This is a genomic window from Streptomyces sp. NPDC085937 (assembly GCF_044540535.1).
Lineage (GTDB): Bacteria > Actinomycetota > Actinomycetes > Streptomycetales > Streptomycetaceae > Streptomyces.
Map to the genome: position 1 here is coordinate 1 of NZ_JBITSH010000023.1, position 56,471 is coordinate 56,471.

Annotated in this window: 46 protein-coding genes and 5 pseudogenes; 18 read left to right on the plus strand and 33 right to left on the minus strand. The window is 70.2% G+C overall.

Annotated features, from left to right (window positions below):
• Window positions 1-721 precede the first annotated feature (721 nt).
• Together ACIF8S_RS31640 and ACIF8S_RS31645 are read right to left on the minus strand one after the other, a co-directional pair.
• Complete coding sequence (locus ACIF8S_RS31640; protein WP_400003778.1) at window positions 722-1,411, minus strand: response regulator; 690 nt, start codon at window positions 1,409-1,411, stop codon at window positions 722-724.
• Window positions 1,408-2,703, minus strand: a complete 1,296-nt coding sequence (locus tag ACIF8S_RS31645) for a histidine kinase (RefSeq protein ID WP_400003780.1) — start codon at window positions 2,701-2,703, stop codon at window positions 1,408-1,410. The genes ACIF8S_RS31640 and ACIF8S_RS31645 overlap by 4 nt, the downstream gene beginning before the upstream one ends.
• A 219-nt stretch (window positions 2,704-2,922) precedes the next feature.
• Here ACIF8S_RS31645 and ACIF8S_RS31650 point away from each other — a divergent pair, with 219 nt between their 5' ends.
• Both ACIF8S_RS31650 and ACIF8S_RS31655 read left to right on the plus strand, forming a co-directional pair.
• Window positions 2,923-3,615, plus strand: a complete 693-nt coding sequence (locus ACIF8S_RS31650; RefSeq protein WP_400003782.1) for an ABC transporter ATP-binding protein — start codon at window positions 2,923-2,925, stop codon at window positions 3,613-3,615.
• Window positions 3,612-6,032 carry an ABC transporter permease gene (locus ACIF8S_RS31655; RefSeq protein WP_400003784.1) on the plus strand — a complete coding sequence of 807 codons (2,421 nt, stop codon included), beginning with the start codon at window positions 3,612-3,614 and terminating at the stop codon, window positions 6,030-6,032. Before ACIF8S_RS31650 ends, ACIF8S_RS31655 begins: the two co-directional genes overlap by 4 nt.
• A gap of 304 nt (window positions 6,033-6,336) precedes the next feature.
• On the opposite strand, the pseudogene ACIF8S_RS31660 reads toward ACIF8S_RS31655, so the two are convergent.
• The 5 genes and pseudogenes from ACIF8S_RS31660 to ACIF8S_RS31680 form a co-directional block, all read right to left on the minus strand.
• Window positions 6,337-7,104, minus strand: a pseudogene (locus tag ACIF8S_RS31660) (IS5 family transposase); the annotation flags it as partial.
• A gap of 45 nt (window positions 7,105-7,149) precedes the next feature.
• On the minus strand, window positions 7,150-7,419 hold the full coding sequence (locus tag ACIF8S_RS31665) for a hypothetical protein (protein ID WP_400003786.1): 270 nt from the start codon (window positions 7,417-7,419) through the stop codon (window positions 7,150-7,152).
• 285 nt (window positions 7,420-7,704) lie between these two features.
• Window positions 7,705-8,227: pseudogene (locus ACIF8S_RS31670) on the minus strand (NUDIX domain-containing protein).
• Between the two features lie 62 nt (window positions 8,228-8,289).
• On the minus strand, window positions 8,290-8,661 hold the full coding sequence (locus tag ACIF8S_RS31675) for a hypothetical protein (protein ID WP_400003787.1): 372 nt from the start codon (window positions 8,659-8,661) through the stop codon (window positions 8,290-8,292).
• A 110-nt stretch (window positions 8,662-8,771) separates the two neighbouring features.
• A pseudogene (locus ACIF8S_RS31680) lies at window positions 8,772-8,922 on the minus strand (glyoxalase); the annotation flags it as partial.
• Window positions 8,923-9,494: 572 nt separating this feature from the next.
• On the opposite strand from ACIF8S_RS31680, the gene ACIF8S_RS31685 reads away from it, so the two are divergent.
• Window positions 9,495-10,790, plus strand: coding sequence for a hypothetical protein (locus tag ACIF8S_RS31685; RefSeq protein WP_400003789.1), 1,296 nt, complete (start codon window positions 9,495-9,497; stop codon window positions 10,788-10,790).
• Between the two features lie 131 nt (window positions 10,791-10,921).
• On the opposite strand, the gene tpg is transcribed toward ACIF8S_RS31685, so the two are convergent.
• Window positions 10,922-11,479, minus strand: coding sequence for a telomere-protecting terminal protein Tpg (gene tpg / locus ACIF8S_RS31690; RefSeq protein ID WP_400003791.1), 558 nt, complete (start codon window positions 11,477-11,479; stop codon window positions 10,922-10,924).
• A 12-nt stretch (window positions 11,480-11,491) separates the two neighbouring features.
• Entirely contained in the window at window positions 11,492-13,729 is a 2,238-nt protein-coding gene (tap, locus tag ACIF8S_RS31695) for a telomere-associated protein Tap (protein WP_400003793.1), read from the minus strand.
• Between tap and ACIF8S_RS31700 the strand changes: the two genes are divergently transcribed.
• Both ACIF8S_RS31700 and ACIF8S_RS31705 read left to right on the plus strand, forming a co-directional pair.
• Window positions 13,728-14,333 carry a thioredoxin domain-containing protein gene (locus ACIF8S_RS31700; protein ID WP_400003794.1) on the plus strand — a complete coding sequence of 202 codons (606 nt, stop codon included), beginning with the start codon at window positions 13,728-13,730 and terminating at the stop codon, window positions 14,331-14,333. The two genes, tap and ACIF8S_RS31700, sit on opposite strands and share 2 nt — an antisense overlap.
• A 22-nt stretch (window positions 14,334-14,355) precedes the next feature.
• Entirely contained in the window at window positions 14,356-14,493 is a 138-nt protein-coding gene (locus ACIF8S_RS31705; protein ID WP_400003796.1) for a hypothetical protein, read from the plus strand.
• Window positions 14,494-14,805: 312 nt separating this feature from the next.
• Here the strand turns inward: ACIF8S_RS31705 and ACIF8S_RS31710 are convergent, their stop codons facing one another.
• A complete protein-coding gene (locus ACIF8S_RS31710) occupies window positions 14,806-17,916 on the minus strand; it encodes a discoidin domain-containing protein (RefSeq protein WP_400003898.1) in 3,111 nt (1,036 codons plus the stop codon).
• Between the two features lie 669 nt (window positions 17,917-18,585).
• On the opposite strand from ACIF8S_RS31710, the gene ACIF8S_RS31715 reads away from it, so the two are divergent.
• Complete coding sequence (locus ACIF8S_RS31715; RefSeq protein ID WP_400003900.1) at window positions 18,586-19,155, plus strand: DUF2238 domain-containing protein; 570 nt, start codon at window positions 18,586-18,588, stop codon at window positions 19,153-19,155.
• 357 nt (window positions 19,156-19,512) lie between these two features.
• On the opposite strand, the gene ACIF8S_RS31720 is transcribed toward ACIF8S_RS31715, so the two are convergent.
• Entirely contained in the window at window positions 19,513-20,046 is a 534-nt protein-coding gene (locus ACIF8S_RS31720) for a GNAT family N-acetyltransferase (protein WP_400003798.1), read from the minus strand.
• A gap of 589 nt (window positions 20,047-20,635) precedes the next feature.
• On the opposite strand from ACIF8S_RS31720, the gene ACIF8S_RS31725 reads away from it, so the two are divergent.
• The gene (locus tag ACIF8S_RS31725; protein WP_400003800.1) at window positions 20,636-21,397 is read left to right on the plus strand and encodes an isocitrate lyase/phosphoenolpyruvate mutase family protein; all 762 of its coding nucleotides are present in this window, start codon (window positions 20,636-20,638) and stop codon (window positions 21,395-21,397) included.
• A 280-nt stretch (window positions 21,398-21,677) separates the two neighbouring features.
• On the opposite strand, the gene ACIF8S_RS31730 is transcribed toward ACIF8S_RS31725, so the two are convergent.
• Complete coding sequence (locus ACIF8S_RS31730; protein WP_400003801.1) at window positions 21,678-22,178, minus strand: Asp23/Gls24 family envelope stress response protein; 501 nt, start codon at window positions 22,176-22,178, stop codon at window positions 21,678-21,680.
• Between the two features lie 344 nt (window positions 22,179-22,522).
• On the opposite strand from ACIF8S_RS31730, the gene ACIF8S_RS31735 reads away from it, so the two are divergent.
• On the plus strand, window positions 22,523-23,644 hold the full coding sequence (locus tag ACIF8S_RS31735) for a Rieske 2Fe-2S domain-containing protein (RefSeq protein WP_400003803.1): 1,122 nt from the start codon (window positions 22,523-22,525) through the stop codon (window positions 23,642-23,644).
• A gap of 155 nt (window positions 23,645-23,799) precedes the next feature.
• Here the strand turns inward: ACIF8S_RS31735 and aztD are convergent, their stop codons facing one another.
• The 4 genes from aztD to aztB all read right to left on the minus strand — a co-directional run bounded on the left by aztD (window position 23,800) and on the right by aztB (window position 28,184).
• Window positions 23,800-25,002, minus strand: a complete 1,203-nt coding sequence (gene aztD / locus ACIF8S_RS31740; protein ID WP_400003805.1) for a zinc metallochaperone AztD — start codon at window positions 25,000-25,002, stop codon at window positions 23,800-23,802.
• Between the two features lie 87 nt (window positions 25,003-25,089).
• Window positions 25,090-26,067 carry a zinc ABC transporter substrate-binding protein AztC gene (gene aztC / locus ACIF8S_RS31745; protein WP_400003807.1) on the minus strand — a complete coding sequence of 326 codons (978 nt, stop codon included), beginning with the start codon at window positions 26,065-26,067 and terminating at the stop codon, window positions 25,090-25,092.
• Entirely contained in the window at window positions 26,064-27,302 is a 1,239-nt protein-coding gene (locus ACIF8S_RS31750) for a hypothetical protein (RefSeq protein WP_400003809.1), read from the minus strand. The genes aztC and ACIF8S_RS31750 overlap by 4 nt, the downstream gene beginning before the upstream one ends.
• Window positions 27,303-27,323: 21 nt before the next feature.
• Entirely contained in the window at window positions 27,324-28,184 is an 861-nt protein-coding gene (gene aztB / locus ACIF8S_RS31755; protein WP_400003811.1) for a zinc ABC transporter permease AztB, read from the minus strand.
• Between the two features lie 15 nt (window positions 28,185-28,199).
• Here aztB and aztA point away from each other — a divergent pair, with 15 nt between their 5' ends.
• Window positions 28,200-28,943 carry a zinc ABC transporter ATP-binding protein AztA gene (gene aztA, locus ACIF8S_RS31760; protein WP_400003813.1) on the plus strand — a complete coding sequence of 248 codons (744 nt, stop codon included), beginning with the start codon at window positions 28,200-28,202 and terminating at the stop codon, window positions 28,941-28,943.
• A gap of 380 nt (window positions 28,944-29,323) precedes the next feature.
• Here aztA and ACIF8S_RS31765 read toward each other — a convergent pair whose 3' ends face one another.
• The 3 genes from ACIF8S_RS31765 to ACIF8S_RS31775 form a co-directional block, all read right to left on the minus strand.
• The gene (locus ACIF8S_RS31765; RefSeq protein WP_400003815.1) at window positions 29,324-30,712 is read right to left on the minus strand and encodes a dihydrolipoyl dehydrogenase family protein; all 1,389 of its coding nucleotides are present in this window, start codon (window positions 30,710-30,712) and stop codon (window positions 29,324-29,326) included.
• A gap of 283 nt (window positions 30,713-30,995) precedes the next feature.
• Window positions 30,996-31,373, minus strand: a complete 378-nt coding sequence (locus ACIF8S_RS31770; RefSeq protein ID WP_400003816.1) for a fic family toxin-antitoxin system, toxin component — start codon at window positions 31,371-31,373, stop codon at window positions 30,996-30,998.
• Complete coding sequence (locus ACIF8S_RS31775) at window positions 31,373-31,618, minus strand: hypothetical protein (RefSeq protein WP_400003818.1); 246 nt, start codon at window positions 31,616-31,618, stop codon at window positions 31,373-31,375. Before ACIF8S_RS31775 ends, ACIF8S_RS31770 begins: the two co-directional genes overlap by 1 nt.
• A gap of 48 nt (window positions 31,619-31,666) precedes the next feature.
• On the opposite strand from ACIF8S_RS31775, the gene ACIF8S_RS31780 reads away from it, so the two are divergent.
• Together ACIF8S_RS31780 and ACIF8S_RS31785 are read left to right on the plus strand one after the other, a co-directional pair.
• Window positions 31,667-31,804, plus strand: a complete 138-nt coding sequence (locus tag ACIF8S_RS31780; RefSeq protein ID WP_349795996.1) for a hypothetical protein — start codon at window positions 31,667-31,669, stop codon at window positions 31,802-31,804.
• Window positions 31,805-31,967: 163 nt separating this feature from the next.
• Window positions 31,968-32,723, plus strand: coding sequence for a hypothetical protein (locus tag ACIF8S_RS31785; RefSeq protein ID WP_400003820.1), 756 nt, complete (start codon window positions 31,968-31,970; stop codon window positions 32,721-32,723).
• Here ACIF8S_RS31785 and ACIF8S_RS31790 read toward each other — a convergent pair.
• Complete coding sequence (locus ACIF8S_RS31790; protein ID WP_400003822.1) at window positions 32,695-33,624, minus strand: SDR family oxidoreductase; 930 nt, start codon at window positions 33,622-33,624, stop codon at window positions 32,695-32,697. The genes ACIF8S_RS31785 and ACIF8S_RS31790 overlap by 29 nt on opposite strands.
• Before the next feature lie 96 nt (window positions 33,625-33,720).
• Between ACIF8S_RS31790 and ACIF8S_RS31795 the strand changes: the two genes are divergently transcribed.
• The 4 genes from ACIF8S_RS31795 (at window position 33,721) to ACIF8S_RS31810 (ending at window position 37,821) form a co-directional block, all read left to right on the plus strand.
• A complete protein-coding gene (locus tag ACIF8S_RS31795) occupies window positions 33,721-34,029 on the plus strand; it encodes an STAS domain-containing protein (RefSeq protein WP_400003824.1) in 309 nt (102 codons plus the stop codon).
• 128 nt (window positions 34,030-34,157) lie between these two features.
• Entirely contained in the window at window positions 34,158-35,780 is a 1,623-nt protein-coding gene (locus ACIF8S_RS31800; protein ID WP_400003826.1) for a cytochrome bc complex cytochrome b subunit, read from the plus strand.
• Window positions 35,781-35,863: 83 nt separating this feature from the next.
• Entirely contained in the window at window positions 35,864-36,325 is a 462-nt protein-coding gene (locus ACIF8S_RS31805; RefSeq protein ID WP_400003827.1) for a hypothetical protein, read from the plus strand.
• A gap of 920 nt (window positions 36,326-37,245) precedes the next feature.
• The gene (locus ACIF8S_RS31810) at window positions 37,246-37,821 is read left to right on the plus strand and encodes a snapalysin family zinc-dependent metalloprotease (protein WP_400003828.1); all 576 of its coding nucleotides are present in this window, start codon (window positions 37,246-37,248) and stop codon (window positions 37,819-37,821) included.
• Window positions 37,822-37,849: 28 nt separating this feature from the next.
• Here ACIF8S_RS31810 and ACIF8S_RS31815 read toward each other — a convergent pair whose 3' ends face one another.
• From ACIF8S_RS31815 to kdpF, 7 genes and pseudogenes are all read right to left on the minus strand, one after another.
• Window positions 37,850-40,390 (minus strand): DUF4118 domain-containing protein, encoded by a 2,541-nt coding sequence (locus ACIF8S_RS31815; protein WP_400003829.1) that lies wholly within the window; start codon window positions 40,388-40,390, stop codon window positions 37,850-37,852.
• A gap of 12 nt (window positions 40,391-40,402) precedes the next feature.
• A pseudogene (locus ACIF8S_RS31820) lies at window positions 40,403-40,534 on the minus strand (DNA-binding response regulator); the annotation flags it as partial.
• Window positions 40,535-40,540: 6 nt separating this feature from the next.
• Window positions 40,541-40,645: pseudogene (locus tag ACIF8S_RS31825) on the minus strand (DNA-binding response regulator); the annotation flags it as partial.
• Window positions 40,646-40,763: 118 nt separating this feature from the next.
• A complete protein-coding gene (locus ACIF8S_RS31830; RefSeq protein WP_400003831.1) occupies window positions 40,764-41,432 on the minus strand; it encodes a potassium-transporting ATPase subunit C in 669 nt (222 codons plus the stop codon).
• Between the two features lie 5 nt (window positions 41,433-41,437).
• Window positions 41,438-43,537: a potassium-transporting ATPase subunit KdpB gene (kdpB, locus tag ACIF8S_RS31835; RefSeq protein WP_400003833.1), complete on the minus strand. Its 2,100-nt coding sequence runs from the start codon at window positions 43,535-43,537 to the stop codon at window positions 41,438-41,440.
• 32 nt (window positions 43,538-43,569) lie between these two features.
• Window positions 43,570-45,231 (minus strand): potassium-transporting ATPase subunit KdpA, encoded by a 1,662-nt coding sequence (gene kdpA / locus ACIF8S_RS31840; protein ID WP_400003835.1) that lies wholly within the window; start codon window positions 45,229-45,231, stop codon window positions 43,570-43,572.
• 8 nt (window positions 45,232-45,239) lie between these two features.
• The gene (gene kdpF / locus ACIF8S_RS31845; protein WP_360342127.1) at window positions 45,240-45,329 is read right to left on the minus strand and encodes a K(+)-transporting ATPase subunit F; all 90 of its coding nucleotides are present in this window, start codon (window positions 45,327-45,329) and stop codon (window positions 45,240-45,242) included.
• A gap of 359 nt (window positions 45,330-45,688) precedes the next feature.
• Here kdpF and ACIF8S_RS31850 point away from each other — a divergent pair, with 359 nt between their 5' ends.
• Window positions 45,689-46,213 (plus strand): DUF488 family protein, encoded by a 525-nt coding sequence (locus ACIF8S_RS31850; protein ID WP_400003837.1) that lies wholly within the window; start codon window positions 45,689-45,691, stop codon window positions 46,211-46,213.
• Between the two features lie 10 nt (window positions 46,214-46,223).
• Entirely contained in the window at window positions 46,224-46,532 is a 309-nt protein-coding gene (locus tag ACIF8S_RS31855; protein ID WP_400003839.1) for an MGMT family protein, read from the plus strand.
• An 861-nt stretch (window positions 46,533-47,393) separates the two neighbouring features.
• On the opposite strand, the gene ACIF8S_RS31860 is transcribed toward ACIF8S_RS31855, so the two are convergent.
• From ACIF8S_RS31860 to ACIF8S_RS31885, 6 genes are all read right to left on the minus strand, one after another.
• The gene (locus ACIF8S_RS31860) at window positions 47,394-48,392 is read right to left on the minus strand and encodes a hypothetical protein (protein WP_400003841.1); all 999 of its coding nucleotides are present in this window, start codon (window positions 48,390-48,392) and stop codon (window positions 47,394-47,396) included.
• Window positions 48,393-48,445: 53 nt separating this feature from the next.
• Window positions 48,446-49,753: a TRAP transporter large permease subunit gene (locus tag ACIF8S_RS31865; RefSeq protein ID WP_400003843.1), complete on the minus strand. Its 1,308-nt coding sequence runs from the start codon at window positions 49,751-49,753 to the stop codon at window positions 48,446-48,448.
• A gap of 8 nt (window positions 49,754-49,761) precedes the next feature.
• Entirely contained in the window at window positions 49,762-50,442 is a 681-nt protein-coding gene (locus ACIF8S_RS31870) for a hypothetical protein (RefSeq protein ID WP_400003845.1), read from the minus strand.
• A complete protein-coding gene (locus ACIF8S_RS31875; protein ID WP_400003846.1) occupies window positions 50,439-52,610 on the minus strand; it encodes a hydantoinase/oxoprolinase family protein in 2,172 nt (723 codons plus the stop codon). The genes ACIF8S_RS31870 and ACIF8S_RS31875 overlap by 4 nt, the downstream gene beginning before the upstream one ends.
• Window positions 52,611-52,682: 72 nt before the next feature.
• Entirely contained in the window at window positions 52,683-54,311 is a 1,629-nt protein-coding gene (locus ACIF8S_RS31880) for an FAD-dependent oxidoreductase (RefSeq protein WP_400003848.1), read from the minus strand.
• Window positions 54,312-54,594: 283 nt separating this feature from the next.
• Window positions 54,595-55,680, minus strand: coding sequence for a LacI family DNA-binding transcriptional regulator (locus ACIF8S_RS31885; RefSeq protein WP_400003850.1), 1,086 nt, complete (start codon window positions 55,678-55,680; stop codon window positions 54,595-54,597).
• A gap of 509 nt (window positions 55,681-56,189) precedes the next feature.
• Here ACIF8S_RS31885 and ACIF8S_RS31890 point away from each other — a divergent pair.
• Window positions 56,190-56,369: a hypothetical protein gene (locus tag ACIF8S_RS31890; protein ID WP_400003852.1), complete on the plus strand. Its 180-nt coding sequence runs from the start codon at window positions 56,190-56,192 to the stop codon at window positions 56,367-56,369.
• The last annotated feature ends 102 nt before the right edge of the window (window positions 56,370-56,471 follow it).

The window sequence follows — 56,471 nt, forward strand, 5'->3', positions numbered from 1 at the left end:
CCACCCGACAACGGCGCCCGGCGTGCCAGAACCCGCACTGCGGGCCCACCACCAACAACCGCACGCCCCACCAACTCACCAACCACCGCCCCCCCACCCGACCAGCAACACCAACACCAGCCAACCCACACGAAGAATAGACCGCCCGGACGGTTCTTTGAGGCCGACCAAAACAACAACCCCCACGGAACACCCGCAGGCAGAACCGCCAAACAACAACCCCCCACTCACCCGCCGCCCAGGGTGACAACGCCGGCCCGGCTGGTCGCAGCGGTGAAGCAGGCGGCGAACCAACCGCTGCAGAACACCCTCCACGCAACTGCTGAACACCGGTCAACAGACCGCCCCCGACTCCCCGCTGACCGTACCGCCGAGCGCCCGGACGTCGGAACCACACCCACCACGACAGAGCCCGGCACGGACCCCCCAGCCGCACACAAAGTAAACGTCGAAGCGAACAGAGCAAATCACCACCCTCGAAACGCGCAACGTGAACGTGCCGAAGATATCGACGAGGCTACTGACGGAGCTGTCACGGTGCGGGGTCGGGGGCAAGGCGTGGCTGCTGCGGCGGCACTGTGACTCCCGGCGCGTGGCCACGTTGCTGGCCACTGCGGTCTACCTGACGTCCCGGGCGGTCGATGACGCCCTCGACCTGCCGGAGATGCTGATCGCGACGAAGCTACCGCCCCGGCGAACCTTCCCGGGCAAGGCACCAGATTCAGCTAGGTGCCCCGCCCGGGGTGATCAGCCCCGTCTCGTAGGCGAAGACGACGGCCTGGACGCGGTCGCGCAGGTCCAGCTTCGACAGGATGCGGCCGACGTGGCTTTTGACCGTGGTCGGGCTGAGGAACAGCCGGGAGGCGAGTTCGGCATTGCTGAGGCCCGTCGCGAGTAGGCGGAGCACCTCCAGCTCGCGCGGGGTCAGGCCGGACAGATCGCGGTGCGGGGCGATGGTCTGCGGTTCGTCGGAATGGGCGAAGCGCTCGATCAGCCGACGAGTGATCGTGGGCGCGAGTAGAGCGTCGCCGGTCTGCACCAGGCGTAAGGCGGCAACCAGATGTTCGGGGGTGACGTCCTTGAGCAGAAAGCCGCTGGCACCGGCCGTGAGCGCGGCGTAGACGTAGTGGTCCAGGTCGTATGTGGTGAGGATGATGACTCGCGTTCCGGCCGGGCCGGCGTCGCCGATGATGTGCCGGGTGGCCTCGATGCCGTCCATCTCCGGCATCCGGATGTCCATGAGGACGACGTCGGGCCGCGTACGGCGAACCGCTGCGACAGCCTCGGCCCCGTCGGCGGCCTCGGCCGTCACGTCGATGCCGTCCGCAGCCAGAATCATCTTGAAACCGGTGCGTACGAGGGCCTGATCGTCGGCGATGACGGCGCGCAGAGGCGGCCGGTCCGCGGTCATACCGCGCTCCGCGGGATGCGAGCCGTCACCCGGTAACCGCCGGTCGGCGTCGGTCCGGCCGTCAGCTCGCCCTTGTAGACGGCCAACCGCTCGCGCAGCCCCATGTGACCACGGCCGTTGCTCTGCACCGGCCGGGAATCCTTGGCGCCGCCGGTGTCCGTGATCTCGATCTCCAGACAGTCGTCGGTGTAACCAATGCCGACGGATGCCTGCGCGCCGCGCGCATGTTTGATCGTGTTGGTCAGCGCCTCCTGTACGACGCGATACGCCGCGAGGTCCACCCCCGGTGGCAGCGGATCCGGCGGCAGCGACACCCCCATACTCACGGGCGTACCGGCGGCGCGTACTCGTGCGACGAGCGCGTCGAGCTGCGCTAGCCCGGGCTGGGGCTCCAGGCCGTCGGGCCTCTCGTGGTCCGGGGCGGCCAGCAGGCCCATCACGTGGCGGAGTTCGGCCATGGCGGCCCGGCCGCCCGCCTCGACGGCCAGCAGTGCCTCCTTGGACTGCTCGGGCGCCATGTCCATCACTTTGCGGGCCGCGCCGGCCTGGATCACCATCACGCTCACATTGTGGGTCACGACGTCGTGCAGTTCGGCGGCAATGCGGGCACGCTCCTCCTCGACGGCGCGGCGCATGGCCTCCTCCTGAGCGGCCTGCAGTTCTGTCACCCGGTCCCGACTGGACGCCAGCCTCAGTTGCAGAAGGCGGACGAGGCTGGCCAGCATCCCGGCCACCAGGAGCACGAATCCCGGGCTGGACCAGCCGGGGAGCACGGGTTCCGCGTTGCGGAAAGCGAAGCCGGACAGCGCGGCGGCGATCACCAAGACGGCGATCGCCGTTATCCGGTAACGGCTGTATACGACGGCGCCATAGGCTCCCATGACACAGGCCAGGACGGTGATCCAGGAGGCGGAGCTGCCGATGGCCAGTGCTGCTCCCAGCACCACCACGAACACGGTCAGCGGATACCGGCGCCGGGCGGCCAGTGGCAGCGTCGACAGGACGACCAGGGCCCAGGGCACGGCGGAGGGCTCTTCCTCCACGGGCGCCTGACCAGGGTCGGGCGGCGAGGGTGGGGCCGGGACCCCGGTCCCGACGTCCACAGGCGGGTTGATGTTCACCAGCCCGTCGCCGGGATAGCGCACCGCAACGAACAGGGCAATGACGGTCAGTACGAACGCCAGCACCACATCGGCGCGCTCCGCTCGCCGGGACAGCGGGGCGCCCTTCGCCTCCGGGCGTAGCGCGTCGATGAGTTGCTGGTGCCGGCTGCGCCGGTCTTCCGTCTCCACCCGTGCATTGTGCTGTGCTCTCCGCTCGCCCGCGTCCGCCTGTCCGGCCAGGGTGTTGTCCCAGAGGTCTACTTCTCACGGATGACTCCGCGGCCGAATCCTCCGCGGGAAGGGCCTGATGTCGGTTCTGGGGCCGACGCGTCCCGTACGCGGCGCCTCTAGGTTCGCAGGACCGGCAACGGCATGTGCCTCTCGCGACCGTAAGGACGGACAACTCGTATGCACCAAGTGATCGAACTGGAGGGTGTGGCGAAGCGCTATGACAGCGCCGGCACGCCGGCGCTCGGACCGCTCACGCTCAGCGTCTCCAAGGGCGAGGCCCTTGCCGTGACGGGCCCTTCCGGCAGCGGCAAGTCCACGCTGCTGAACATCGTCGCCGGCCTGGACAAGCCGACCGATGGCGCCGTGACGGTGGCCGGGCGACGGATCGACCAGTTGAGCGAGCACGCCCTCGCCAAGTTCCGTCGCGAGCACATCGGCATGGCCTTCCAGTTCTTCAATCTTCTCGACGACCTCACCGTCACGGACAATATCCAGCTCCCGGCCCAGCTGACCGGGGCCAGTCGGCGCAAGGCCACGGCCCGCGCGGGTGAGCTCATGGAGATGCTGGGCATCCAGAAGCACGCCCGCGCCTACCCGGGCCGACTGTCCGGAGGTGAACGCCAACGGGTCGCGGTCGCCCGGGCCTTAGTCAACCGGCCCGCGCTGCTGCTCGCCGACGAGCCCACCGGTGCGCTCGACACCGCCTCGGGCCACGACGTCCGCAATCTGCTGATGGATCTGCACCGCGCCGGACAGACCATCGTGCTGGTGACGCACGACCTTTCGCTGGCGGAGACGTGCGCGAGCCGCACGATTCACCTGGTCGACGGTCACCTCGCCCTAGACACGTACGCACAGGTTGTCCGATGAGCCTGTTCGGTACCGGCGCGATGGGCCGGGTCGTACGCTCCGGCGTTGGCCGACGGCGGGTGCAGACAGTGGTGATCACCGTGGCCACGATGATGGCCGTGGCCTCGGCGGTGGTCGCCGGGTCGCTGATGGTCGCCGCGGCCGCGCCCTTCGACAACGCTTTCAAGAAGCAGCAGGGCTCGCACATCACCGCCCAGTTCGATCCGGCCAAGGCGAATGCGGCGCAGTTGGCGAAGACCGGAAAACTGCCCGGCGTCGCCGCGAGCGCGGGACCATACCCGTCCACGTCGGTCCGCCCGGTGGCCCGGGCGGGCTTCCGCCTGCCGACGCTGACCCTGGTCGGGCGGTCCGGTCCGGACGGCGCCGTGGACCGGGTGGAATTGAAGTCCGGCCGGTGGTCGCAGAAGCGGGGCGAGATCGTGCTCGACGCGTCGTTCGAGGGGCCCGCCATCGAGATCGGCGCCCCCGTGAAGGCTTCGGACGCCGAGGGCGCCCCGACCCTTTCGATCGTCGGCTTCGCTGTGTCGGCCAGCAAGACGGCCGACTCCTGGGCAACCCCCGCGCAGGTCGACGCGCTGGCGTCGGAGGGCAGCCCGGTCACGACTCAGATGCTCTACCGCTTCGACTCCGCGAGCACGAAGCAGCAGATCCTCGCCCACCGGAAGAAGCTCGCCGACTCCGTGAGCTCCGGGGCACTGCTGGGTACCCAATCCTGGCTGGACACCAAGCGCGCCGCTGATCAGGGTGCCGCGGCGACCGTCCCGTTCGTGATGGCTTTCGGCGCGCTCGGCATCGTGATGTCGGTGATCATCGTCAGCAGTGTGATCAGTGGCGCGGTCGGCACCGGTCTGCGCAGGATCGGCATCCTCAAGGCCATCGGCTTCACTCCGCGCGAGGTCGTATGCGCCTACGTGGCCCAGGCGCTGATCCCGGCCGTCGTAGGCATCGCCCTGGGTGTCGTCCTGGGCAACCTCCTTGCCGTGCCCCTGCTGTCCGACACCGAGTCGGTGTACGGCGGCGTCTCGCTTTCGGTGGCCTGGTGGGTGGACATCGCCGTACCGGCCGCTGCCCTGGTCATCGTGGGCCTCGCCGCGCTGATTCCCGCACTGCGGGCCGGAAGACTGCGCACGGTCGAAGCCATCACGGTCGGCCGGGCGCCGCGCACAGGGCGCGGCCAATGGGCACACCGGGCGATCGGGCTGCTGCCGCTACCGCGGCCGGTGACCTACGGTCTCGCCGCCCCCTTCACGCATCCGGTCCGTACCCTCGCGATGCTGCTCGCAGTGGCGTTCGGCACGGTCGCGGCGACGTTCGCGGTGGGACTGACCTCGTCCCTGAACGCGATCGGCACCTCGCAGAACCCCGAGAACCGTTCCGCGGTCACGGTCACCACGACCAAGGCGATCGAAGTCGCTCCCCCAGCGCCGCCTCCTGTGGGGGGCGACGCGGGAGATCCGCCTCCCGTGGAGGACAGCGCGGCGAGCACGTCCCAGAAGCCCAAGGTCGCCGATCCGGCGAAGGTACGATCCGCTGTCACGTCACAGTCAGATACGGAGTCGTACTACGGCAAGGTCCGGACCGAGGTCGCCGTGGCCGGCATCTCAGGATCGATCCAGGCCAGCCTCTACGAGGGCGATTCGCGCTCCGGCAGCTACGAGATGCTTTCCGGGCACTGGATCACCGGCAAGGGACAGGTCGTGGTGCCCTCGCGCTTCCTGCAACGGACCAGCACCAAGATCGGTGACACGGTGCGGGTGACCTACGAGAAGGAGACCGCGGACCTGCGGATCGTGGGCGAGTCCTTCGACACCTCGGGCAGCCAGCTGGAGATCCACGCGGACATGGCCGACTTCGAGTCGGCCGAACCCAGCACCTTTCTCGTCGAAACGAGGCCCGGCGTCTCCGCCGACGATTACGCCCGGAAGGTCGCCGCAGTCGTACAGCCGCTGGGAGGTGACGCCACGACCGAGTCCGAGTCGGGGTGGGACGGCATCATCCTCGTCATGGCCGCAACGGCTGTTCTGCTCACCCTCCTGCTGATCTCCGTGGCCGGTCTCGGCGTGCTCAACTCCGTCGTCCTCGACACCCGGGAACGCATCCACGACCTGGGTGTCTGCAAGGCGATCGGGATGACGCCACGGCAGATCATGAGTCTCGTGCTCGCCTCGACGGCCGTGATCGGCGTGATCGGCGGGCTGCTCGGCGTGCCGGCGGGGTACGCGCTGCACCACGTCGTCATGCCGCTGATGGGGCGTGCCGTGGGCACCAGTCTGCCGGCACCGGTCCTCGATGTGTACGAGCCTGTTCAGCTGCTCCTGCTGGGGCTGGGCGGGGTCGTGATCGCGGTGCTGGGCGCGCTGCTCCCGGCAGGCTGGGCAGCCAGAGCGCGTACAGCCACGGCGCTGCGCACCGAGTAGCGTCCGGCGGAGCGCGAGCTGCTGGGGCGGGCCGACCCCCGTATCCGCAGCGCCATCTACCGGGCCGGGACGAACCGCTCGACCCACGTGTAAGGACGCCTCGTACGCTCGGCCGGCGCGGCGCGGGGCGGGGCAGTGCTCGCAGCGCGTGCCGCCTCGCCCAGGCAGCGCCGACGCGGGGCGGGGTGAACGAGGTCACGGGGCATCCCCCGCTCGCCCCGGGCGGACGCCCCGTCCCCGCCGGGCGTGGGCGGTTCAACGCCGTGGCGGGTTGCGGGGCTGCTCGAAGCCGGGTGTGTGCTCAGGGGGGCGCACCGCCGCGGCGGCCGGCTGCGGAGCGGGCGCGGGCTGCGGCGTGGTCTGCGCTTCGACCCGGGCGAGTAGCTCGGCGAAGATGCCGGCGTACCGACGACGAACGCATGTGGCTGGAGAAGGCAGCCGCGCTGCGTCGCGAGCCCGGCCAGATGGAGAGGCCCGGCTCGGCGATGACTGCGTCGGGCCTGCGGCGCGGACACCCGACGCCGCGCCTGGGAATTCGCACCGCGTCCAGGACCACGTTGAAGGCAGCGGAGTCGTTGACGTTGCCCGGCGTGACGAGGACGGCCAGGGGCAGGCACCGGCCGTCGCAGGCGAGGTGGACCTCGGTGGTCAGCCCGCCGCGGGACCGGCCGAGCGCCTGACCAGCCGTCGCGCGTTCCGGATTCCAGTTCGTCCCCCGGAGCCGCCCCTTTTCCCGGGCTCCGGCTGAGTGCTGGTGAGCACGGTTGACGGTGGAGCCGACCGACACGGTCCACGCCACTGCCCCGACCGAGTCGTCGCGGACCTGGACCTCCTCGAGCAGACGGGCCCTGGTTCCGTCCGCCTCCCACCGGGCGAACCGCTAGTAGACCGTCTGCCACGGCCCGAACCGCTCCGGCAGGTCCCGCCACGGAGCACCCGTCCGCGACCGCCACAACACCCCGTTGATCACCTGCCGGTGATCCCGCCACGGACGACCCCGCCCGTCAACACCCGGCAGCAGGGGCGCTATCCGCTCCCACGCCGCATCCGTCAGCTCTCCACGACCCACCACAAGATCAATTACCAGACAGGTCCCAGCAGGGCTTCAAGCGGTGCTTTACAACTTAGGGAGGAGCTCGCCAAGGCTGAGCAGCCTGAACACGCCGAGCCTGCGCACCATCTTCGAGACCAGCACGGTCGGCATCAGCGGATGGCCGTACGGCAGCGGCCCTGCGGGGCGCTCTACGACCTGCACGTTCCCGTCGCGGAGGCCGTAGCCGACGCAGTTCACGCCGTACAGCGGGGCGCTGCGGGCGAGGAACACCATCGGGTCGCCGGTGAGATGCGGGCACAGCTCCTCGGCGGTGCGGGCGTGCCCCGGGGACACGGACGGCTGGTTGGTGGGGATCGGTTCGGCACCGGGGCCCACAGTGTTCGGGCCTGCGAAGAAGATTCAGCCGAGTGGGGTCAGCGCGGGCCCGGCGCATACCTGGCAGCGCAGCCGCATGTTGTCCGGAGCGGCGTCCTCTCCAGCACCATGCGGCAGGTGCGGGAGATGGGCGGCCCGGCCACAGCCCATGCCGAGGAGCACGCCGGCGCGTCGAAGGTCTGCGTCGAGGACGGCTCGCCAGTCGGTCCTCCTTCCTGACCCGCCGCTGTTTGGCACGGTCTCTCACGATTGCCCTCTTTCTGGCGAAGCAGCCGGGCGAGCGCAACCTGCGAGGTACCGATCGAAGATCTCCCAGCTGTCGGGGGTGAAATTCCACTGCGCCAGCGCCTGGCGCAGCTCAGACTCGTTCAGCCACCCATGCCAGGCCACCTCACCCGGATCGGAGACGACGGGCTCCAGCAGCACGGCATCGCACACGCCGAGCCAGTGCGGGCTGAGTCCGGCCCGATTGAGCAAGGTGAACCTGGGACGCACGGTCGCCCGCACCCCCAGCTCCTCCCACAGCTCTCGGGAGGCCGCCTGCGCGTAGGACTCGCCGGCCCCGGCAGCGCCTCCGACACCGAGTTCGTAGTCCCGGGAAACGGGACAGTTGCTCGGCTCGCCGATGGACGAGGAAGCGGCCTCGCCCATCACGGCACACCACGACGCCGACTCGATGCAGCCAGCCGTTCCGGACCGCTTCCGGCCGGCTGACCACTCCGAGCACTCGGTCCTGAGAGTCGACACGTTCAACCAGTTCATCCACGGCTCATACGGTCCCAGATGCCACCGACATCAACCCCACGTGCCCCGTCAACGCCCCCGAACTCAGCTCGCAGCACGCACGAGCGCCGTCAGTTCGGCCTCCGTCGTACCGGCTCGGAGACGCACGTCGAAGGTGTAGCCGTCATCGCAGAACACCACGTCGAGGTCGAAGGGGGTCAGCCTGCGGAAGGCGGTCGCCAGCCAGATCGCGTCGTCCTCCGAGGCATCCACGTACAGACAGGACCCGTCCTCGTGCAGATACGCCTCACCCGGATCGTTGTCGGTGTCGAACTTCCAAACCACGGCGCGCACTTCGCTGCGGCCCGACGTATCAACAGCCACCTCCGGCCACCGGACACGGACCGCCTCCGTCAACGCACCCCGATCGACGTGCCACCCACCCACATCACCCTCGACCACAACCAAGAACGTCATGGCGCGTCATCACCGAGCCTGACAGTGATCCGGGCGTAGCCGTATCCCCCGGGTGCAGGTGAGGAGTTACAGGTGACCGTGAACGTGCGCCGTACGTCGCCGAAACAGGCCGGCCCGAGACGCCAGCTGCGCCCACCAGCCCAGCTCTGAAGGAGGGCGTACCCGAGCTCTTCCAGTAGCCAGCCGAGTGAGGCGAGCGCGATCGAGGTCTGGTACCCAAAGCTCGACGTGGTGCAGCATGCCGTGCTGCGTCCGGCTCATGTGGCGCCCGCCTCAGGGCGTTCCACGAGCGCAGCGTGCACGGTTGGAATACTGCTTCTTCACCAATGAAGCGGGCCTAAAAGGTCCGAGCCCACTGCTGATGCAGTGCTCAGTCACAGCACCAACGACTCGAAGGGCTCAGCTCGCCAGTCCATGCGCCAACTCGCCGAATCTTACGCTCCGTCACCTGTGCCGAAGCACGGTAGTCGTCACCATCGGCATCCGTCGGCCCGCAGCGACAACAGGGTAGAAGCCTGGTGGTTGTCACCGCTGCGGCGCGCCACCTGTCACCAGCGGCAAGCGAAGCAGGGGCGATGTCACCGCGCTCGGCTTCCGGTGCGCGGGGTGCCGAGCGGCGACCCTCGGGGATCGCGGGTCATATTTCCCGCGCCTTACGCGAACCCCGCCTCCTACGATCACCTGCTACGACTGCTGGAGGGGTGGAAATGCTTGAGGACGTTGAGGACGGGACAGCGGCCGCATCGCGGCTCGCGGATGGTGCGCCGCTTCGTAGCACGCTTGATGTCGCACACCCCGCTGACTGGCTCGCGCTGGACGCAGGAGTACGTAAGGTGGCCTGGCAGCGCCCGCAGTACCTGCCGGGGTGGGAGCACTTCGCCCCACTGCCCGCCGACCTGACTCAACTCGGCGAGTCCCGGCTCGCACTCGCTCTCTGCCACCGCGACGGGCGGATCCGTCAGGAGGCGGTGCGTCAGTCGGTCCGGTACCCCGGTCTGCTGCCGTTGGTCGTGATCCGTTGCGCCGACTGGGTCGCCCCGGTGCGCGAGCACGCGCGCCGGCTACTGAGCGAGTCCCTGAACGTGGACTCGGCCCTCGATCTCGGGCCGCTCATCCTCCGCGTCGGCCGCCGTGACAGAGGTGCTTTCGGCGTCGATGTGCTCGGGCAGATCCTGCGCCATGCATCGCACGGGCAGCTTGCTGTTCTTTTCGCTGACCCCGACCTCATCGTCCGGCGGTTCGCGTACCGGCTCGCCATCGAGGGCCGACTGCTCCATCCCGCTGAGCTGGCCCGCGCAGCCGCCAGGGACGAGGACACCGTGGTCCAGGACCTGTGTGCCACAGCGGCACTCACGGCTATGAAGGATGAGGATGTTCACGAGAGTGTGGTGCCTCCACTGCTGTCCGCTCGCAACCCGCGTGTCCGTTCGGCCGGCGTCACCGCGCTGAGACGGGCAGGGCGATCGAAACAGGCGGAGCCGTATCTCAGCGACCGTTCCGCGCTCGTGCGGGCTTGTGCCCGGTATGTCGTACGACAGCAGGGTGGTGACCCGGTGGCCTGGTACCGGGAGCGGTTCACGGCACCCAACGACTCCGAGTTGCCGCCGGGTGCGGTCATCGGGCTGGCCGAGTGCGGGAACCGCGCGGACGCCGAACTGCTGCAGCCGCTGCTCGCGCACCGGGCGGCCCAGGTGCGGGCGCGAGCGGTAGCAGGGTTGCGGGCGCTGGACTGCGTGGATGTGAAGCAGATGCGGCCGCTCCTCGACGACCCTGCCGCCGGAGTCGTCCGCGAGACCGCCGCCGCACTGCTGCCCTCGGCCAAGCAACTGCCCGCCGACTGGCTACTGGAGCGCACCAGGTCCGAGCGGCCGCGGCACGTCCGCGTCGGCGCGTTCCGGTTGCTCGACGCGCGCGGCGGCATCGTGGCGCTACGGGCGGCGGTCGATCTGCTCGAGGACCCCGATGTGAAGCTGCGCACCTGGGCCGCACAATCGGTGCAGCGTTGGCATCCGTCCCCGGACGGGCGGCGCGGCGACGCAGAGGTGGGTGCACTGCTCGACCGGAGCCGACGTCTTTTCAGCGATCACGTGCTGCGCCGGCGCACGTGGGAAGCCGGGGTGGACGCCTGAGACTGCACCGCGGTCCAGGTCTCTGCCCAGCACTCGCCGCCAGGTGGCCCTGGTGACAACACGCCTGCCTTGATGACGATTGTCGTGCTTCAGCTCATCGCACCGGGCTCAATGGCTGTTTCCGGGGGCTGCTACAGCTCGAACTCGACGTGCTCGATGTCCGTGAAACGGACCTCCTCCAGGCTGCCGGCGCGGCGGCCGCCGTCCTGGAAGTAGACCTCCTTGAGTGCTTCGGCTGCGATCTCCTGGAGTTGCTGGTCGGTGGCGCCGGTTTCCTGGGCGTCGAAGAGGCGGGCGGCGTACTGCGGGGGCAGGGCGACGGTGAGGTGGCGGATGCGGTCCTGGTCCGTCGTCCCGATGGGGGCGGTGTAGCCGAGGCGGGCGCGGGTGTCGATGACGATGCCGTCGGTGGTGGCCGCCTTCTGCCGGGCCTTGGCCCGGATCTGCGGCTGCCAGCGCCTCTTCACCTCGCGTTCGAGGCGTGCGGCGAGGTCCGGGCGGGGTCTTTTGATCTGGTCCTTCACGTAGCGTTCGACGGTGCGCTGGGAGATGCGCAGCATCTGGGCCACCGCTTTGGTGCTCTTGAGTTTCCTGACCAGGTAACGCATCTGCGCGGGTGCGCTTTTGGGTGCAGGGCGGGTGAACGCCTTCTGCACCGCGGTCTCCAGGCCGTCTCCGAACAGGCTCATGAGGGCGTGTTCCTATTCGCCGTTGTCGGTGTCGGTAACGGTGCCGTCCTTGATGTAGCGGGCGAGGTTGAGGTCGGGCGCGTGGAACCGCTCGCGGACCTCTTCGCCCCACAGGACGGTCTGGGTGCCCTCGTGCTTGACCAGGCCGGGGTTGATGCCGAGCTTGAAGCCGCCGGGCAGGGGCTTGCCGTCGCGGTAGGGCAGGAAGTCCAGCGGCGAGGGTCCGTCGGAGGCGTAGACGACGCAGTCGGAAAGGATCGCGACGGGGTACTGGCCGGTGAACGCCGCGTGCTTGACGATCTTGCGGTGCAGGTTGATCCGGGTGCGGGCGATGACCGCGGCGCGGATGTCCGGCCGCCACGTCGGCCGGGACAGGGCCCGCCACGGCTGCCCGGGCTTCCAGCCCTCCCCACGCGGGCGCTCGCGCAACTTGCCCAGGCCGCCCTTCACCGTCGCCTTGATCGCCGAGACGACGATCGCCAGGTCCGGGTCGCGGTCCTTGTAGCCGTCCATGGCGGCGAGGAAGTCGGCCGGGGTCAGGTCGGCGTCGACGCCGAGGTCGGCCATCGTGGCGAGGTAGGCGTCGCGCAGCCGCTGGTACCAGCCGTCCAGGTAGCGGCCGTTGTCGTACCGGACCCACGCCTCCAGCGGGCGTACCTCGTAGCCGAGCTCCGCCGCGTAGGCGACGGTGGGCGTCGCATACCAGGCCGGCCCCTCAGGCCGCTCGCCCTTCGGCGTGAACGGGGACGGCAGCAGTGAGCCGTCCAGCTCCACCCACTCCTTGCCGACCTTCACCTGTGACAGGTCGACGTGGGACAGGTCGACCAGCCACGAGCCGGGCAGCTTCGCGTCGAACGCCGGGGCCTTGACGTGTGTCGCCTCGCCCAGGCCGACGGTCAGACCGTTGGCGCCGGCGGCGAAGGCCATGTTGACGTCGATGCCGACCAGGTGCCGCAAGGTGCACTCCGCGTCGGTCATCGGCCGCGCCCAGTCGTACGCCTCCTCGAACAGCTTCTCGCCGGGACCGCGCACGTGGAAACGGGGCAAATCCTTGAGGACCGGGTGGCCGTCGGGGACCTCGCACGGCGGCCAGTTCATCGGGTCGATGGCGTCCTTCCCCAGCGAGCCGGGGTTGTGCTCGGAGTGCCGGCGGCCGGCGGCGTCCGGCTCGGAGGCGCGCGTGGGCGGGTGCAGCGCGGTCATCAGCTCCAGGCCGGTCACGGCCGTGGAGCCGCGCGGCGTCATCACGCACGAGGCGTACACACCCAGGACGCGGGCGAGCTCGGCCGGCGGGAGGTGCCCGGCCTCGCCCCAGTGGCGGGTGTCCAGCGCGTTCCACGACGGGATGCACAGCTGCACGCAGGCCCGCTCCGAACCGGTCGCGGGGCGGTAGATCCTGGCCCACGGGCCGAAGCCCCGCTTGGTCAGCTTCCACTCCGCGCGCGCGAGCTGCTTGATGACCTTGTGGCCCTCCGGCAGGCGCCCGGCGTGCTTCTCCCCCTCCGAGAGCGTGACGGGCAGGCCGTAGCGCTCCAGCGCGGCCCCCGTGAGCACGATCAGCGGGTCGGCGTCCTTGCCCGGGCCGGCGAGCTTCGGAGCCCCGAGCTTCGCCTCGCGCAGCGTCCAGTCGACCAGGGCCGGGATGCTCTTGGCGGGCACGTCCAGGACCAGGCCGCCGGTGCAGTACGCCAGCGCCTGCCCGTCCTCGACGTCGACGACCGCCAGCGGGCCGTTCTCGAACCGCGAGTCGGCGGAGCCCGCCGGGGTGGGCGCCGGGGCCGCCCTTCTGGCACCCGGGTGGCGCGACGTCGACGACGTCCTGGTGGTGCGCGCCGGGCGGGGGGCGGCCGCCGGAGCAGCGGCATCGGGAGCGGGGACAGGGGCCTGGGCATTCTTAGGTGCGGTCATGGCCGCAGGCTCGGGGGCGTGGTCCGCGGACCGAGTCCCGGCTTCGGCCGGGTCGGGCGTGCCGAGCCGCGTTGCGGACACCGGGGCGGCCGGCTCCTCCTGCGCGGGGTAGAGCTCCGCGAGCTTGTCCAGCAGCCGTGCGTAGGCATCGCGCTCGGGCGGGCGGGGCTCGGTCTTGCCGTTCTCCCAGCCGGACACCGTGGCCCGGCGCACTTTCAGCGCGGTGGCCACTTCATCGATCGTCAGGCCATGCGCGGCACGCAGCCGCTTGCGCTCCGCCGGTGGCGGCAGCACGGCTCGGGACGCGAGCAGTGCGTCGACAGCGTCGAACAGCTCAGACATGGGAGACCTCCTGATCGACACCATACCCGTGAAACGTACGGGACCCGTACGTTTCACGTACGAATCGCGTATGAATGGCGGCGGCGACGGGGTAGGGGCACGGCCTGACTTGGCGGGTTTCCAGGAACTGCCGGAAGAGCTCGCCGAGGACGGTGTCACCATCCTGGTCGGCGATCCGGACGCAACGACGAGGGTGCGGCTGTACGAGGATCAGCGCTGCCCGTACTGCGCGGAGTTCAAGACCACCGGCGGTGCTCCGGCGTTGCAGGAGGGGATGCTCGCGCGTCAGGCCAGGACCGAGTACACCTTGGCCTCCTTCTTGGACGACCGGGTCGGCGGCACTGGATCGAAGAAGGCGGTCAACGCCCTGCGCGCCGCGCTGGAGCAGCGCAAGTTCGTCGAGTACCACGAGGTGCTGTACGCCAACCAGCCGGAGGAGAGCGTCGACGGTTTCACCGGACGCCGGCCTGCTGGACCTGGCCGACAGGGTGGAAGGCCTGCGCGGCCCCGCGTTCGACTCGGCCGTCAAGACGATGAAGTACCGCTCCTTCATGACCGCCTCCCAGAAGGCGTACGAGAGCGCGGGCGGAAAGTCCGCACCTGAGGGACCTGGAACGCCCACTGCCGTGATCAACGGCGAGCGGATCCCGCTCGAGTACAACGGCCTGTTGTTCGACGGCGACACCTTCGCACAGCTGCTGCTGGACATCCACAGGAATCCGGAGCAGTGGAAGCGGACCGTCCTGGACCCGCCTGCTCAGTGACGGACGGCTGTGACAGCGCGCCACACCCGGGTCACGGCCCGGGATGACCGGCGGGGCGGTACGCGATGCCGTCTCGCTCCACCTTGATCAGGTCACACGGAAGGCTCCGCGACGCACGGGTCTCCCAGTACCCGACGGCGATCCCGGGGGCACCCCCGAAGTCCTGGCCCGATCCCCTCGAGCGTCTGGGGTGATGGCCGGCCGGCGGGCCCACCCGCACGAGGGCCCTCCCTTCCCCGACAGCAGGGTGTCGGGGAAGGGAGGGCTGCACGGCGTCGTGGGTGAGCCATCGGTCCGGAAGCGGGCCTGGTGTCACTGCACAGACAGGTGGATCAGGCGGCCACCGCCCTCGTGTCCCGCGTCGGTCGCCAGCGCCACGTAGCGGGCGGTGATGTCCGTGCTGAGGTGCCGGTCGCGGCCACGGCCCGTGAGCTGACCGGCCGGGGTGTAGGTGAGGCCGTCACTGCTGAACTCGACGCGTAGTCCCGGTACGTGGCCGTTCGTCCATTCCGTCCGGATGTCGCGGACACGGAGCCGGGCGCCGAGGTCGACGACCAGGCGGCCGTTCGGGCCGGGCGTCCACGCCGTCGCCGGATCGCCGTCGACTGCGGCGGACGGGTCCGACATGCCCGGCGGCAATGGGCTGGTCGGGAACACCGTGCAACCCAGTGCCAGATCACGCAGGGGGTAGGCAGTGGCCCGCTTCACGGTGACCGTCGTGGTGCGGCCCGCGCTGACCACCGCCACCGTGCTGCGTCCTTGGGCGGTCACCTTCACGCGGCAGGCGGGCCCCGTGAGTTCGACCGTCGTGCCGTCGACCACGCGCGCCCGCAGAGCCGCCGGCAGAGGACGGCTGTTGAGCGGGCGGACGGTCAGCCGTGGCGGCAGCAGCCGGGCTTCCGCCGCGTCGAGTTCGGCGTCGTAGGCGGTGCCGCCGTCGGTGAGGGTCTGGAGTCCCTCGAACAGCAGCCTCGCGGGCCCGGTCTGCGGTATGTCGACGCGCGTCGTGACGGGCTTGTCCGACAGGTTGAACAGGCTGAGGTGATCGTCGGTGAGGGCGGCGCGGACGGCTTCGGCGTCCGTTCGCGGCAGGGGTGTCGCGGCCCGCTCGCGCAGGTTACGGGGCGAGGCGCCGGGGAGTCCTTCGACGAGGAGGGGTGCGGCGGGTCCGTCGGCCAGGATGATCTCGTCCTGCACAACCGTCAGGCCGGAGGCGGCGCCCCGCACCACCAGGCCTGCGCGGCCGTCGACGTCCAGCCATCCGCCCCGGCTGGTGACGTCGGGCACCGGCCAGGAGGCGAGGTCCTTCCACTGGAGTCCGTCCGCCGACCCCTGCACCGTATAGGCGCGCCCCGCGGCGGCCTCCCAGCGCAGGGTGACCCGGTCCACCCCGCGCGGAGCCCCGAGGTCGACAGCCAGCCAGCTGTCCGCCCGGGGGCGGTCGCCCCGTGACACCGCCCACCGGGTGGCCGTGTTGCCGTCCACCGCCAGTGACGGCTCCCTGCCGGTGTCGTAGGAGGAGGCGGTGGCTGTACCGGTCCGGGCCAGATCGGGGCCGTCCGCGCCATCACGCGCTTCGAACGCGAAGAGCGAGTATCCGTAGGTCGGGTCGGGTCGCACACCGAGCATGCGCAGATGCCGCACCTCGGTGCGCGCGAACGTCACCTCGTCGACGCGCGCTGCCGACGTGGCCGGCCGGGAGTCGGCCGAGGCCACGGTGGCGCTTCCCTCGGCGAAGCGGTAGGTCCGCGCCCCGGTGAGGCCGGGCACGCCCGGCATCGTCAGATTGTGGATCTCCAGGCGCCCCTCCCCCGCGGCGACGCCCGACGTCGCGTACACGACGGCACCGGTGGGAAGCGTGGTGAATCCGGCATACCCGGACCCCACCTGGAGCATCGTGGCGCTGCCGTCGAATCCGTCCCGGCTCCTGCGGTAGGTCCGCACCTGGCGTCGCGTCGCCTTGAGGGATGTCGTCGGGAGGAACATCGGCGTGGACCCGCTGAGCTTGAAGAGCCAGTCGTCGTGGCCGGGTTGCCAGGCGAACTTCACGAAGCCGGGCTTGGTCACGGCACCCGCCCATGCCCCGGGCGACTGGTGCGACACCAGGCCGGGTCCGGGACCGAAGTCGGTGACGCCCGCAGCGTGTTCGAACAGTTCGTCCGTGGAGAGGGGGCGGACCGTACGGCCCTGTTCGTTCGCCCACAGGTGCAGGAGGTAGCTGATGGCGACTTCTGCGCGGGCCTCCGGCTCGTACTTCGGTTCGCCCGAGAACTTCGCGATCCGGAACTCCGGCGGGTAGCTCTGGTACGCCTCCAGTCGCTCGGCCAAGGCGACTTCCGCGCGGGCGGCAGCCCTGTCCCCCACCACCTGGGCGAGGAACGTGAGCGGGATGACGTCACGGCCGTAGAGGTGCTCACGGTCGTTGACCATCGGCATCAGCGGCTCACCGGCGTCGCTCATGACGCCGAGGAGGGTGCTCCACAGCTGATCGGCGTTCGGCTGGTTGGTGAGCACCTGGGGCAGCGGCCGGCCCGCGGCGATGAAGTGGGCGGCGTTACGGCCCGAGGTGCGCCACAGTTCCTCCTGGTAGTGGGGGCCGAACGAGCCGTGGTTCTCGACGATGAAGGTGTCGTAGAGGTTGCGGGCGGTGTTGTCCGAGACGGGAGCCCCGTCCACGCGCGCCGGGTTCGCCAGGTCCGCCTGGGGCAGTCCGGCCTCGTTGCGCGACCACGCACCGAAGGCTGTGGCCCAGTCACCGTGCCGTGGGTCGTCCACGGCCCAGGCCAGCCCCGGGGCCAGGGACTGCGCGTAGACACCCATCTCCTCGAGCTTGGTGTCTCCTTCGTGGCCGCCGAGCAGGCCGCGAGGGGTCCAGCTGCCCGAGGCCGGGTCGTTCCCCGTGCCCAACGCCGTGGTGTACGCGGCCTGTTCACGGGCGATGATGTCGACGTGGGAGCGAGTGGTCTCGTCGAGGTCGTCCCACAGCAGCCGCGCGGCGAGAACGAAGTACAGCTGGAACGTGGTGTCGAAGAACAGTGTCCTTCCCCATTGGGTGCCGCCCGTCAACCTGTTGGACGCGGCGAAGTGCTTGATGGTCGCTATCGTCCGAGCCTTGAGGACCTGCTTCTTGGTCCCCGCTCGGACTTCGTCGTAGCTGCCGCGGGTGAGCAGGACCGCATGGCCGAGCACGACGGCGAAGCTGAAATCCTTGTCCGTGTAGTGGCCGCGGGCCGCGTCCCACTGGGTTTCCGTCCAGCGGGTGTGGTTCAGCAGGACGCGGTGATAGATGTCCGCCACCGGGTCGGACGCCGTGCGGCTCCGGTCTTGTCCGTGGGCCTGTGCCGCGCCGCTGCCGATCGCGAGAGGCAGGGAGGCCAGCGCACCCGTGGCGCCGAGGAGTTGGATGAAGCGGCGACGGTCCATGGGAGATCTCGGCAGCACGTGCGGCACCTCGCAGTCAGACAACGTTGTCAGGCAATGGCGTGAATTCTTCGGCCCGCCAGTCGATACGTCAATAGGTTGCCGCCGCGCACACGGTGAGCAGGTTGCACCCGCGCTCCTCCAGCAGACTTGAGGGTCCTACCGAGAGCGGCGACAACGTGCTCGATGTCCGGTTCGGTCAGGTGCTGGTGGAAGGGCGGGCTCAGTATCCGTTCCCCAGCCCCCGCTCAGTGACCGGCAAGGTGCGCGGCGACAGGCAGCGAAGGCCGGCTGGAGGTGGTCGGGCGGGTAGTGGACGCCGATCGGTATGCCGGAGCCCGTTGTCCGCCACACGCCGGCCCCCGGGACACCAGAACGAAGGATGACGGCCACCACCTGATTCCGGCCGCACCGCCGCTCACTTCCCGAGTTCCTTCCTGGGTCCAACGCTGAGACCCCAACCCGCCTTCCCCACGCGGCAGATGAGTAGGCGCACTCATGCCGGGCTTCGCGACGACCACGAGGATGACGGCAACACACAGACAAGAGGAGCGCACGATGTCCGCCACCAACACGTCCGTCGCCCCGTCGCCGTCGGGTGTAGCGCCAGACCCCGGCGGTACAGGTCGTCGCCTGCCCGCCGCTCTCGTGGCCGTCGTCGCCGCAGCGCTCATGGCGTCGGCGTGGGGTGCCAAGGACCCGACCACCTGGCTGCTGGAGACCGTCTGGGTGATGGTGGGCCTGCCCCTGGCGATCCTGCTGCGGCGACGGTTCCCGCTGAGCGGCCTGCTGTGTGGTCTGCTCGCCGTTCACGCGCTGGTCCTGATCGTGGGTGGGCACTACACCTACGCGGAAGTCCCGGCCGGTGACTGGGTGCGCGATTGGTTCGGCCTGGAGCGCAATCCCTACGACCGCTTCGGCCACCTCATGCAGGGCTTCGTCCCGGCGATCCTGGTCCGGGAACTCCTGGTCCGCACCTCACCGTTGCGCGGCAGCCGCTGGCTCGCCCCGCTGACCGTCTGCGCCTGCCTCGCCTTCAGCGCCGTCTTCGAGATGCTGGAGTGGGCGGCGGCAGTGATCGGCGGACAGGCCGCAGACGCGTTCCTGGCCACTCAGGGCGACGTCTGGGACACCCAGTGGGACATGTTCTGCGCGCTGATCGGCGCCACCTGCTCACTGCTGCTCCTCAGCCGCGTACACGACCGCAGCCTCACTCGCCTGCCGTCTGCGTTGAAGGACTGAGCCGGTCCCTCGGCCCGGCGCGGTGCGCGGAGCGAGGAGCCGTGCGGTGACGGCCGCGAGATGTGCCCGAGCTGCTCACAGGAGATGCGCTCTCGGCTGACGAGATGTTCGGCAAGGCCGACACGGGCGGCGGCGGCAGGTGCGCGAGGCACGCACGTGCACTCGGGCGACGCGGGGCTGGGCGCAGTGCAGACGAGGCCGGCCAGGCGGGGGAAATCGATCGGTCACTCATGAGGCTGCCGGAGCACGGCATGAGCCACAAGCACGCGAGTTCCAGACGCCGACTGCCTTCACATGCGGTGGCAGCCCGCAGCAGCGACGCGGAGCGCGGCCAGGGTGTCATTGCGAAATGATCAGCTATGCCTGGAACTCGGTCAGGTCGATAGCGTGAACGCGCAGTGGATAGCCGTACAGCGGGTGCGCCGTCTCCCGCTCGGGCAACATGCCGAGCTTGCGGATGACGTTCTCAGAGGCATTGTCCCCAACCCGGCTGATACTGATGACGCGGTCCAGGCCGCGGTCCTGGAGCGCGAACTCCAATGTGGCGTGCGCGGCTTCGGAGGCGTATCCCTGACCCCAGAACTGCGAGCCCAGACGCCAACTGATGGCCACGGCGGGCATCACCTCCGGCAAGAACTCCGGCACCGACAGGCCCGTGAAGCCGATCAGTTCGCCCGAAGCCAACAGTTCGACGGCGAAGAGTCCGAAGCCCTCCTCGTCCCATGCCTCCTCCCAGCGTTCGATCTCCTCGGCCGTGTCATCCAGGCCGCGCACCGAACCGTCATCGACCCAGCGCATGACCCGTGGGTCCGCGTTGATTTCCGCCATCGGAACAAGGTCGTCGTCGTGCCAGCTACGGAGGAGAAGACGGGGCGTGCGGATCTCGGTCATGCCCCCATCCTGCCGAAGGAAAGGGCCTCACCCGTAATCCGCCGCCCCGGGCGGCGACAATCACACCGCGGCGACGCCTCGGGTCCCCCTGGGAGGCGCATGGTGTGACGGCGCCCGGTCGGCACCACGGACACGGGCCTGGTCCCGCCATGCCTGGCCCGCGGTAGCCATCGGTCCGCGTCCGACGTCCGCGACTCGTCGCGCGAGCCGGCTCGGCTGAAGCTGTCTGCGCGGGCCGAAGGGAAAAGCGCCGCCGCTCGCACCTTGGCGGACAGGATGAGCAACCGGCAGGCCCTTGAACGACCGCACCGCAGCGTCACGATCGCCAAGGCGTACATCGGCTGTCGCCAAGCCGGCCGTCGTCATCCGGATTGCGGATCTCGTTGCCCCGTCCACGACGCGCGGGGCTGTGCGGGCAGGGCAGCAGCGGGAAATGGACGAGGGGCCGATCCAGGGAGCGCATCACTGCTTCAGTCCTACGGCCCGTCCGGTTCCCCGGCCCGATCGGCCACCAGAAGTTCGTCCTTCCGTCACCGGGCGGCGCCTGTCAGCGCATTGTCCGCGGCAGTCCCGGGGTAGCGTCCCTGGCATGGTCTCTCACAGCACCGTTGAGCGCGCTCAACGCCTCACGCAGTTGCACGCCCAGCACAAGCCGCTCGTACTGCCGACCGTCTGGGATGTCTGGTCCGCGCGCACGGCAGTCGCCTCCGGCTACCCCGCGCTCACCGTCGGCAGTCATCCCCTCGCCGACTCCCGGGGAGCCGACGACAACGAGGGGCAGACCTTCGAAGAGGTACTCGCCGCCGTCAAGCCGATCATCGCCGCAGTCGACGTCCCCGTCTCCGTGGACCTGGAGGCCGGGTACGGGCAGAGGCCCGCAGACCTCGTCGCCGGACTCATCGAGGTCGGCGGCGTCGGTCTCAACATCGAAGACACCGTCCACTCGGAGGGTGGCCGCGTACGCAGCACGCAGGAGCACGCGAGCTACGTCGCCGGCCTGCGTACAGCGGCTGACGACGCGGGTGTTCCGGTCTGGGTCAACGGGCGCACCGACCTCTTCATGCACGCGCAGGATGCTTCCGCCGTTCTCGACGAGGCGATCGAGCGACTGCGGGCCCTGGAAGAGGCCGGCGCCGACAGCCTCTACCCAGTGGGTATTCAGGACGCTGATGATTTGCTCACGGCGGTGGTCGGCGCCGTCACCGTCCCTGTGAATGCCACGGCCCATCCCGTCAGGCACGATCTTGAGCGTTTCCGCCGTCTCGGTGTAGGCCGGATCACCTACGGCCCGCTGCTGCAATTCGCCATGGCGGACGCGATGAAGGACATGCTCAAGCGGTGGGCACCCTGAGGAGTTGACCGGACCACGCCGACTACCGCTTCCCCCTTTGCCGGGGAGGTGACCGACGCGGAGGTGTACCACCCCCGCGGAGTTCAGTTGCGGTGAACGGGGCAGCCCCGAGGAGCCGTCGCCGGCCGTCGGGTGCCTCACCTGGCTGCGGTCGCCGCCGCGGTGTGGACGCGAGGGGGCGGTGGGAGTGCGGTACCGGCGTCGGCGGGCGGCTGAGGAGATCGCAGCGGCTAGCGGCAGCCTGGAGGTCGTGGACTCCCGGGAGCCGGAAGGGCGACGATCAGGCCACGCGTCCGCCGCCCTGCTCGGAGTCGTCCTCTTCGTCCGGCAGGTGGACGTCGTGGACCGCGATGTTGACCTCCACGACCTCCAGGCCGGTCATCCTCTCCACTGCCTGGATGACGTTGGCGCGTACGTCCCCGGCGGTGTCGACGATGGAGGCGCCGTACTCTATGACGAGGTCCAGGTCCACAGCCGTCTGACGCTCACCGACCTCGACGGCGACCCCTCGGGTGACGTCGCTGCCACTGCCGGGAACGCGTTCCTTCACTGCCCCGAGCGCCCGGGCCATTCCCGCGCCGAGATTGTGGACCTCGGGGATCTCACGGGCCGCCATGCCTGCGATCTTGGCTACGACCCGGTCGGCGACCGTGGTGTCTCCGCGTATACCCGGAGGAGCATCGACGCCGCTGCGGCCTTTCAGCGTCGTTCCCTTCTCGCCCGTTTGGTTGCGAGACCTCGTCGCTGCGTGGGTGCCGGTGCGGTCCGCGGCCTCTGACATAACGATCACCTCGGGCTCTCGGAGGGAGATGGCGAGACGTACTCTCCCCTCCCACAGTAGACCAATCGGACTTAACGGAAAAAGGCGCCCATATGGGAAGCCGGTGGGCCTCGGACAGCAGCCCGGGCTGCGCCCGTACTACTGCCGATGAGGTCGCTGGGACCGGGCGGTGGCAGCCGCCCACTCGACGTGCGGACCGGTAGCAGCCGCAGGCCGGCGCAGGGCATGCACGGCGCTCATGTCGAGACCACCGCGCTCCACTCCCCCGTTCGCACGCGACCGAGTGGCGTGGCGTGGGGCGGCCGCCACTATGGGGCATGCTGCCCCACCTCCAAGGGAGAGATATGAGCGAGGCCATCTCCGACGCCTACGGGAGGGGTCGGCCCGAGCATCGTGGCGAGCGGAGCCCTGGCTTCGCGGACTTGAGGCGGGTCGGGCTGAACCCGGACTTCTGGTACCCGGTCGCGCGGTCCGGGAAGGTGCGCAGGGGCCAGGTGATCGCCACCTCGTTCGCCGGCGAGCGGATCGCCCTTTACCGGGGGCGGAGTGGCGCCGTCCACGCCCTGGAGGACCGGTGTGCCCACCGCCAGGTTCCGCTGAGCATGGGCGTCGTGGAGGGCGAGCTTCTGCGCTGCTGCTATCACGCCTGGGCATACCGCGGCGACGGCCGCATCTCACAGATCCCGTACCTGTCCAAGGGTGACGCCCGTCCGCCCCGCGGCGTGCGTGGCTACCCCCTCCGCGAGGCCTACGGTCTGGTCTTCGTCTTTCCCGGTGATCCGCAGAAGGCGGCGATCACTCCGCTGCCCGAACTGCCGGCGTTCGGCTCACCCGGGTACCGGACCATGACCTTCTCCCGTACGGTGCGCTGCCACTACTCGTTCATGCACGAGAACCTGCTCGACATGAACCACCAGTTCCTGCACCGGGGCGTGGTCGGCAGACTCCACCCCGAACTGCTGGAGTACCGCACCGATGAGCGGTCGGTGGAGGCGAAATATCTGTTCACCCACGCCGGAGGTAAGCGGAACCGTGGCGCCGGCTTGCTGGCCGGGGAGGGCATCGGGAGGAGCGACTCCCCCGACGTGATGACGATCCGCACGGACTACCCGTATCAGACGCTCGACCTGGTACCGGAGAACGCCGAACGCCCGGCCTTCCGCCTCTGGACTGCGTACGTGCCCGAAGACGCCGAGCAGCGCCGCTGTCACGCCTACGGCCTCCTCATGATCGAGAAGCCCGGAATCCCGGGCGCCCTGCACCTGGCCTGGCCGCTCATCAAGCGCTTCGCCGAACGCGTGTTCGCCGAGGATCGCATGGCCGTAGAGGCCGAACAGCGGGCGTGGGACGAACAGGGCGGGGACCGCAACCACGAGGTGTTTCCCTTGATCCTGGACGTGCGTGAGGTGCTGCGCACCAACGGTGTGCCGCTGCGCCCTCAGGTCTCCGCCTGCGGCGACGGGTGATCGGGGGCGAGGGACGCCCGGTCCGGTCGCGACGGGCCAGTTGCCGGGAGGGCCGCCGCGCGCGCCGCAGTTACAGAGGGTGAGCATCGTCGGGCGGAGAGCGGCCACAGCGGCCGGCCTGTGGCCGGCCGCTGCGGCGAAGACACGGTGCCGAGTCAGTGTCCGGCGACGACGCCCGACAGTTCGTTGGTGCTCCTCGGCAGGGTGACGGAGCTGATCTTCTTCCCCGTCTCCAGGTCGACCGCGTGCAGCGCCTTCTTTCCGGGCTCGGACACATACGCCACGTGCCCGCGGACGAACAGGGTGGGCCGGGCCTGCTGCCAGTCCAGCGGCTCCTGCCACTCGCCCACGACCGGGATCTTCTTCTCCATCCTGCCGGTGTCCGGGTCGATGACGTGCAAGGAGCCGTCAGTGCCCAGGACCAGGGCCTCACCGTGCGGACCACGGCCCAGCGAACGGAAGGAGTAGCTCACGCCCAGGTCGACCAGGCGCAGCTTCTTCTTCTCGGTGTCGATCAGGGAAACGCGGGTGGGCCGCTCCAACTCGGCCTCGGGGTCGGTCTTGTAGTCGCCCAGCAAGATCGGCGATACGTCGCTGCCGGCCTGGTTGCCGATGCGGCCGTAGTCGTCGGGGGCGTCGATCTTGGTGAACCGCCCGTTCTCGTAGATCAGGATGCCGTCCTCGCAACCGAGACCGACGGCCTCGTTCTTGGCTGCCGCCTCTCCGTGAACGCCGGGGCAGTTCTCGTTGCGCGCGATCTCCTTGTTGTCCTCGTCCAGCACCAGCGCGCCGATGCGCTGCTCCTCGGTGCCCAGAGTGCTCACGAGCTTGCCGTCGGCCAGTTCGATGGCGACCCCGTGGTGTGCCTGGGCGGAGGTGTAGGTGCGGCCTTGTGGCTTCTTGCCGCGGCTCAGGGCCGCGGGGTCGAAGACGTTGACCTCTCCGGTGCCGTCGGTGAAGAGCGTGGTCCGCCCTGCATGGCGGACCACGTGGCCGGGTTTGGCGCCCCGGTACTCGATGTCGGTGAGGGCTTGGTCGGTGGCGTTCAGGACGCGGAACCCGCTGTCGGTGGAGACGACGACGTGGTCCTCGTCGCCCGCGGGGTTGACCCGGTTGAAGCCGGGGAGGTCGATGGTCGCGGCGAGCTTCAGGCTCGTGCCGTCGAGTATGTACAGACCGCCGTCGAAGGTGGCGACCAACGGATCCTTGACCGCCGTCTGGGACCTGGCGCTCGCGGTCTCGTCGGACGTGGCACCGGCGGCGGAGGTGTCCTCTCCGCCGCAGGCGGTCAGGACGGTGGAGACCGCCAGGGCCAGTGCCGTGCCCGTGAGAGCTCTGACGCGTGTCGACTTGTTCATCAGTGTGTTCCTTTCTGCACCGCCGACGGCGGCATGGAGGTGTGAGGTGCCGGCGCCCATGGCCGGTGTGCCGGGAGGCTCGCGGGGTCAGGGGCCGGTCAGACCGGTGACCATGGCGGTGGTGTTGGCGCGCATCATCCGCAGGTAGGTGTCGGCGCCCCCGCCCTTGGAGGTCAGGGACTCGGAGTACAGCTCGACCACGCGAACCCCGGGGCCCAGCTCGGTTCGCAGTACCTCCGCGAGCCGTGTGGGCTGGGAGGAGTCGGCGAAGACGGTGCGTACGCCGGCCTTGTCCATCGCCTCGGCGAGGGAGCGCAGGTCGGAGGAACTGGGTGAGGCCAGCGTGGTGCCGCTGGGGATGACCGCACCGATCACGCGGAAGCCGAAGCGGTCGGCGAGGTAGCCGAAGACGTGGTGGTTGGTGACGAGGGCCCGCCGGTCGGCGGGGACGCGGCCGAAGGACTCCTCCATCCAAGCGGTGAGGGCCGTGAGTTGCTTCGCATAGCGGTCGGCGTTGGCGCGTATCGTGTCGGCGTCCACCCCGTCGACGTGCTCGACGACCTGGCCGGCGATCAGGCCGGCGACCGTGCGCACCCGGTCGGGGTCGGTCCAGAAGTGCGGGTCGGGCTGTCCTGCTTCGCCGTCGGGACCGTTGTCGCCATCGGTGTGGAAGGTGAGAGGATCGGCCGCCTCGCCGGCCGCGAAGGTGGCGACGCCGGACTCGCGGACGGCGTCCACGTGGCGCAGTACGTTCTCCTCGAGTCCCAGGCCGTTGTGGACGATCAGGTCGGCCTGTTCCAGCTCGGCGGCCTGTACCGCCGAGAGGCCGAAGGAGTGCGGGTCGGCGTCGGGCTTCATCAGGACGGTGACGTCGGCTTCGTCACCCACGATCTCCCGGACGACGTCGCCGAGGATGTTGGTGGTGACGACGATGTCGGGCCGGTTCTCGTCGGTGGTGCAGGCGGTGGCGGTGGCGGCCGTGACGAGGGCGAGCAGGCTCACGATCAGACTGCGCAGGCGGGCGATGCCCACCCGCGCCCGCTGCTTCGCGTGGGTGCGGCTCATCGTCCGGTCTCCGCCATGAGGACGGGCCTGACGTCCAGGTCGAAGGAGCGCGCGATGCGCAGGCCGTCGTTGTAGTCGATCTCGAACACCTTCTTGCCTTCCGGATCGTTGACGTAGGCGCGGCTGCGGTCGACTTCGATGACGGGGGCGCTGCCGTCGGGGCCGGCCCATCGGCCGTCTGCCAGCAGCGGCTTGGTCTGCGCCGTCTGTTCTCCGGTTGCGCTGTCATAGACGTGCAGAGCGCCGTCGGTCTCCAGGACGAGCAGCGGGGATCCCTCTCCGGCGGTGTTGACCGCGACGGCCTGTCCGGTGTTCACGCGTGTCCAGGTCCGCTCGGTGACGTCGAGGACCCAGACGGCTTCGTCTCCGGCCGCGGCGGTGAGGGTGTCACTGCCGGGCCGCCGGCGGAAGGCGGTGGCCCTTTCCTCCGTGGGGACGTCTGTTTCTCCGTACGGAATCTCCTCGGCGGTGAAGACGCCGTTCCGTGCGCGGACGAGCAGGGCGCCGTCGGCGCAGCCGATGATCACGCCGCGCCTGGTCACGGCGTCCCCCCGAGGCTCCTCGCACGTCACGTCCGGTGAGGCGACGCGCCGCCCCTCGCGGTCGAGGATGACAAGTCCCGTTGCGCCGCCCTCGTTCGTGAACGCGAGCAGGTGCTCCTCGTACGGGACGACGGCGCCGGTGTGCGTGCCCGGCAGCGTCCGAGGGGATGCGATCTCCCCCTTCTCCAGCTTGCCGCGGTCGTAGAGGAGGGTGAGCCCGTCCTCGTCGGTCACCGCGGTGACGGCGGCGTCGCTGCGCACCTGGGCCCGGCCGCCGGCGGGCAGCTCACCCACGTCTCGTGTCGCGGTGCTGTAGTAGTGGACGTGGTCGCCGTGGTCCACCATCCACACGCCGCTGTCGAGTACGTGAATGCCACCGGGTGTGTGGAGGTAGCCGAACCTGCCGTCGGTCTCCAGCCGAACGGCGTCCTTCACCTGTGCCGTCGTGTGCACCTGGCCTGTGATGAGGTCGAGGATCCTGGTGTTGCCGGTGCCGGGGTCGTTCAGGATGAGCCGGGACTGCTGCTCGGCGGCTTCCCGCGCTCCCTCGACGTACCCGTGTGGGGCTGCGGCGGGGGAACCAGCCCCGGGCGTCGCGGTGTTGCTTCCCGCTCCCCCGCAACTCGTGGTGAGCAGCGCGGTGAGCACCAGTGTGGCCGATGCCCACGGGGTGACGTTTCTGCGGACGGTCATGGCGATCGCCTCTGACTTCTTTCAGTCGACTTCGGTTGCGGGGGCCGGGACGAAGGCGTGGCGCGCACGGCGGCCGCGCAGGCCCGACAGCATGTGGGAGAGGAAGAACAGGCTCACCGCGAGGGCCGCGACGGTCGCGCCGGCGGCGGTGCTCAGGTGCCAGGACAGAAGCAGCCCGCCGAACATGGCGGTGGCGCCGAGCAGGGCGGCAAGTGCCATGACCCCGCGCACGCTGCGGACCCAGGGCAGAGCGGCCGCCGGCGGTGCGATGAGCAGTCCGAGCACGAGCAGCGTTCCCACGATGTGGAACGAGGCCACGATCGCCAGACCGAGCAGGCCGAGCAGCACGGCGTGGGCGAGGCGCGGCCGCAGTCCGAGGGTTTGGGCCTTGCGCTCGTCGAACGCCAGCGCCAGGAAGGCGCGGTGGCCGAGCACCGACACCGACAGCGCCGCCAGCAACGCCGCCGCGAGCAGGAGGAGGTCCTGCTGCCGGACGGCGAGGACGTCGCCGAAGAGGAAGCCGGTCAGGTCGACCGCGAAGGACTGCGAGCGCGAGACGATGATCACGCCGAGCGAGAGCATGCCCACGAACAGCAGGCCGATGGCGGTGTCCTGGGACAGCCTCGGTGTGCGGCTGAGCGCGGTGACGCCGGCCGTCATGACGGCGGCGCTGGCCACGGCCCCCACCATCAGGTTTCCGCCGAGCAGCGCGGCCAGCGCGACCCCCGGCAGCAACCCGTGCGACATGGCGTCACCGAGGAAGGCCATCCCTCTGAGCACCACCCAGGTGCCCGCCAGCGCGCAGATCGCGCACACGAGTATCCCGCCCCACAGGGCTCGTTGCACGAAGGTCACTTCGAAGGGGGCCGTCAGCCATTCCATGCCGGGAACACTACAATGACAATCATGTTCAACAAACCCCGCCCCTCGCCCGCCTCGCCCTCGGAGCGGACTGCTCGCCTCTCCCTCACCGGGGTGTGCGCCGGCTACCCGGGCCGCCCGGTGCTCCGTGAAATCAACGCGGAGATACCGAAGTTGGCCACGACGGTGCTCGTGGGACCGAACGGCAGCGGCAAGTCGACCCTGCTCGGCGTGCTCGCCGGTGTGATCCAGCCGACAGCCGGTGATCTCCATCGCGGCGGGGACCGGCCACCCGCGTTCGTACCGCAGCGCGGAGCCGTCGGCGACACCCTGCCGCTCACCGTCCGGCAGGCCGTGGAAATGGGACGTTGGGGCGAGCGCGGCACGTGGCGTCGGCTGACCCGCCGGGATCACGCGACCGTGGACGCGGCCCTCGACCGGCTCGAGATCCGGGACCTCGCCTCACGTCAGCTGGGCGAGCTGTCGGGTGGACAGCGTCAACGCGTCCTCATCGCGCAGGGATTGGCACAGGAGGCCGACCTGCTGCTCCTCGACGAGCCGACCACCGGTCTGGACCCGGAAGCGAGGGAGCGGATCGGAATACTGTTGAGGGCACTCGTCGCCGACGGGGTGACGGTCGTCCAGGCCACGCACGACCTCGAGGTCACACGGACGGCGGATGCGTGCCTCCTGCTACGGGACGGCCGTATCGCCGGAAGAGGGCATCCGGACCAGGTCCTCACCACATCGGCGCTGGCCCGATTCTGGCAACAACTTTGAGGATCGGCCGCACGGCCGACCACCACCCGGCCGAGATCACCGGCCTGGACCGGATATTGAGGTGCTCGTCTGGGGCACGTCACCGAACGGGAGCGCGCCGCGGTTGCGCCTTGGACACGGCGAGTTGAGCGGGTCCGGAACGGCGAGTACGTCGAGGTTTGCGAGCCGCTCAGTCAGCGTCTGCATGCCCCGACGGCACAGTCGCAGTAATCCAGAGACGCCACCTCTCGGCCGTCGGCAAGGGCCAGGCCGCCCTCGACGCGCGCCTCGCGCCGTCCGGTGCGCTCTCGGGCGACTGTGCCCACGGCTACCGGGACCAGGCACTGCACCCCGCACCGGACACCGGGCGCCGGGCGCCGGGCGCCGGGCGCCGGGCAGGATCAGTCGGTCAGGGCGTTGAACAGCATGTTCAGCCCCTCCGCCATGGTGGGATGGGCGATGATCGAGTCCCTGAGCAGCGTGTACGGGGCGCCCGTGAGCATGGCGGTCTGCACCACGGTCAGCACCTCCGAGGAGTCCGGGCCAATCAGCGCCACACCCAGGATCCGGTCGCTGTCCCGGTCGACGACGGCCTTCCACACACCCCGGGTGTCCCGCAGCGTGCGAGCGCGTGGAACGGCGGCGACCGGCATGCGCGCGACGCGCACGTCGTGGCCTGCTGCCCGGGCCTCGGTCTCGGTCATGCCGACCCGGGCCAGTTCGGGGGTCGTGAAGACGTTCCAGGGCACCAGCCGCCCCGTGGTCCGCCGGTCGGCGCCGGCGATGTTCGCCTTCACGATGCGGTAGTCGTCGAGGGAGACGTGCGTGAATTGAGGGCTGCCTGCGACGTCGCCCACCGCCCACGTACGCGGCGCCGATGTCGCCAGCCGGTCGTCGACCTTCACGAAACCGCGAGCGTCCGCGCGTACGCCTGCCGCGTCGAGGTCGAGTTCCCTGGTCACCGGCTCCCGGCCGACGGCCACCAGCACGTCCGTTCCGGTCACCTCCGTTCCGTCGCTCATCCGGACGGTCGTACCGGACGGCCCGCGCGAGACGTCGGTGATGGTGACGCGCGTGTGAAGACGCACGCCGGCATCCTCGAGGAACCCTGCCACCGTCTCGGAGACGTCCGGGTCCTCCCGGGGCAGCACCCGCTCACCGCGGTGCAGCATCGTGACCCGGCTGCCGAAAGCGGCGAACATGTGGGCGAACTCGAGTCCGACGTACCCACCGCCGATCACGACGAGGTGTTCGGGGATGCGGTCCAGGTGCAGGAGCGTCTCACTGGTGAGGGGACCGGCCTCGGCGAGCCCGGGGATGTCGGGCATCGCGGGTGTCGTGCCGGTGTTGATCACCACGTCCTTGCCTCGCAGGACTCGGGTGCTTCCGTCGTTCACTTCGACCCGCACGGTGCGTTCACCGGTGAATCGGGCGGTTCCCAGGATGAAGTCCATACCGCTGTCGAGGAACTGGCGGTGGTTGAGGTCCACCATGCCGGCCACCACGCCGTCCTTGTGCTCACGGAGGAGTGTCAGATCGGCCACGGGCTTGCCGGCGCGGACACCGACCTGTTCCGCACGGCTCAGACTGTCGAGGAGCCTGGCACTGGTCACCAGGGTCTTGGTGGGGATGCATGCCACGTTGATGCAGGTGCCGCCGATCATGCCGCGCTCCACCATGGCCACCCGCTGGCCGCTGCGGGCCAGGTCCATGGCGAGCGTCTTGCCCCCCTTGCCGCCGCCGACGACGAGCAGGTCCACGTCCTCCACGCCGGTGTCTGCCTGTGCCATGTCTCGCTCCTCCGCCACGAACGCCGTACCTCCCCAGCCTCGGCCGCCCGGCCCTCGACCGCATCCGCAGGACGACCGTGCCGATCCACCGCGCGTGGAGGCGAAGACAGCATTCCGTGCGCGGGTGCGCTGTCGTTCGCACTGGACAGCACTCCGATGACGCGGATGCCCTACGAGGCGGCCGGGGCCCACGGCCGTCCGGCACCGGCATCCCGGCCGCCCATGTGGCGCGCCCTGCCGCATTGCGCCCGCACCGGGGCGCGGTGTGGATCACCGGGTCTCGTCAGGTGGCGGTGGGCCAGGTCCGCAGCAGGGCAGCGATCTTCCCGGCGGTGCAGGCCGAATCCAGGAGGAGGTCCTTGAGGTCCATGGCATTCTCCCGAGTGGGTTTGACCGTGATCCCGGCGGCCTCGAGGTACATGACACCGGTGGCGGCCGCGACGGCCATGTTGGAGCGTTCCAGCCAGCGGCAGCGGCCCAGGGTGTGTACCAGGGCAGCGGCCTTGGCGTAGGGGCCGTCGTAGACGGATCGCTCGAACAGCACGGCGCGGTGGCGGGCGACCGCCGACACAGGGACGCCGTAGTCCTCGGGGGCCGGATCGTTCACGCCGGCGGCCTCGGCGACCTGCAAGATCCAGGGAACGTCAATATTCAGGTCCATCAGGCGGCGTGCGCTCCCCGAGCGCTCCTCGACTGCTCGGCATCTTCGGCTTCGTCGAAGATCGTCTGGTGCTCGGCCAGGAAGCGGGCGGCGGCGTCCACCGCGCGTTCGCGCAGGCCGCTGGCGTCGTCCTGCACCAGCCGGGCGAGGTAGTCCCCGATACTCAAGCCCAGGTCGGCGGCGCGCTTCTTCGCGAGTTCCGCGACGTCCTCGTCCACACGTGCACCCAGTTGCGTCTTGGCCATACCCAAATGGTAACAGCTGTTACCGCGAGTCGGAGAGACGGGGACCTGGTGCATCTCGTCCTGCTGGTCGAGCAGCAGCTCGGCGCTGAGATCACCGCCGAGAACATGGAGGAGTTGCGCACCATAGGCGACCGAGAGCGTTGCGTGGCCGAGCGCACGGCCGCCAGGGCGAGCGGCGGTGTGTGATGTGGCTGACGCAACTGCTGGAGCGCAACCGCCATTGCCGACCCGACCGGACCGCGCTGATGGACGAGGAACGCAGCGTCACGTGGGCCGAACTGCGTAACCGCACGCTGCAACTCGCGCACGGCCTGGCCGACTTGGGATCCGCCGGGGCGACCGGGCGGCCGTGCTGTCCAAGGACCTGATCGAGGTACTGGAGAGCTATTTCGCGCTGGCCAGGCTGGGCGCGCTGTTCGTGCCGCTGAACCACAGTTTGGCCAAGCCCGAGGTCGCCGGGATCGTCGAGCGCGTCGGCGCGGTGGCCGTCCTCGGTGAGTCCGAGCTGCTGGACCGGCACACCGGGCTGCCGCCCTCGGTCGCCCGGCGGCAACGCCAGGTGGCTGATGGGCGGCGTGATGCGAGCCGCGCTCGGCCTGCGGCTCGGAGCACGCCGCAGGCACCTCGGCTGCTCCAGCGGCCGACGAACCAGCGGCCGTTCCACTCAGTCGCGAACAGGCTCCCTGCGCGCATCAAAGTCCGCCTTCGCCGGAGTTTCAGCACGCTGTGCGCTGCCTTTGCCGCGAAGGCGTCCGTCTGTCCGCTACGCACGCGACAGCCTGACGTAGCGGTAGCAGCGAGCAGGGCTTACCAACGAGCAGAGCCAGATTCCGCGCGTCGGTCGGCTCTGTCATCGGTGCGGTGGCTGCCGACCGGGCCGGACACCCGCCAGCCGGACGCCGCCGCTGCGGACAGAATCAGGCGAACGAGCCATACTCTCGCACTGCGAGCAGCAACGCTCAGCTCTCACGTCCGCCTCGCCGGACCCGACCGCACGGAGTCGACCGTGCGACACGTTCCGCTGGTTCCACGGCCCGCGCGGCCGGCCCTCGAGCTGCGCGGCCGTTCCGGTCGGCTCAGCGAGTGTCGGTCAGGCCGCCGGTGACGGCGATCACCTCTCCGACCGTGAAGCTGGAGTCCGCGTCCGAGGCCAGGTAGACGTAGGCGGGAGCCACTTCCTCCGGCTGTGCGACGCGGCCCATCGGAGCCGAACTGCCCAGGTTGGTCAGGTAGTCGTCGGGGAAGCGCTGGCCCGCCACATTCAGCACGGTCCAGGTCGGGCCGGGTGACACGACGTTGGCCCGGATACCCCTTGCGGCCAGATGCGAAGCGATGGACTTGGTGAAGACGACCATGGCTGCCTTGGAAGCCGCGTAGTCCATCATCATCGCGCTGCCCTTGAGTGCCTCCTCGGAAGCCGTGGCGATCACCGCATCACCGTGGGAGAGGTGCGGCAACGCGGCCATGACCAGGTGGAAGTAGGCGTACACGTTTGTCTTGAAGACGCGGTCGAAGTCTTCGGCCGTCAGGTCTGTGACGTCGTTCTGGCTGTTGAGGTAGGCAGCGTTGCTCACCAGGACGTTCAGGCCGCCCAGTTCGGCGACGGTTCGCTCCACCACTTCGGCGCAGAACGAGGAGTCGCACAGGTCACCGGGCAACAGCAGGCAACTGCGGCCCTCCTTCTCCACGGCTTCGCGAGTCTCTGCGGCGTCCTGTTCCTCCTCCGGGAGGTAAACGATGGCCACATCGGCCCCCTCGCGGGCGTAGACCACGGCAACAGAACGCCCGATACCGGAGTCGCCGCCCGTGACCAGTGCGACCTTCCCTTGGAGCTTGCCTGAGCCACGGTAGTGCGGAGCCAGGTAGCGCGGGCGCACTTCCATCTCCGCCTCCAGACCGGGGCGCTCCTGACGCTGGAACCGGTAAGGAGGCGTGATCTCTGTCTCCTCCTGCGGCATCGCCGGCCGCTCGTCCGGCGCCCGGCCCGTGGCATTCTCCTGCGGCATCGAACAAGTCCCTTCCCGCTCGGGTGTGCTTCTCCCGCCACCAGTAGGCAGCGCCCTGCACGCGTGTCCAAAGGGGACGGAGCCAAACAGTGCCCCGTGCGGACGGAGACGAGGCGCGGCTGGGAAGGTCGCGAACGGGGACTGGCCGGTGAGATCGACCACGACGTGAAGGACATACTCGGTCAAGCGCTGTCCGTCGGGGACGATGTCCGGCCCCGGATCGTGGCGGACCTCAGCGAGGTCACGTTCCTGGACTCCAGCGGCATCAACATCTTGCAGGTGCGGATCCGGAAACGTCTGAAGCGCCCACGCTCGCGACTCGTGCGGCGCATCGAAACGCGCGCCGTGAATCTCGGCGACACAGAATGGACGCGGACCCAGGGTTCTGTGGCGGGGAGCGCCTGAGCTCTCGTACCCACGGCGTCAGCTGCGAACCGACTGGATCCCTCGCCTCCGGCCACGGCCCCGCGGCCCCGGGCCGGACAGTGGCGTCGGGCTGACCCGCCGTTGGTGCATGGATGAATGGTGAAGAGATGGGCGATCACTACCGGCCGGCGGCCGGGCCGATGCACAGCGGTGCCGGCGAGAGACTCGCCCACTGGGTCGACGGCAGACTGGGTCACCGCCGCATCGTCGGCTCCGCTCGACGTCTCGTCTTCCCCGACCACTGGTCCTTCATGCTCGGGGAAATCGCCCTCTACAGCTTCGTCGTCCTTCTGCTCACCGGCGTCTATCTGAGCTTGTACTTTCACCCCTCCTCCGACCTGGTGGTCTATCAGGGCAGCTACGTCCCCCTGCAGGGCCTGCTCGTGTCGGAGGCGTTCGACTCGACGCTGCACCTCTCCTTCGACGTTCGCGGCGGCCTGCTCATACGCCAAGCACACCATTGGGCCGCGTTGATCCTCGTCGCCGCAGTCTTCGTGCACATGCTGCGGGTCTTCTTCACCGGCGCGTTCCGCAAGCCGCGTGAGCTGAACTGGGTCGTGGGATTCCTACTGCTTGTGCTGGCCATGTTCGCCGGTCTGACCGGCTATGACCTGCCTGACGACCTGTTGTCGGGGACCGGGCTACAGGTCGTGAATGGCACGCTCCTCTCGATTCCCGTGGTCGGCACGTACCTTTCGTTCTTCCTTTTCGGCGGTGAGTTCCCCGGTGACGACCTGATCGCCCGCTTCAACACCATTCACATCCTGGTCATCCCCGGGCTGATAGTCGCCTTGATCGTCGCGCATCTCATCCTGGCCGTACGCCACCGGCACACTCAGTATCCCGGGCCGGGCCGGACCAACTCGAACCTCGTCGGTATGCCGCTGCGGGTGTACGGGGTCAAGGCGAGCGCATACTTCTTCCTCGTATCCGGTGTGATCTTCTTCCTCGCCGCCGTCGCGCAGATCAATCCGATCTGGAGCTATGGCCCCTTCCGCCCTGACCACGTGTCCGCCGGGTCGCAGCCCGACTGGTACATGGGCGTCGCCGACGGCTTCCTGCGCGTGATGCCCGGCTGGGAGATCGACTTCTGGGGTCATACCCTGGCGCTGGACAACTTCCTTCCCCTGCTGGTCGGAGTGCTGCTCTTCCTCGCCATGGGGGCCTATCCCTTCCTGGAGGCCTGGGTCACGGGCGACGACCGCGACCAGCATCTCCTGGACCGCCCACGGAACCGGCCGGTACGTACCGCCTTGGGAGTGGCCTGGGTCAGCGTCTACACGGTGGCCCTGATCGGGGCGGCCAACGACGTGATCGCCACCCATTTGCACGTCTCCGTGAACGCCGTCACCTGGGCTGTGCGCGTCGGGCTGTTCGTCGCACCGCTGTCAGCCTTCGTGATCACCAAACGGTGGGCGCTGGGACTGCAGCGCCGCGACCGGGACACGGTCCTGCACGGTCGCGAGAGCGGCGTCATCAAGCGCCTCGGGAACGGCGAGTACGTCGAGGTTCACGAGCCGCTCAGCCAGGCGCGTCTCCATGCCTTGACGGCGCACGAGCAGTACCCCCCCTTGCCTGCCGCACCCGTACAGAACACCGGCCGTCACGCGACCGCCCTTGTCCAGCGCATGCGCGTCAAACTCAGCCGTGGCTTCTACGGGCCGGACACACAGGTTCCCAAGGCCACAGTGGACGAATACAAGGAGACCACCCGGCGACATCGAGTCTGAGCCGCGACACAGGAAGGAAGACGATCGCGGCGGGCTCGGGGTCCGGCACAGACAGGGCGCATCGCGGCTGAGACAATCGCGGGATGGTCAGCAATGACATCCGGTTCGACTGCCGGCTCCGTGGCGACGGTGGTCCGATCGTGGTCGTCGCCCGCATCGACGGAGCGCCGCTCACCGAGCTGATCGATGCGTACGAGATCACGGCCGGGATGCGGCCCGCGGGTGATGCCTACGGAGGTCTGATCCCGGAGTTCTTCCGGTTCGGCCCGATGCAGGACCACTTCCTCGGTCTGTCCACCAACGCGATGGGGCCGAAGACCCCCGTCCTCGGTTGTGAATGCGGCGAGTTGGGGTGCTGGCCGCTCATGGCCCGCATCACCGCGACAGCGGATCTCGTGACCTGGGAAGGCTTTGAGCAACCTCACCGCAAGACACGGGACTACGCGGCATTCGGTCCGTTCCAGTTCGGCCGCCGACACTACGATGACGCTCTGCGAGCTCTCAGCACGGTACTCGGTTCGGGCGTCGAGGATACGGACACATGACGCTGCCGCTGTCCGTCTCATCAAGGCTTGCCGGGGCAGCCGTCGCGGGACTTGGTGGCTACGGCAGTCAGCTGACGGCCTCGGCCGGCGGGAGAGTGAGTGCCTGGGGGCTCGTCGTAGCCCCACTTCCAGGCAGCTGCACAGCAAGTGCTGCTCAGCCGTGGCAAGATGGTCGCATGCTGATGCGAAAGGGCGATGCCGCGTAGGCGTCCCGCGGCCCTCCGTGCGCAGCGGTGGCGGCCACAGTGGCAGTATCCGGTCCTGAAGGTGCGCGGTGTCTCCGCGCGAACCCGTGCAGCGATCCGCCGGGTGGAACACCAGCACATGTGGCCCAACGCGGTTGCCCACGCGCTTCTGAACGCCGAGTGGGCTTTCCGGCAGCCCGGACGCTACCTGGACGCCTCCGTGTTCGACTCTCCGGGACTGGCAGATGCTCGTGACGATCTCGAGTGGGCAATGCGGCACCTTCCTACCGGAGCACGAAGGGACTTGGCGCGGCTGCTCACACGCATAGACGCGGAGCTCGAGCACCGGACCTTGCCGGATCCCGCCCTGAGCGAGGTGACGACGGGCGGCTGGTGGTGGTGGACCAGGATGCGGGACGTCTGACGGATACGCGCCCGTGCTTCTGCGGTTCCGACCGGTCAGGACCAAGACGCATGCACAAGGGCGACCCGCACGCACTGGCGTGCCCCGAGCGGCAGGCCGGTGCAACGGTGGGTCACGTCGCCGCGCACGTCACCGAACATGGCGCGAAATTGATATGACAGGTACATGACTGATCAAGGTTGCTCGGCGTACGATCGCATGGCCCTGGAGGGGTGGTCGACCCTGCGTCCGGCCCCACCGGACAGCTCAGCCGCTCCTTCGCGCACCCGGCGCCGCCGGGGCCGGACTCTCCCCACGGAACAGGAGCAGCAATGCCCCTCGCCACATGGATCAAGGCAGGCACGTCCGCGACCGCGCTCGTCCTCGCGACGGCGGGCGCCGCGTCGGCCGCCCCCGCCGTCGAACAACCCGACGCCCAGGCAGCGGTGGTGACCCTCCGCTACGACGACAGTCGTGCCGCGGGCTGGGAAGCCGCCATCGCCGCCGGGGTCGCCTCGTGGAACGCCAACGTCAGCAACGTGAGGCTGGTGGAAGCGGCACCTGGCGGCGCCGCCGAGATCGTGATCGTCGCGACGACGGGCTGGCCGCAGGCCACCCTCGGCCCCGTCCGTCCCGGCCGTCAGGTCCGCGTCGAACTCGGCAGTCAGGCCGTGAGCGACGGTTACAACAAGACCCGGATCGCCGCCCACGAACTGGGGCACAGCCTCGGTCTGCGGGACACCAAGCCCGGTCCCTGCTCCCAGCTGATGTCCGGCTCCAGCGCCGGCACCGCCTGCACCAACGCCGTCCCCAACGCCACCGAACGCTCCCGCGTGCAGTCCAACTACGCGAGCGCCTTCGCCACCTCTGTCGTCACCGACGGCCGGACCCTGGTCGACGCGCCCTGATCAAGACGGCCGCGACAACCGGCTCCGTTCAGGTCGGCGTCTGCGACAGGCCCGGCTGTTGAGCACGTCGCTGTGATGCCGTCGGCAGGGCGAGGACCATGGTCAGGCCCCCACCTGGTGTGTCCTCGGCGTGCAGGCTGCCGCCCATGGCCTCGGCGAAGCCGCGTGCGACCGCCAGGCCGAGGCCGACACCGTTGCCGCGAGGGGTGTCGCCGCAGCGCTGGAAGGGTTCGAAGATCCGGGTCTTGTTCTCGTCCGCGACTCCGGGGCCGCGGTCGACGACCCGGACCTCCACCCGGTCGGCCATGGCACTGGCGGCGACCAGGACGCGCTCCCCCGCCGGGGCGTACTTCACCGCGTTCTCGACGACGTTGGCGACCGAGCGTTCCAGCAGGCCGCGGTCGACGTCCACCATGGGCAGGGACTCCGGGACGTCCAACTCCACGCTGTCCTCGGGGACGCCGCCGAGGGCTATGGGGATGACCTCGTCCAGGTCCGTCTCCCGGATGATCGGGACGACGGTGCCGGTCTGCAGACGGGACATGTCGAGCAGATTGCCGACCAGGTGATCGAGGCGGTCGGCACCCTCCTCGATGGCTTGCAGCAGTTCCGCCTCGTCCGCCTCGGACCATGCGACGTCGTCGGAACGCAGCGAGGTGACGGCGGCCTTGATGCCGGCCAGTGGGGTGCGCAGGTCATGGCTGACGGCCGCGAGGAGGGCGGTGCGTATGCGGTTGCCCTCGGCGAGCTGCTTGGCCCGGTCGGCCTCCTGCCGCAGGCGCCGGCGGTCCACGGCCACCGCCGCCTGGGCGGCGAAGGCGGCCAGCACCCGGCGGTCCTCGGCCGGCAGGACACGGCCGGACAAGGCCAGGGCCATGTGGTCGCCGACCGGCACGTCGACGTCCGCCTGGTCGGGTGTGGCGCAGGGGCGTGGGCCGACGCTGCCGGCGCAGGTCCAGGGCGCCACGTCGCTCTCCCGCTCCAGCAGCGCCACCGACTCCATGCCGAAGGTCTCGCGGACCCGTTGCAGCAGCTCGTCGAGACTCGTCTCGCCGCGCAGGACGCTGCCCGCGAGAAAGGAGAGGATCTCCGACTCGGCACGCAGCCGGGCGGCCTGGTGGGTGCGGCGTGCCGCGAGGTCCACCACGGACGCCACGGACACGGCCACCCCGACGAAGACCAGGATGGCGAGGATGTTCTCGGGGTCGGCGACGGTCAGGGTGCGTAGGGGCGGGGTGAAGTACCAGTTGAGCAGCAGCGAACCGGCTACCGCGGAGGCCAGAGCCGGCCAGAGCCCGCCCAGCAGGGCCGCCGCCACCGTCAGCGTCAGGAGCAGCAGCATGTCGTTGGCGAGGCCGGCGTCGGGTGCGGCGCCGGTGAGGAGAAGGGTGAGCAGGACGGGGCCGAGCACGCCGACCAGCCAGGCACCGAGTACCCGGGGTCGCCCCAGATGGGCTCGGCGTGCCACCGGCAGTCCGCGGCCCTTGCCCATCTCGTCGTGCGTGACGAGGTGGACGTCGAGGTCGGGGCCGGACTCGCGGGCGACCGTGGCGCCGACGCCCGGCCCGAGGACGTACTGCCAGCTCTTGCGCCGGGAGGCGCCGAGGACGAGCTGCGTGGCGTTCACGCCTCGGGCGAAGTCGAGGAGGGCGGCCGGTATGTCGTCCCCGACGACGTGGTGGAAGGTGCCGCCGAGGTCCTCGACCAGGGTGCGTTGGACGGCCAGTTCCTTCGGGGAGGCTGCGGTGAGTCCGTCGCTGCGGGATATGTAGACGGCCATGACCTGGCCGCCGGCGCCCTTCCCGGCCAGCCGCACGGCCCGCCGGATCAGGGTGTGTCCCTCCGGGCCGCCGGTCAGGCCGACGACGATCCGTTCCCGGGAGCCCCAGATGGCCGAGACGTGATGTTCGCTGCGGTATGCGGTCAGGTAGGCGTCGACCCGGTCGGCCACCCAGAGGAGGGCGAGTTCGCGCAAGGCGGTGAGGTTGCCGGGGCGGAAGTAGTTGGACAGGGCCGCGTCGACCTTGCCCGGCGTGTAGATGTTGCCGTGCGCCATCCGGCGGCGCAGCGCCTGCGGCGACATGTCGACCAGCTCTATCTGGTCGGCGCGCCGGACGACCTCGTCGGGGACGGTTTCACGCTGGCGCACTCCCGTGATCGACTCGACCACGTCGCCCAGCGACTCCAGGTGCTGGATGTTGACGGTCGACACCACGTCGATGCCGGCGGCGAGCAGTTCCTCGACGTCCTGCCAGCGCTTGGCGTTGCGGGAGCCCGGCACGTTGGTGTGGGCCAGCTCGTCGACCAGGGCCACGGCCGGGGCGCGCAGCAGAACGGCGTCCACGTCCATCTCGGTGAAGGTGCTGCCCCGGTAGGCGATGTCCTGGCGGGGCACCTGTTCCAGGCCGTGCAGCATCACCTCGGTGCGCGGCCTGCCGTGGTGCTCGACGAAGGCGACCACGCAGTCGGTGCCGCGCTCGGTACGGCGGTGCGCCTCCGACAGCATCGCGTAGGTCTTGCCGACGCCGGGTGCGGCGCCGAGGTAGATCCGGAGCTTGCCACGTGCCATGTCGTCCCTCGGTCAGGCTTCGAAGCGACAGCCCATGCCGCGCTCGGTGATCAGATGGGGGTGGGAGGGGTTCTTCTCCAGTCTGCGACGCAACTGGGCCGTGTGGACGCGCAGGTGGTTGGTCTTGTCATGCTGTGCGACGCCCCGGCCCCCGTCGGGTACGGCGTCCACGCCGTGGTGACGCGCCCGCAAGTTGATCACCAGGGCTCGCGTCGGGAGCTGCGGGTCGTCCTCCACCACGAGCATCCTGGTCATGGAGGTGATCTCTCCTGTCGTACGTCGAGCCGTGCGCGCCGGCGGGAGGGCCGGCGCGCACGGCACTGTCGGAGCCGGCGGGACAGAGGTGTCCCGCGCCGTCGGCTCCGGTGAGCCGTCAGCTCTTGGCGAGGAGTTCCTTGAGGGCGAGGTTGAGCTCCAGGACGTTCACGCGGGGCTCGCCCATGAAGCCGAGCGTGCGGCCCTCGGTGTGCTCGTCGACGAGCGACCGGACGTCGGCGACGGGCAGGCCGTTCCTCTCGGCGATCCTGTGGACCTGGAGGTCCGCGTACTGCGGGGAGATGTGCGGATCCAGTCCGGAGCCGGAGGAGGTGACGGCGTCGGCGGGCACCTCGGACGGCTGCACCGTGTGGCCGGCGGTGGAGTTGACCTTGACGACCGCGGCCTTGGCGTCCTTCACCCATTGGATGAGCTCTTCGTTGTCGCCGGACCGGTTGGTGGCGCCGGACAGGACGAGCTCGTACTGGGTGTTCACGCTGTTGGTGCCCAGGCCGTTCTGCGGACGGCCCTGGAACCACTTGAGGTCGGGCGCCGGGGTCTCCTCACCCTTGTCCAGCGGCAGGGTGTAGGGCTGTCCGACGAGGGACGATCCGACGACCCTGCCGTCCGCCTTGATTTCCGAGCCGTTCGCCTTGCCGTTGAACAGCCCTTGCGCGATGCCGGTGATCACCAGCGGGTAGACGACACCGGTCACCAGGGTCAGCACGAGCAGGGCCCGCAGGCCCGCCCCGAGCAACCGGGCGGTGTTCGTGAGGGAGTTGGTCATGGCGATCAGCCGATCCCGGGGATGAGGGAGATGAGCAGGTCAATGATCTTGATGCCGACGAACGGCGCGATCAGGCCGCCAAGGCCATAGACGGCGAGGTTGCGGCGCAGCAAGGTGTCGGCACTGCCCGGCCGGTACCTCACGCCCTTGAGGGCCAGCGGGACCAGCGCGAGGATGATCAGCGCGTTGAAGATCACCGCGGACAGGATCGCGGAGTCCGGCGAGGACAGACGCATGATGTTGAGCTTGTCCAGGCCCGGGTGGACGGCCGCGAACAGCGCCGGGATGATCGCGAAGTACTTCGCGACGTCGTTGGCGACGGAGAACGTCGTCAGCGCGCCGCGCGTGATCAGCAGCTGCTTGCCGATCTCGACGATCTCGATGAGTTTGGTCGGGTCGGAGTCGAGGTCGACCATGTTGCCGGCCTCCTTGGCGGCCGACGTACCGGTGTTCATCGCGACGCCGACGTCCGCCTGGGCGAGGGCCGGAGCGTCGTTCGTGCCGTCACCGGTCATCGCGACCAGTTTGCCGCCGGCCTGCTCCCGCTTGATCAGCGCCATCTTGTCCTCGGGGGTCGCCTCCGCGAGGACGTCGTCGACACCCGCCTCCTCGGCGATCGCCTTGGCCGTCAGCGGGTTGTCGCCGGTGATCATGACGGTCTTGATGCCCATGCGGCGCAGCTCGTCGAACCGCTCCCGCATGCCGTGCTTGACGACGTCCTTGAGGTGGATGACGCCCAGGACCCGGACCCCGTCGGTGTCCTCGGCAGCGACCATCAGCGGGGTGCCGCCGGCCTCCGAGATACGGACGGCGACAGCGGCGGCGTCCTCGGTGACCTGGCCGCCGCGTTCCTCGACCCAGGAGATGACCGCGCCGGCCGCGCCCTTGCGGATGCTGCGGCCGTCGAGGTCCACACCCGACATGCGGGTCTGGGCGCTGAACTCGATCCACCGGGCGTCCAGCAACTCGCCCTCGCGCCGCTCGCGCAGCCCGTGCCTCTCCTTGGCGAGCGCGACGACCGAGCGGCCCTCAGGCGTCTCGTCGGCCAGCGACGACAGGTGCGCGGCCTCGGCGACCTCGGCCTCGGTCGTTCCGCGCACCGGCACGAACTCGGACGCCTGCCGGTTGCCGAGGGTGATGGTGCCGGTCTTGTCGAGCAGCAGCGTGGAGACGTCACCGGCGGCCTCGACCGCACGGCCCGACATCGCCAGTACGTTGCGCTGGACCAGACGGTCCATGCCCGCGATGCCGATCGCGGAGAGCAGGGCTCCGATCGTGGTCGGGATCAGGCAGACCAGCAGAGCCACCAGCACGACCATGCTCAGTGCTGAGCCCGCGTAGTCGGCGAACGGCGGCAGGGTCGCCACCGCCAGCAGGAAGGCGATCGACAGGGACGCGAGCAGGATGTTGAGCGCGATCTCGTTGGGCGTCTTCTGCCGGGCCGCCCCCTCCACCAGGTTGATCATCCGGTCGATGAAGGTCTCCCCCGGCTTCGTCGTGATCCTGACGACGATCCGGTCGGACAGCACCTTCGTGCCTCCGGTGACAGCGCTGCGGTCACCGCCGGACTCGCGGATGACGGGCGCCGACTCACCGGTGATCGCCGACTCGTCCACGCTCGCGACCCCCTCCACGACGTCGCCGTCGCCGGGTATCACGTCGCCGGTCTCGCAGACGACCAGGTCGCCGATCGCCAGCCGGGTACCGGGCACGCGCTCCTCGGACCCCCCGTCTTCGCCCAGGCGACGCGCCACGGTGTCGGTCCTGGCCCTGCGCAAGGTGTCGGCCTGTGCCTTGCCGCGGCCCTCGGCGACCGCCTCCGCAAGATTCGCGAAGATCACGGTCAGCCACAGCCAGGCGCTGATCGCCCAGCCGAACCAGTCGCCCGGGTCCGTGAAGGAGAACACCGTCGTCAGGACCGATCCGACGAGGACCACGAACATCACGGGCGACTTGACCATCACCCGCGGGTCGAGCTTGCGGAACGCGTCCGGCAGCGACCTCAGCAGCTGCCCCGGGTCGAACAGACCTGCGCCGGTGCGGCGTTCACGGGCCTTCTGGCTCGTCGGCGCACCATGGTGGGGCGCCACAGCGGGAGTGGACATGGAGTCCTCTGATTTCTGCCTGCGGACGGTCATCACGCCAGCCCTTCGGCGAGCGGACCCAGTGCGAGGGCGGGGAAGTAGGTGAGGCCGGTGATGATCAGGACGGCGCCCACCAGCAGCCCGGCGAACAGGGGCTTCTCCGTGCGCAGCGTGCCCGCGGTGACGGGCACCGGAGTTTGCCGGGCCAGCGAGCCGGCCAGCGCGAGGACGAAGACCATCGGCAGGAAGCGGCCCAGCAGCATCGCGATGCCGAGCGTGGTGTTGAACCACTGGGTGTCCGCGTTCAGGCCGGCGAAGGCCGAGCCGTTGTTGTTCGAGGCCGATGTGTATGCGTACAGGATCTCGGAGAATCCGTGCGCCCCGCTGTTGGTCATCGAGTCGCCGGGAGTGGGCAGAGCCATCGCCGCGGCGGTGAGGACCAGCACGAGCGCCGGAGTGACCAGGATGTACAGGGCCGCCTGCTTGATCTCGCGGGTACCGATCTTCTTGCCCAGGTACTCGGGGGTGCGGCCGACCATCAGGCCGGCGATGAACACCGCGATGACCGCCAGGATCAGCATGCCGTAGAGGCCGGAGCCCACACCGCCGGGTGCGATCTCGCCCAGCATCATGCCGAGCAGGGTGATGCCACCCCCCAGGCCGGTGAAGGAGGAGTGGAAGGAGTCCACCGCGCCGGTGGACGTGAGCGTGGTCGACACCGCGAAAAGGGAGGATCCGCCGATCCCGAACCGGAGCTCCTTGCCCTCCATCGCCCCGTTCGCCAGCTCGAAGGCCGGGCCGTGACCGGAGAACTCGGCCCACATCATCAGGGAGACGAAGCCCAGCCAGATCGTGCCCATCGCGGCGAGGATCGCGTATCCCTGCTTCACCGAGCCCACCATGACGCCGAAGGTGCGGGTCAGGGAGAACGGGATGACGAGGATCAGGAAGATCTCGAACAGGTTGGAGAACGGGGTGGGGTTCTCGAAGGGGTGGGCGGAGTTGGCGTTGAAGTAGCCGCCGCCGTTGGTGCCGAGTTCTTTGATCGCCTCCTGCGAGGCGACCGCACCTCCGTTCCACTCCTGCGAGCCGCCCATGAACTGGCCGACCTCATGGATGCCGGAGAAGTTCTGGATGACGCCACAGGCGACCAGCACGATCGCGGCGACGAACGCCAGCGGCAGCAGGACGCGCACGACGCCACGCACCAGGTCGGCCCAGAAGTTGCCCAGCTCACCGGAGCGGGAGCGCGCGAAGCCTCGCACCAGTGCCACCGCGACGGCCATGCCGACGGCCGCGGAGACGAAGTTCTGCACGGCCAGACCGGCGGTCTGCACGACGTGGCCCATGGCCTGCTCGCCGTAGTAGGACTGCCAGTTCGTGTTCGTCACGAACGACACGGCCGTGTTGAACGCCTGGTCCGGATCGATCGAGGCGAATCCGAGCGAGCCGGGCAGCACACCCTGGAGCCGCTGAAGGGCGTAGAGGAAGAGAACGCCGGCCAGGGAGAAGACGAGGACACCACGCAGATACGCGGGCCAGCGCATCTCTGTGTCCGGGTCGGCACCGATGCCCTTGTAGATCCATCTCTCGACGCGTAGGTGCGTCTTCGAGGAGTAGACCCTGGCCATATAGGTGCCGAGGGGGATGTGGACGAGCGCCAGCGCGCCTGTTACGGCGAGCAGTTGGAGCACGCCGGCGGTTACGGGACCCATGCTGTGGCTCAGAACCTCTCCGGGAAGAGCAGAGCGAGGACGAGACAGCCCAGCAGGGCGACGGCCACGACCAGGCCGACGACGTTTTCGGCGGTCACAGCTTCGTCACCCCCTTGGCGATGAAGGCCACCAGCGCGAAACCCGCGAGCGTGGTGACCACGAAGGCCAGATCGGCCATCGCGCACTCCTGAAGTCGGTCGAACGGAACGGACAAGGAGAGGAAAGCGCCTCTGTGGCGGAATCGGGGCATGCGTTGACGGCTCCCTGACGGCATCGCGTCGCTTCTTGACGCACCGCATACGCCGCCTGCCCCTACCCGTGAGTAGCGGGCCAAGGTGCAGGTGAGGCGCCTCACAGCAGCCGGAACCGATACGGAGAGATCGTGGGATCACCTTGCGTCGCAGCAGGGACGCACACTGGAGGGGAGCTGATGCCGGCGGCGAGACACGGAGATGTGATGGCGAACCGCGTGTACACCATCGGGCACTCGACCCGTACCTTCGACGAGGTCCTGTCGATGCTGCGGGAACATGAGATCACCCACCTGGTGGATGTCCGTTCCTTTCCGGCATCGCGCACGTTCCCGCAGTGGAATCAGGACGCGATCGTCGACGCTCTCCCCACGGCCATCCGGTACCGGTGGATCCGGGAGCTGGGCGGCAGGCGGCACACCCCCAAGGGCGTCGAGAGCGTCAACACGGCGTGGCGGGTGAAGGCGTTCCGCGACTATGCCGATCACATGACGAGCACGGAGTTCGAGAAGGGGCTGGGTGAGCTGCTCGGGCTCGCCGCGCACGGGCGGCCGGTGATCATGTGCAGTGAGGCGGTGCCGTGGCGCTGCCACCGCAGACTGATCACTGACGCGCTGATCGTCGCCGGTACGGACGTCGTCCACATCATGTCGGCCACGGTGGCGAAACCGGCGTCCCTGAACGAGAACGCGGTCGTCCACGACGGCCGCATCACCTACCCTGCGCCCTGAGGTGCGTGAGATGAGTACGGAGATCGTCGCGGAGGTCCGCGAGGCAGTGGCGGCCATCCCGTCAGGAAGCGTCGCTTCCTACGGCGACATCGCGGAACTGATCGGAACGGGCCCTCGGCAGGTGGGGCGGGCGATGGGCCTGCTCGACGAAGGCGTGCCCTGGTGGCGCGTGGTCCACGCCGACGGTACGCCCGCGACGTGCCACCAGGGCCAGGCGCCCCGGCTGCTGGCCGAGGAGGGAACGCCGATGCGCGGCACACGAGTGGACATGCGACGCGCACGACACCGCGGAACGGCGCCTCTCCCGCCGTCGCCGTAAGCGCCCAGGGCCGTGGTCCGCCCGATCCGCCGATCGGAGCAACGGCCGATCCGGCCGGTGGAGGGCCCCCCACACCCCGCTTACGTTCACAGACATGACGAACGCATCGACCGACCGCGCGTCCGCGCCCAGCCGCCGCGCCGCCCTGACCGGCCTGATAGGCGGGGCCGGGGCGGCCGTCCTGGCCGGTTGCGCCGCCCCGGAGGGGCGAGACCCGTGGCCGCGCCCGGCCGTGGCGGCACCCCCCGGCCCACTGTCCCCGACGGCACCCCGACCCCCGGGGCCATGACCCTCTTCGACGACCCCGCCTTCAACTTCAACGGGCTCCTGGCGCTCGGCGGAGCCGGTTCCGGCAGCACCGAGGTGGGCGAGGTCCTCACCGCCGTGAGCGCCATCAACCGGGCCGGCCTCTCCTCGCAGACGTACGTCCGGACGTTCCGCGAGCTCGGCGACCGTCTCATGGGCCCGCCCCCGGGCAGCAGGCCCGACGACGCCACCAGGCGCTCCCGCGCACTGCGCCGCCCAGTACTACGGCCAGTCCCTGTTCTTCGTCCCCGGCTCGGACGACCCGGGCAGCGAGGAGGACCTGTACCGGGCGGGCCGGCGGGCCTGGGAGCGGTTCTGCGACCTGTGCGACCCGGAACCGGTGCGCGCGCAGGTTCCATACGGCGACACCGCCCTGCCGGTGTGGTTCTTCCGGCCGGAGCCGTCCGACCACTGCCGTCCGACCGTCATCCTCACCAACGGCCGCGACGGCCAGAAGGTAGCGCGTCGTGCGGGGCGGCATCTGCCTTGCTGGCCCACCCACGGCGGTGCGGGCGAGGGCCGGACAGGACCTGCGCATACGGACCGTCGGCCGGGTCAAAGCGCCGTGCCGCGGGCCAGGGCGATGGCGCCCGACAGCCGCTCCCCCGCCTCGTACACCATGTAGGGCACGCCGCCGTCCGTACCGAACGAGGGTGAGGCCGCACGTCCGTTCTCCGGCGCCGCGCCGCCCGAGGCGTAGAACACGCCGAGGTGGGCGCGGCGGGAGAAGTCGTTGCCCACCTCGGTGATCAGGATGTCGCCGCCGCTGCCCTTGTCGGTGTTGTAGACGACGTACGCGCTGCCGCCGCGGGTGAGCAGGTGCGGACCGCCGACGTTCACCGCGCCGACCGCGGCGTGGTCGATCAGGGGCCGCTCGGAGAACTCCCAGGTGCGGCCGTCCGGTGACCAGCCCCAGCCGATGTCCCGGTGGTCGGCGGTGGTGTTCCACATGAACAGCATCACGTAGCGGGCGCCACGGGCGGGCAGGTCGTGCCGGAAGACCCGGGCGTAGGAGGTCTCGGTGGTGCCCGCCGGCATCATCGACGTGCTGAGGACGGTCCTGTCGTAGGTGAAGTGCACGCCGTCCTTGGACCGGGCGAGGCGGGTGGTGGTGTTCTCGCCGTGGAAGTACAGCCACAGCTCACGGGCGTCGGCGTTCCACAGCACGTGCGGTGAGGAGACGTGACTGACCTTGTAGTGCGGGGACCAGTCGTTGCGCACGATCGGGTTGCCCGGGTACTCCGTGAACGGGCCTTCCAGCGAGTCGCCGTGGGCGAGGCAGATGCCGCCCGGCGCGTCGTGCGGGGCGTAGTACAGGTAGTACCGGCCGAGCGGCGCGCTCAGCTTGTCGTAGACCCCGCGCACGCACGGGAAGATGATCTCACCGGTGGGGTTGTAGGAGAGCTGTCCGGGGGTGAGCAGGGTGCGGACGTGACGGTAGTCGGGGAAGCCGCCGGGGGCGGCGGTCGCCGGGCCGGCGCCCTGCGCGCCGAGGGCGAACAGGGCGCCGCCGGCGGTGGCGGTGCGCAGGAAGGTACGGCGGTCGAACGTCATGGCTCACGGCTCCTTCGGACGGGCGACGCGGGACAGGGCGGATCGCGTGCGGCTCAGAGCTGGGTGGCGGCGGTGACGACCAGACCGCCGAGGGCGACGCACCACACGTAGGGCAGGGTGCGCAGCATCACCTGCTGGGGTCCGACGCCGGAGTACTGCGCCGCCCACACGGTCTGGGTGCTCGTCGGGTCGCTGACGCCGAACACCTGGTTGTAGGAGGCGGTCAGGCCGAGCACGGCCACGGCCGGGTAGATGCCGGCGGCGATGAGGACGCCGGCGATCCCCGCGCCGAGGCCGTACACGTTGAGCGGCCCGCGGTACAGGCACAGCGGCACCAGCAGCGTGAACACCAGGACGAAGACGACGGGGTTGCCCGGCGCGACGGCTTCGACGAGCGGGTTCAGGGCCTCGACGGCGCCGGGGAGCTTCACCGCGGCGAGCAGGACGCCGATCGCGACGAAGAGCGCGATGGGCGGGGCGGCGATCTCGAAGCCGCCGTAAAGGGTACGCAGGAGCCGCTTGTTGAGCTGTCCGGGCCGGGTCGTGGTCAGCAGGGCCCACAGCACACCGGCCAGCATCGACGGGATGACGGCCACGTCGAAGCCGAGCGCCAGGACCAGCGGAACGAGGGGGGCGAGCAGCGCGTACCAGGGGGCGTCGCCCATCCGGCGGGCGCGGCCCCGCCGCCGCTCGCGCGGGCTTCCGCCGCCGGAGCGCTCGGCGGCCGACGCAAGCGACCAGGCGTGTTCGACGCCCTTGCGGCGGGACTCCACGAGCACGAACAGCACCGCGAAGAAGGCCGCGAACGGGAACAGCTTGAGCATGAAGCCCTTCACCGTGTCGACGGGCAGTTCCAGCGCGGTGGAGAAGAACTGCCAGACGGGCAGCTCGAAGGGCATGCCGGCGGCGATGCCCATGAGGATCGTGCCGGCGGCGGTGGTCTTCGGGACGCCCACCGCGATCATCGCGGGGATGCCGATGATGCCCGCCATCATCGCCGCGGGCGCGGAGCCGGTGACGGTGCCGACGAGGGCGGAGACCGTGAGGACACCCAGGGCGACGACGGTGGGTCGGTCACCGCCGAACTCGACGATCTTGCGGACCAGGGTGCCCGCGATGCCGGTCTCCTCCATCAGCTTCCCGAGCCAGGAACCGATCAGCACGGCCAGCATGGTCGCGGCGAGGGCCGGGGCACCTTCCTGGAGGACCGTGTCGAGGATGCTGTTCTCCCCGGTGAGCGGCGCCCCGGCGGCGACCGCGATGGCGACGCCGAGGAGGACCAGCGCGAAGGCGGTGGGGAGCACGCGGGCCAGCATGAGCGCGACACCGGCGAGCATGAGCAGCAGGATGACTATTCCCATGGCGGGCCTCAGTCCTCTCGGAGGGCCTGGACCGCGCCCATCAGCGCGGCGGTGAGCAGGAGCGGGGTGCGGCGCAGGCCGCAGACGGCGCCCGCGTAGGCGTGCGCCACGAGTTCGCCGGCTCCGGCGACGTGCCCGGGGACGCGCAGCGGGCCGATCCGCAGGGCGGTGTGTCCGAGCCGGTCGCGCAGTGCCCGGCGCGCGACGGTGTCCTCGTGCAGCAGGAGGTGGGCCCGCTCGTGGGCGAGGGCCGCGGCACGCAGGGAGCCGGCGGGGTACAGGTCCTGCCAGCCGAGGAGGTCCACCAGGTGCTCGCCGAGGGCGAGGGTGTCGGTGAACAGTTCGACGGTGGGTACGGGCCGGGAGCGGTACCGGGCGAGGAGCAGCCGGTCCGTGCCGCCGGTGGTCTCGACGACGCGCGTCCGCGGGGCGCCGGGACCGGTGTCGTCCGGTGTGCCGGCGGACAGCTCGGTGCCGAACTCGGCCGCCGTCCGCGCCCATGCGCGCAGCAGTGTCTCGTCGCGTGTCTCGTGTCCCGGGGTGTTGGCGAGCAGGCGTACGCCGAACTCCGTGTCGTCGAGGGTCGCGAGGTGCGCGCAGGCGGCGCGCAGTTCCTCTCGGCGGGGTGGGGTCAGGGTGTCGAGCGGGGAGCCGGCCGGGGCCGGTACCTGGGGTGCGCGAGCGCTCATGTGCGGACCTCCAGGACCGCGACGACCGGCTCGTCGGCGGCGCGGGACCGCAGTTCGCTGCGGGCGAGGGCCAGCAGCGGGCCCGCCTCCAGGACGCCGGAGAGGTCGGCGATGCGGGAGCCGAACAACAGCCGCAGCGCGGGGGCCCGCACTCCCCCGTCGCCGTAGGAGGTGGTGTCCCGCACCAGGCCCGCGAGAAGTTCCGGAGCCTCGCCGACGGTGGTCGAGGCGACCGTGGCGTCGGCCGCGTGCAGCCGCACCACGCCGTCGGCGTCCAGCACCCGCACCGGGTGTAGGGCCTTGCGGAAGCGGCGGCGCCGGACGGTGCCGTACACGGTGTGCGCGGGCGTGGTGGCGAGCACCTCGACGGCGGCCGGGGCGGTGCGCAGGCTGGCGGCGGCCCGTTCGAGCCGTTCGGTGTCGTCGGCGCGGTGGGCCAGGTCCTGGGTGCGCAGTTCGGTGGCTCCGGTGGCGACGGCCCGCACGGTGTTGGTCTGCGGGTCGACGGTGACCTCCACCTCCACGGCGGCGGGATCGGCACCCTGGGCGACGACGGCGGCCTCGGCCTCGGCCCGCACGCCGAGGATCTGCTCCTGGGTCGCGCCGGGGACGATCCGCTCGACCTGCTCGCGGACGAGGGCGAGGGCCACCCCGATGGGGCTGATGACCTCGTTGTGCCGGGCGATGCGGCCGGGCAGGCCGGTGTCGGCGGCCAGGTGCGGGGTGACCGAGGCGGCGCCGCCTCCCCCGCCGACCAGTACGGCGGTGTCCCGGTCGAGTCCGTAGTCGCCCATCATCGTCTCGGTGACCTGCCGAACCTGCCGTACGCCTGCGTCGAGGAACCGGGCGGCGGCTCCGTCGACGTCGGTACCGAGGGCGTCGGCGAGCGGCTGGAGGGCGGCGCGGGCGACCTCGGGGTCGCAGGCGGCGAAGTCGCCGGCGGGGACCCGGCCCAGGGCGTTGGCCGCGCAGGTCAGGGTGAGGGCGAAGCGCCCGCCGGCCGCCTCGACGACCACGTAGTCGTCCGGGTCGCCGTCGAGGGGGGACACGGTGGCCAGGGTGGCGCCGGCCAGGTCGTCCAGGGTGGCGAAGCAGGCGTACGGCAGGCCGGCGATGTGGGCGCTGCGCGGCCCGACGGCGTGCAGGCGGCCGTCCGTGACGCGGGCCATGGAGCCGCCTCCGACGCCGACGGTGCGCACGTCGAGCGCGGACAGGTACGACGGTCTGCCGAGGATCGTGGCGTGCCGTACGGCGACCTTGCCGCGGCGGACGACGCTGATGTCCGTCGAGGTGCCTCCGGTCTCCAGGAAGACGCCGTCGCTGACCCGTGCCCGCATCAGCGCGCCGGCGACCCCGGCCGCGGGGCCCGACAGCACGGTGAGGAGGGGGCGCCGGCGCATCTCGTCCAGCGACATCACGCCTCCGTCGCAGCGCATCACCATCAGCGGCGCCGTCACCCCGGCGGCGGTGATGCCGCGGTCCACCAGGTCGGCGGTGGCGAGCATCCTCGGCAGGATGGCCGCGTTGACCACGGCGGTGCGGGTACGCTTGCGCAGCCCGTAGAGGGAGGTGATCTCGTGCGCGGCGGTCACCGGCAGTCCCCGCTCGCGTGCCACGTCCCGCACGGCGCGTTCGCCGTCCGGGTCGTCGACACCGAACGGCTCGGTGGCGACGAGCACTTCGGCCCCCGCGGCGATGACCGTGTCGACGGCCGTGCGGACGGCCGCGGTGTTGTCGGGGTCGGCGACGTGGACGTAGTGCAGCGGGAGCGACTTGCCCGGAGTGAGTTCGAGGGAGGCTAGCCCGGCGAGCCGCCGGGTGGGCAGGGCGCCGGGACCGGAGCCGATCCCGATGAGGCCGACGGGTGCGACGTCGCCCTCCAGGAGCGCGTTGGTCGCCTGGGTCGTGCCGTGGGCGAGGAACGCGACGTCCTCGGGGGTGCGGCCGACGTCCTTCAGCAGCCGGTCGAGTGCCTCGACGATGCCGTGGGCGACGCCGTCCTCGTGGTGGTGGGTGGTGGGAACCTTCACCTGGGCCACCAGGTCCAGGGTGGCGGAGTCGACGGCCACGGCGTCGGTGAAGGTTCCTCCGACGTCGATGCCGACGCGGATGCGGTGCGGATTGGGGCTCGGGGCGGGGGCCGGGGTCGGGGTGGGGGTCGGGGCCATGGGGAAACACCTCCTTGTGTTCGTGCGCACGGCGACGACGGTGCGGATCGGTGCGGTGGGCCGGTGCGGGGCTCAGTAGCCGCGCACGTCGGGCCAGTGGCGCTGCACGCCGGCCCGGTCCAGCACGCGGGCGAACTCCTCCAGCCGCTTGTCCTCCTCCTGGACCTGGTGCGGGCGGACGCCCTCCTCCAGGCAGTGCGCGGCGAGCGCGCCGGCGACCTCGCCGATGTTCCATTCGACCGGGTGGAGGCGGTAGCAGCCGTTGGTGACGTGGGTGGTGCCGATGTTCTTGCCGGCGGGCAGCAGGTTGCGCATGCGGCGGGGCAGCAGGGCGCCGAGGGGGATCTCGAACGGCACCGAACCGATGTCGATGTAGTTGTCGCCGCCGGTGGAGGGGTGCAGGTCGATGCGGTAGCCGCCGACGCCCACGGAGTCACGGTGGCGTGTGCCCCCGTAGGGGCCGACGAGGTCGATGGCGACATCGTGCTCGGTGACGGTGGTGACGGCCTTGATACGGCGTGACTCACGGACGTAGGGCGCCTTGGCGAGACCGTCGGCGGTGCCGGTCACGTCGGGACGCAGCCGCAGGCCGGGGAAGCCGGTGCCTCCGTCGGTCCTGGGCGCCTCGGTCTGGAGCCAGTACAGGACGGACAGGGAGAGCTGCCGGGCTTCCGCCACGGCAGCGCGTGACGTCTCCTCGCCGGCGCCGATCAGCGGCTTGAGCCAGTAGTCGTTCAGCGGCCAGTTGACGAGCGTGATGTCGGAGTCGAAGGCGCCTGGGCGGTGCAGGGCGCGGGCCAGGATGCGGCGGAACCCCCACAGTTCCTTGTCACCGGCGTCGGCGCTCTGGTCGGCGTCCACGCGCAGGGGGTCCACGTCCGGGTTGGGTACGAAGGTGCGCGGCACCGGGGCGAGGGAGCGGGGGTCCGGGGCGAGGAAGCCGAGGAGCGGGCCCGGCCAGAAGTCGGGCCGGTAGGAACGCCAGAAGCCGTAGTCGGCCGGGCGGTCGACGGTGTGGTCCTCGCCCTCGTGGTGGGAGAGGGCGAAACAGACGGTGATGCCCTGCTGGTTGAGCGGGTCGGCGGTGTCCGGGGCGTGCGGCTCGTCGTACTCGGAGCGGGCTTCGGCGCCCACGGCGTGCTCCACACCGGCGAGTTCGAGCAGTTCGCCGGTCTCCGTCGCGTCCAGGACGTAGGGGGCGGCGACGGTGTGCCGGGCTCCGTCGCGGACGTCCTCCACGGTGACGGCGCGCAGGACGTCGCCGTCCGTGTCTGCGGCGACCGGCCGGGTGTGGGTCAGCACGGTGAGCCGGCCGGCCGCGATGTGCGGGGCGAGCATCGACTCCAGGACGGTGAGGGCCACCCGCGGTTCGTGGCAGAGCTTGCTGACCCGGCCGGCGCCGGGGTTGAGCTGGGGCAGGTCCCGGGCCTCGGCGCGTAGCGGGTACCACTGCCGGTAGTGCGCGCGGATCCCCTCGCGCAGCGCCCGGTAGGCGGCCGTGACACCGAACTGCTCGACCCACGGGTGCTCGTCGGGCGGGACGGCCTGCGCGGTGAGCTGTCCGCCGATCCAGTCGGTCTCCTCGGTGAGGACGACGGAGCGTCCGGCGCGGCAGGCGGCCAGCGCGGCGGCGACGCCGCCCGTGCCGCCGCCGGTGACGAGGACGTCGGTGTCGGTGGGGGTTCCGGTGGGGATGGGCATACGGTGCTGGCTCCTCGCGGGGTGAACGGCGTGCGGTGGGACGCCGTGGGGCGGGCGTGATCCGAGGGCGGTGGAACGGGCCGGGGGGTGACGTGGGCAGCGGTGGTCCGCCGGTGGCGTGGCGACGGTTTCGTCGGGGTGGGGAAGGTCCGTCGTCGGCGTGGCAGCGGGGTGTCAGTGGGTGAGGGGGCGATGTCGGCGGGTGTGTCGGGCGGAGGGGCCGCTCGGTGATCCGGGGGGCCGTCGGTGATCCGGGGGGCCGTCGCCTACCGGCCTCCGCGTTCTATCGGGGTGCGCGGGCGGGTGGCGGGCCGGTGGTGGGTCCGGGCCGGAAGGCACAGGGCACCAAGGGCTCGTCGTGATCCTGTCGGGACATCTGGGCGATGAGCAGGCGGACCGCTGCGGCACCCAGGTCGGCACGGGGCACGTCGAAGCCTGTCGGTGACCGGGCGGTGGCCAGATCGGCGGGCGGGGACCCGAGCAGGGCGAGGGACAGGTCACCGGGCACGTCGAGACCGGCCCCGGTGACGGCGGCCTGCAGTGCTCGCCAGACCGCTCCGCTGTCCGTCTCCTCGGCGACGAAGGCGGTGACGCCCTCGTGCAGCCGCGTGCGCACCCACTCGGGTGTGATGTCGGCCTCGGGGTGCGAGGTGCGCACCACGACGGCCGGGTCGTCGGCACGATCCTGGTGGCCGTACCGGGCGAGCCCGGCGCGGAAGCCTCGCTCACGGTCGGTGGACGCCAGGGCGTCGTCGTCCTCGCGGACGAGCAGGACGCGGGTGTGCCCGAGTTCGGTGAGATGCCGGACGACTTGGGCGGACGCGGCGACGTAGTCGGCGCCGACCCAGGCGAGGTCCCGCGGCTCGTCACGGCGGCCGATGTGCACCGCCGGGTAGCCGTCGGCGACGAGCTTGCCCAACTGGTCGTCGGGGACGTGCCGGCCGAGGAAGAGGCATCCGTCCGCGAGCCGCACCCGGTCCAGCGCTCCCGGCTCGTGCGCCTGGGCGCCCCCGGAGCTGGAGCCGGTGAACAGCACCAGGTCGTACCCCTGGGCGGCGGCCTCCTGCTCCACACCGACCAGGAACGGGTAGTAGGAGTGTTCCACCGCGGTCGGGAAGGTCGCGGTGAAGCTGAACACGCCCAGCAGGTTGTTGCGGGCGGCCGCGAGCCGCCGGGCCGCGGGGTCGGGCACGTAGCCCAGTTCCCGCGCGGCGGCCAACACCCGGGCGCGGGTGTCCTCGTGCAGGGCGATGCCCTGCTTGTTCCCGCCGAGCACCAGCGACACCGTCGTCTGGGACACGCCGGCGAGCCGGGCCACCTCAGCCTGACGGGGCCGGCCACGACGCCGTGGCGGCACCTTCTCAGCCATGCTCACACCTCCGGACGGGTCGTAACTAATGCGTATTAGCGGGGTGTCGGGCGATACCCCGGGTGCGCTAATGCGGATTAGTGAGCAACAGTGCCCCCGCCCGGAAGGACGGTCAAGGCGCCCGGGACGACTAATAACCGACTAATATTCCGCGCCCTCGCCGTGCTGGGCAGTCGGTGCGACTGGACGCTGGTGGTGACCGGGCCACAACGCGGTCAAGTGTGGTGGCTCAGAGACGGATGTTGCTGCCCCGCATGCCAGCTCCCTGTCCGATCAGCCTGCGGGCGATTTCCTCCACTGGGTGAGGGACTGGCACGTCGGTCAGGGCTGGTGGCGGGCCGAGTGGCGCCACCTCGGACCCGCGTTTTCGACCACTCGATCAGGCAGCACCCAGCCGTCGGACCCCTGGTGCCCGAGCGGCCCTTGCCGTCAGTCCCGTCACCGCGGAGGAGGGAGGATGCCGCACAGGGCGTCGAGTGCTGCTTCGAGACGGTGGTCGGGGGTGCGGCGTGGCCGACGGCCAAGCCGTCGTGTGCGGGCGTGGTGGCGGCCGGGTGCCGGAATACGGCGAGCGGGTCCACGGCGACGCGTTGCCGGGCGGCGGCACGCGTGTCAAGAACAGTTCCGAGCGGTTCGACAACCACTACTACGCCAGCCCTCTCTGGAGGGCGGAGACGGCCACGCCCTGATCGCCACCCGGCGGGCCACGACACCCCGTTCAGCAGCGGCGCGTGAACGGCACACCCTCTTGAGCGGGCGGCGTGGGTCCACCGGTGCCGTGATCAATGGCT

What these genes read in the sequence shown, in the direction of transcription:
- ACIF8S_RS31640 (WP_400003778.1), bottom strand. Translation starts at nt 1,411, where the DNA reads ATGACCGCGGACCGGCCGCCTCTGCGCGCCGTCATCGCCGACGATCAG.
- ACIF8S_RS31650 (WP_400003782.1), top strand. Translation starts at nt 2,923, where the DNA reads ATGCACCAAGTGATCGAACTGGAGGGTGTGGCGAAGCGCTATGACAGC.
- ACIF8S_RS31655 (WP_400003784.1), top strand. Translation starts at nt 3,612, where the DNA reads ATGAGCCTGTTCGGTACCGGCGCGATGGGCCGGGTCGTACGCTCCGGC.
- ACIF8S_RS31675 (WP_400003787.1), bottom strand. Translation starts at nt 8,661, where the DNA reads ATGACGTTCTTGGTTGTGGTCGAGGGTGATGTGGGTGGGTGGCACGTC.
- tpg (WP_400003791.1), bottom strand. Translation starts at nt 11,479, where the DNA reads ATGAGCCTGTTCGGAGACGGCCTGGAGACCGCGGTGCAGAAGGCGTTC.
- ACIF8S_RS31700 (WP_400003794.1), top strand. Translation starts at nt 13,728, where the DNA reads ATGGGAGACCTCCTGATCGACACCATACCCGTGAAACGTACGGGACCC.
- tap (WP_400003793.1), bottom strand. Translation starts at nt 13,729, where the DNA reads ATGTCTGAGCTGTTCGACGCTGTCGACGCACTGCTCGCGTCCCGAGCC.
- ACIF8S_RS31710 (WP_400003898.1), bottom strand. Translation starts at nt 17,916, where the DNA reads ATGGACCGTCGCCGCTTCATCCAACTCCTCGGCGCCACGGGTGCGCTG.
- ACIF8S_RS31715 (WP_400003900.1), top strand. Translation starts at nt 18,586, where the DNA reads ATGGCGTCGGCGTGGGGTGCCAAGGACCCGACCACCTGGCTGCTGGAG.
- ACIF8S_RS31720 (WP_400003798.1), bottom strand. Translation starts at nt 20,046, where the DNA reads ATGACCGAGATCCGCACGCCCCGTCTTCTCCTCCGTAGCTGGCACGAC.
- ACIF8S_RS31725 (WP_400003800.1), top strand. Translation starts at nt 20,636, where the DNA reads ATGGTCTCTCACAGCACCGTTGAGCGCGCTCAACGCCTCACGCAGTTG.
- ACIF8S_RS31730 (WP_400003801.1), bottom strand. Translation starts at nt 22,178, where the DNA reads ATGTCAGAGGCCGCGGACCGCACCGGCACCCACGCAGCGACGAGGTCT.
- ACIF8S_RS31735 (WP_400003803.1), top strand. Translation starts at nt 22,523, where the DNA reads ATGAGCGAGGCCATCTCCGACGCCTACGGGAGGGGTCGGCCCGAGCAT.
- aztD (WP_400003805.1), bottom strand. Translation starts at nt 25,002, where the DNA reads ATGAACAAGTCGACACGCGTCAGAGCTCTCACGGGCACGGCACTGGCC.
- aztC (WP_400003807.1), bottom strand. Translation starts at nt 26,067, where the DNA reads ATGAGCCGCACCCACGCGAAGCAGCGGGCGCGGGTGGGCATCGCCCGC.
- ACIF8S_RS31750 (WP_400003809.1), bottom strand. Translation starts at nt 27,302, where the DNA reads ATGACCGTCCGCAGAAACGTCACCCCGTGGGCATCGGCCACACTGGTG.
- aztB (WP_400003811.1), bottom strand. Translation starts at nt 28,184, where the DNA reads ATGGAATGGCTGACGGCCCCCTTCGAAGTGACCTTCGTGCAACGAGCC.
- aztA (WP_400003813.1), top strand. Translation starts at nt 28,200, where the DNA reads ATGACAATCATGTTCAACAAACCCCGCCCCTCGCCCGCCTCGCCCTCG.
- ACIF8S_RS31765 (WP_400003815.1), bottom strand. Translation starts at nt 30,712, where the DNA reads ATGGCACAGGCAGACACCGGCGTGGAGGACGTGGACCTGCTCGTCGTC.
- ACIF8S_RS31770 (WP_400003816.1), bottom strand. Translation starts at nt 31,373, where the DNA reads ATGGACCTGAATATTGACGTTCCCTGGATCTTGCAGGTCGCCGAGGCC.
- ACIF8S_RS31775 (WP_400003818.1), bottom strand. Translation starts at nt 31,618, where the DNA reads ATGGCCAAGACGCAACTGGGTGCACGTGTGGACGAGGACGTCGCGGAA.
- ACIF8S_RS31790 (WP_400003822.1), bottom strand. Translation starts at nt 33,624, where the DNA reads ATGCCGCAGGAGAATGCCACGGGCCGGGCGCCGGACGAGCGGCCGGCG.
- ACIF8S_RS31800 (WP_400003826.1), top strand. Translation starts at nt 34,158, where the DNA reads ATGGGCGATCACTACCGGCCGGCGGCCGGGCCGATGCACAGCGGTGCC.
- ACIF8S_RS31805 (WP_400003827.1), top strand. Translation starts at nt 35,864, where the DNA reads ATGGTCAGCAATGACATCCGGTTCGACTGCCGGCTCCGTGGCGACGGT.
- ACIF8S_RS31810 (WP_400003828.1), top strand. Translation starts at nt 37,246, where the DNA reads ATGCCCCTCGCCACATGGATCAAGGCAGGCACGTCCGCGACCGCGCTC.
- ACIF8S_RS31815 (WP_400003829.1), bottom strand. Translation starts at nt 40,390, where the DNA reads ATGGCACGTGGCAAGCTCCGGATCTACCTCGGCGCCGCACCCGGCGTC.
- ACIF8S_RS31830 (WP_400003831.1), bottom strand. Translation starts at nt 41,432, where the DNA reads ATGACCAACTCCCTCACGAACACCGCCCGGTTGCTCGGGGCGGGCCTG.
- kdpB (WP_400003833.1), bottom strand. Translation starts at nt 43,537, where the DNA reads ATGTCCACTCCCGCTGTGGCGCCCCACCATGGTGCGCCGACGAGCCAG.
- kdpA (WP_400003835.1), bottom strand. Translation starts at nt 45,231, where the DNA reads ATGGGTCCCGTAACCGCCGGCGTGCTCCAACTGCTCGCCGTAACAGGC.
- ACIF8S_RS31850 (WP_400003837.1), top strand. Translation starts at nt 45,689, where the DNA reads ATGGCGAACCGCGTGTACACCATCGGGCACTCGACCCGTACCTTCGAC.
- ACIF8S_RS31855 (WP_400003839.1), top strand. Translation starts at nt 46,224, where the DNA reads ATGAGTACGGAGATCGTCGCGGAGGTCCGCGAGGCAGTGGCGGCCATC.
- ACIF8S_RS31860 (WP_400003841.1), bottom strand. Translation starts at nt 48,392, where the DNA reads ATGACGTTCGACCGCCGTACCTTCCTGCGCACCGCCACCGCCGGCGGC.
- ACIF8S_RS31865 (WP_400003843.1), bottom strand. Translation starts at nt 49,753, where the DNA reads ATGGGAATAGTCATCCTGCTGCTCATGCTCGCCGGTGTCGCGCTCATG.
- ACIF8S_RS31870 (WP_400003845.1), bottom strand. Translation starts at nt 50,442, where the DNA reads ATGAGCGCTCGCGCACCCCAGGTACCGGCCCCGGCCGGCTCCCCGCTC.
- ACIF8S_RS31875 (WP_400003846.1), bottom strand. Translation starts at nt 52,610, where the DNA reads ATGGCCCCGACCCCCACCCCGACCCCGGCCCCCGCCCCGAGCCCCAAT.
- ACIF8S_RS31880 (WP_400003848.1), bottom strand. Translation starts at nt 54,311, where the DNA reads ATGCCCATCCCCACCGGAACCCCCACCGACACCGACGTCCTCGTCACC.
- ACIF8S_RS31885 (WP_400003850.1), bottom strand. Translation starts at nt 55,680, where the DNA reads ATGGCTGAGAAGGTGCCGCCACGGCGTCGTGGCCGGCCCCGTCAGGCT.